50 protein-coding genes, 2 tRNA genes and 1 pseudogene (1 of these 53 only partly in view) are annotated in these 57,671 nt (G+C 44.5%); 15 read left to right on the top strand and 38 right to left on the bottom strand.

Annotated elements, in window-relative coordinates:
- Positions 1 to 226: 226 nt before the first annotated feature.
- From Xkoz_RS02470 to Xkoz_RS02455, 4 genes are all read right to left on the bottom strand, one after another.
- Complete coding sequence (locus Xkoz_RS02470; RefSeq protein ID WP_208615194.1) at positions 227 to 3,400, bottom strand: type III restriction-modification system endonuclease; 3,174 nt, start codon at positions 3,398 to 3,400, stop codon at positions 227 to 229.
- Between the two features lie 10 nt (positions 3,401 to 3,410).
- Complete coding sequence (locus Xkoz_RS02465; protein ID WP_422646063.1) at positions 3,411 to 5,447, bottom strand: site-specific DNA-methyltransferase; 2,037 nt, start codon at positions 5,445 to 5,447, stop codon at positions 3,411 to 3,413.
- Positions 5,448 to 5,716: 269 nt separating this feature from the next.
- Positions 5,717 to 6,931 (bottom strand): DUF819 family protein, encoded by a 1,215-nt coding sequence (locus Xkoz_RS02460; protein WP_099140586.1) that lies wholly within the window; start codon positions 6,929 to 6,931, stop codon positions 5,717 to 5,719.
- 103 nt (positions 6,932 to 7,034) lie between these two features.
- Entirely contained in the window at positions 7,035 to 7,790 is a 756-nt protein-coding gene (locus Xkoz_RS02455; RefSeq protein ID WP_167386541.1) for a M15 family metallopeptidase, read from the bottom strand.
- A 336-nt stretch (positions 7,791 to 8,126) separates the two neighbouring features.
- Between Xkoz_RS02455 and pyrI the strand changes: the two genes are divergently transcribed.
- From pyrI to nrdG, 4 genes and pseudogenes are all read left to right on the top strand, one after another.
- A complete protein-coding gene (gene pyrI / locus Xkoz_RS02450; RefSeq protein WP_099140584.1) occupies positions 8,127 to 8,591 on the top strand; it encodes an aspartate carbamoyltransferase regulatory subunit in 465 nt (154 codons plus the stop codon).
- Positions 8,592 to 8,705: 114 nt separating this feature from the next.
- Positions 8,706 to 9,092: a 2-iminobutanoate/2-iminopropanoate deaminase gene (gene ridA, locus Xkoz_RS02445; RefSeq protein WP_099140583.1), complete on the top strand. Its 387-nt coding sequence runs from the start codon at positions 8,706 to 8,708 to the stop codon at positions 9,090 to 9,092.
- Positions 9,093 to 9,371: 279 nt separating this feature from the next.
- Positions 9,372 to 11,291: pseudogene (gene nrdD / locus Xkoz_RS02435) on the top strand (anaerobic ribonucleoside-triphosphate reductase); the annotation flags it as partial.
- 4 nt (positions 11,292 to 11,295) lie between these two features.
- Positions 11,296 to 11,760, top strand: coding sequence for an anaerobic ribonucleoside-triphosphate reductase-activating protein (gene nrdG, locus Xkoz_RS02430; protein ID WP_099140582.1), 465 nt, complete (start codon positions 11,296 to 11,298; stop codon positions 11,758 to 11,760).
- A gap of 23 nt (positions 11,761 to 11,783) precedes the next feature.
- Here nrdG and Xkoz_RS02425 read toward each other — a convergent pair whose 3' ends face one another.
- Together Xkoz_RS02425 and bhsA are read right to left on the bottom strand one after the other, a co-directional pair.
- Positions 11,784 to 12,215: a YhbP family protein gene (locus tag Xkoz_RS02425; protein WP_099140581.1), complete on the bottom strand. Its 432-nt coding sequence runs from the start codon at positions 12,213 to 12,215 to the stop codon at positions 11,784 to 11,786.
- A gap of 117 nt (positions 12,216 to 12,332) precedes the next feature.
- A complete protein-coding gene (gene bhsA, locus Xkoz_RS02420) occupies positions 12,333 to 12,584 on the bottom strand; it encodes a multiple stress resistance protein BhsA (RefSeq protein WP_099140580.1) in 252 nt (83 codons plus the stop codon).
- 278 nt (positions 12,585 to 12,862) lie between these two features.
- Between bhsA and Xkoz_RS02415 the strand changes: the two genes are divergently transcribed.
- Positions 12,863 to 13,192 carry a GIY-YIG nuclease family protein gene (locus Xkoz_RS02415; protein ID WP_141554394.1) on the top strand — a complete coding sequence of 110 codons (330 nt, stop codon included), beginning with the start codon at positions 12,863 to 12,865 and terminating at the stop codon, positions 13,190 to 13,192.
- On the opposite strand, the gene Xkoz_RS02410 is transcribed toward Xkoz_RS02415, so the two are convergent.
- The 3 genes from Xkoz_RS02410 to Xkoz_RS02400 form a co-directional block, all read right to left on the bottom strand.
- On the bottom strand, positions 13,172 to 13,690 hold the full coding sequence (locus tag Xkoz_RS02410; RefSeq protein ID WP_099140579.1) for a GNAT family N-acetyltransferase: 519 nt from the start codon (positions 13,688 to 13,690) through the stop codon (positions 13,172 to 13,174). The genes Xkoz_RS02415 and Xkoz_RS02410 overlap by 21 nt on opposite strands.
- Positions 13,684 to 13,824 carry a hypothetical protein gene (locus Xkoz_RS22515; protein ID WP_244183374.1) on the bottom strand — a complete coding sequence of 47 codons (141 nt, stop codon included), beginning with the start codon at positions 13,822 to 13,824 and terminating at the stop codon, positions 13,684 to 13,686. The genes Xkoz_RS02410 and Xkoz_RS22515 overlap by 7 nt, the downstream gene beginning before the upstream one ends.
- A gap of 464 nt (positions 13,825 to 14,288) precedes the next feature.
- Positions 14,289 to 15,485 carry an MFS transporter gene (locus Xkoz_RS02400; RefSeq protein ID WP_099140578.1) on the bottom strand — a complete coding sequence of 399 codons (1,197 nt, stop codon included), beginning with the start codon at positions 15,483 to 15,485 and terminating at the stop codon, positions 14,289 to 14,291.
- Positions 15,486 to 15,609: 124 nt separating this feature from the next.
- On the opposite strand from Xkoz_RS02400, the gene Xkoz_RS02395 reads away from it, so the two are divergent.
- Positions 15,610 to 16,518: a LysR family transcriptional regulator gene (locus Xkoz_RS02395; protein WP_099140577.1), complete on the top strand. Its 909-nt coding sequence runs from the start codon at positions 15,610 to 15,612 to the stop codon at positions 16,516 to 16,518.
- 48 nt (positions 16,519 to 16,566) lie between these two features.
- On the opposite strand, the gene Xkoz_RS02390 is transcribed toward Xkoz_RS02395, so the two are convergent.
- The 5 genes from Xkoz_RS02390 to Xkoz_RS02365 form a co-directional block, all read right to left on the bottom strand.
- Positions 16,567 to 17,352: an SDR family NAD(P)-dependent oxidoreductase gene (locus tag Xkoz_RS02390; RefSeq protein ID WP_099140576.1), complete on the bottom strand. Its 786-nt coding sequence runs from the start codon at positions 17,350 to 17,352 to the stop codon at positions 16,567 to 16,569.
- 53 nt (positions 17,353 to 17,405) lie between these two features.
- The gene (locus Xkoz_RS02385; protein WP_167386539.1) at positions 17,406 to 18,194 is read right to left on the bottom strand and encodes an SDR family NAD(P)-dependent oxidoreductase; all 789 of its coding nucleotides are present in this window, start codon (positions 18,192 to 18,194) and stop codon (positions 17,406 to 17,408) included.
- 655 nt (positions 18,195 to 18,849) lie between these two features.
- Positions 18,850 to 19,980 (bottom strand): ABC transporter permease, encoded by a 1,131-nt coding sequence (locus Xkoz_RS02375; protein ID WP_099140574.1) that lies wholly within the window; start codon positions 19,978 to 19,980, stop codon positions 18,850 to 18,852.
- Positions 19,970 to 21,124 carry an ABC transporter permease gene (locus Xkoz_RS02370; protein WP_099140605.1) on the bottom strand — a complete coding sequence of 385 codons (1,155 nt, stop codon included), beginning with the start codon at positions 21,122 to 21,124 and terminating at the stop codon, positions 19,970 to 19,972. Before Xkoz_RS02370 ends, Xkoz_RS02375 begins: the two co-directional genes overlap by 11 nt.
- 13 nt (positions 21,125 to 21,137) lie before the next feature.
- Positions 21,138 to 22,109, bottom strand: a complete 972-nt coding sequence (locus Xkoz_RS02365) for an HlyD family secretion protein (protein WP_099140573.1) — start codon at positions 22,107 to 22,109, stop codon at positions 21,138 to 21,140.
- Between the two features lie 1,063 nt (positions 22,110 to 23,172).
- Between Xkoz_RS02365 and Xkoz_RS02355 the strand changes: the two genes are divergently transcribed.
- The 4 genes from Xkoz_RS02355 (at position 23,173) to Xkoz_RS02340 (ending at position 29,299) form a co-directional block, all read left to right on the top strand.
- Entirely contained in the window at positions 23,173 to 26,223 is a 3,051-nt protein-coding gene (locus tag Xkoz_RS02355; RefSeq protein WP_099140571.1) for an inverse autotransporter beta domain-containing protein, read from the top strand.
- Positions 26,224 to 26,407: 184 nt separating this feature from the next.
- Positions 26,408 to 28,111, top strand: coding sequence for a sensor histidine kinase (locus Xkoz_RS02350; protein ID WP_099140570.1), 1,704 nt, complete (start codon positions 26,408 to 26,410; stop codon positions 28,109 to 28,111).
- 2 nt (positions 28,112 to 28,113) lie between these two features.
- Positions 28,114 to 28,833: a two-component system response regulator BtsR gene (gene btsR, locus Xkoz_RS02345; RefSeq protein ID WP_099140569.1), complete on the top strand. Its 720-nt coding sequence runs from the start codon at positions 28,114 to 28,116 to the stop codon at positions 28,831 to 28,833.
- Positions 28,834 to 28,891: 58 nt separating this feature from the next.
- Entirely contained in the window at positions 28,892 to 29,299 is a 408-nt protein-coding gene (locus Xkoz_RS02340; RefSeq protein WP_141554393.1) for a hypothetical protein, read from the top strand.
- A gap of 84 nt (positions 29,300 to 29,383) precedes the next feature.
- Here Xkoz_RS02340 and Xkoz_RS02335 read toward each other — a convergent pair whose 3' ends face one another.
- The 16 genes from Xkoz_RS02335 to rlmE form a co-directional block, all read right to left on the bottom strand.
- Positions 29,384 to 31,342 carry a DEAD/DEAH family ATP-dependent RNA helicase gene (locus Xkoz_RS02335; RefSeq protein ID WP_099140567.1) on the bottom strand — a complete coding sequence of 653 codons (1,959 nt, stop codon included), beginning with the start codon at positions 31,340 to 31,342 and terminating at the stop codon, positions 29,384 to 29,386.
- Between the two features lie 170 nt (positions 31,343 to 31,512).
- Positions 31,513 to 32,397: a lipoprotein NlpI gene (nlpI, locus tag Xkoz_RS02330; protein ID WP_099140566.1), complete on the bottom strand. Its 885-nt coding sequence runs from the start codon at positions 32,395 to 32,397 to the stop codon at positions 31,513 to 31,515.
- A 180-nt stretch (positions 32,398 to 32,577) separates the two neighbouring features.
- A complete protein-coding gene (gene pnp, locus Xkoz_RS02325; RefSeq protein WP_099140565.1) occupies positions 32,578 to 34,716 on the bottom strand; it encodes a polyribonucleotide nucleotidyltransferase in 2,139 nt (712 codons plus the stop codon).
- 248 nt (positions 34,717 to 34,964) lie between these two features.
- On the bottom strand, positions 34,965 to 35,234 hold the full coding sequence (rpsO, locus tag Xkoz_RS02320) for a 30S ribosomal protein S15 (protein WP_099140564.1): 270 nt from the start codon (positions 35,232 to 35,234) through the stop codon (positions 34,965 to 34,967).
- 175 nt (positions 35,235 to 35,409) lie between these two features.
- Complete coding sequence (gene truB / locus Xkoz_RS02315) at positions 35,410 to 36,357, bottom strand: tRNA pseudouridine(55) synthase TruB (protein ID WP_099140563.1); 948 nt, start codon at positions 36,355 to 36,357, stop codon at positions 35,410 to 35,412.
- A complete protein-coding gene (gene rbfA / locus Xkoz_RS02310) occupies positions 36,357 to 36,767 on the bottom strand; it encodes a 30S ribosome-binding factor RbfA (RefSeq protein WP_099140562.1) in 411 nt (136 codons plus the stop codon). The genes truB and rbfA overlap by 1 nt, the downstream gene beginning before the upstream one ends.
- A gap of 74 nt (positions 36,768 to 36,841) precedes the next feature.
- Entirely contained in the window at positions 36,842 to 39,613 is a 2,772-nt protein-coding gene (infB, locus tag Xkoz_RS02305; RefSeq protein ID WP_099140561.1) for a translation initiation factor IF-2, read from the bottom strand.
- A gap of 25 nt (positions 39,614 to 39,638) precedes the next feature.
- Positions 39,639 to 41,147, bottom strand: a complete 1,509-nt coding sequence (gene nusA / locus Xkoz_RS02300; RefSeq protein WP_099140560.1) for a transcription termination factor NusA — start codon at positions 41,145 to 41,147, stop codon at positions 39,639 to 39,641.
- A gap of 21 nt (positions 41,148 to 41,168) precedes the next feature.
- Complete coding sequence (gene rimP, locus Xkoz_RS02295; protein ID WP_141554392.1) at positions 41,169 to 41,621, bottom strand: ribosome maturation factor RimP; 453 nt, start codon at positions 41,619 to 41,621, stop codon at positions 41,169 to 41,171.
- 225 nt (positions 41,622 to 41,846) lie between these two features.
- Positions 41,847 to 41,923 (bottom strand) — tRNA-Met (locus Xkoz_RS02290).
- A 58-nt stretch (positions 41,924 to 41,981) separates the two neighbouring features.
- A tRNA-Leu gene (locus tag Xkoz_RS02285) sits at positions 41,982 to 42,071 on the bottom strand.
- 75 nt (positions 42,072 to 42,146) lie between these two features.
- Complete coding sequence (gene secG, locus Xkoz_RS02280) at positions 42,147 to 42,485, bottom strand: preprotein translocase subunit SecG (RefSeq protein WP_099140558.1); 339 nt, start codon at positions 42,483 to 42,485, stop codon at positions 42,147 to 42,149.
- Between the two features lie 179 nt (positions 42,486 to 42,664).
- Complete coding sequence (glmM, locus tag Xkoz_RS02275; protein ID WP_099140557.1) at positions 42,665 to 44,002, bottom strand: phosphoglucosamine mutase; 1,338 nt, start codon at positions 44,000 to 44,002, stop codon at positions 42,665 to 42,667.
- 136 nt (positions 44,003 to 44,138) lie between these two features.
- Positions 44,139 to 44,993, bottom strand: a complete 855-nt coding sequence (gene folP / locus Xkoz_RS02270; RefSeq protein WP_099140556.1) for a dihydropteroate synthase — start codon at positions 44,991 to 44,993, stop codon at positions 44,139 to 44,141.
- Between the two features lie 66 nt (positions 44,994 to 45,059).
- Positions 45,060 to 46,979, bottom strand: coding sequence for an ATP-dependent zinc metalloprotease FtsH (gene ftsH / locus Xkoz_RS02265; RefSeq protein WP_099140555.1), 1,920 nt, complete (start codon positions 46,977 to 46,979; stop codon positions 45,060 to 45,062).
- 48 nt (positions 46,980 to 47,027) lie between these two features.
- Positions 47,028 to 47,657 (bottom strand): 23S rRNA (uridine(2552)-2'-O)-methyltransferase RlmE, encoded by a 630-nt coding sequence (rlmE, locus tag Xkoz_RS02260; protein ID WP_099140554.1) that lies wholly within the window; start codon positions 47,655 to 47,657, stop codon positions 47,028 to 47,030.
- A gap of 134 nt (positions 47,658 to 47,791) precedes the next feature.
- Between rlmE and yhbY the strand changes: the two genes are divergently transcribed.
- Entirely contained in the window at positions 47,792 to 48,085 is a 294-nt protein-coding gene (gene yhbY / locus Xkoz_RS02255) for a ribosome assembly RNA-binding protein YhbY (RefSeq protein ID WP_099140553.1), read from the top strand.
- Positions 48,086 to 48,246: 161 nt separating this feature from the next.
- On the opposite strand, the gene greA is transcribed toward yhbY, so the two are convergent.
- Positions 48,247 to 48,723: a transcription elongation factor GreA gene (greA, locus tag Xkoz_RS02250; RefSeq protein ID WP_099140552.1), complete on the bottom strand. Its 477-nt coding sequence runs from the start codon at positions 48,721 to 48,723 to the stop codon at positions 48,247 to 48,249.
- 289 nt (positions 48,724 to 49,012) lie between these two features.
- On the opposite strand from greA, the gene dacB reads away from it, so the two are divergent.
- The gene (gene dacB / locus Xkoz_RS02245; RefSeq protein WP_099140551.1) at positions 49,013 to 50,473 is read left to right on the top strand and encodes a serine-type D-Ala-D-Ala carboxypeptidase; all 1,461 of its coding nucleotides are present in this window, start codon (positions 49,013 to 49,015) and stop codon (positions 50,471 to 50,473) included.
- Between the two features lie 94 nt (positions 50,474 to 50,567).
- Here the strand turns inward: dacB and cgtA are convergent, their stop codons facing one another.
- The 3 genes from cgtA to rplU form a co-directional block, all read right to left on the bottom strand.
- Positions 50,568 to 51,737: an Obg family GTPase CgtA gene (gene cgtA / locus Xkoz_RS02240; RefSeq protein ID WP_099140550.1), complete on the bottom strand. Its 1,170-nt coding sequence runs from the start codon at positions 51,735 to 51,737 to the stop codon at positions 50,568 to 50,570.
- Between the two features lie 131 nt (positions 51,738 to 51,868).
- A complete protein-coding gene (gene rpmA, locus Xkoz_RS02235; RefSeq protein WP_015836118.1) occupies positions 51,869 to 52,126 on the bottom strand; it encodes a 50S ribosomal protein L27 in 258 nt (85 codons plus the stop codon).
- Positions 52,127 to 52,145: 19 nt separating this feature from the next.
- Positions 52,146 to 52,454, bottom strand: a complete 309-nt coding sequence (rplU, locus tag Xkoz_RS02230) for a 50S ribosomal protein L21 (RefSeq protein ID WP_012986964.1) — start codon at positions 52,452 to 52,454, stop codon at positions 52,146 to 52,148.
- Between the two features lie 250 nt (positions 52,455 to 52,704).
- Here rplU and ispB point away from each other — a divergent pair, with 250 nt between their 5' ends.
- A complete protein-coding gene (gene ispB / locus Xkoz_RS02225) occupies positions 52,705 to 53,676 on the top strand; it encodes an octaprenyl diphosphate synthase (protein ID WP_099140549.1) in 972 nt (323 codons plus the stop codon).
- Between the two features lie 27 nt (positions 53,677 to 53,703).
- On the opposite strand, the gene Xkoz_RS02220 is transcribed toward ispB, so the two are convergent.
- On the bottom strand, positions 53,704 to 54,084 hold the full coding sequence (locus Xkoz_RS02220) for a DNA-binding protein (protein ID WP_099140548.1): 381 nt from the start codon (positions 54,082 to 54,084) through the stop codon (positions 53,704 to 53,706).
- A 75-nt stretch (positions 54,085 to 54,159) separates the two neighbouring features.
- Positions 54,160 to 54,507, bottom strand: coding sequence for a DNA-binding protein (locus Xkoz_RS02215; RefSeq protein WP_099140547.1), 348 nt, complete (start codon positions 54,505 to 54,507; stop codon positions 54,160 to 54,162).
- 187 nt (positions 54,508 to 54,694) lie between these two features.
- On the opposite strand from Xkoz_RS02215, the gene Xkoz_RS02210 reads away from it, so the two are divergent.
- Positions 54,695 to 54,961, top strand: a complete 267-nt coding sequence (locus Xkoz_RS02210) for a helix-turn-helix domain-containing protein (protein ID WP_099140546.1) — start codon at positions 54,695 to 54,697, stop codon at positions 54,959 to 54,961.
- 110 nt (positions 54,962 to 55,071) lie between these two features.
- Here the strand turns inward: Xkoz_RS02210 and mdh are convergent, their stop codons facing one another.
- Positions 55,072 to 56,010 (bottom strand): malate dehydrogenase, encoded by a 939-nt coding sequence (gene mdh / locus Xkoz_RS02205; protein ID WP_099140545.1) that lies wholly within the window; start codon positions 56,008 to 56,010, stop codon positions 55,072 to 55,074.
- Between the two features lie 357 nt (positions 56,011 to 56,367).
- On the opposite strand from mdh, the gene argR reads away from it, so the two are divergent.
- Positions 56,368 to 56,838: a transcriptional regulator ArgR gene (gene argR, locus Xkoz_RS02200; RefSeq protein ID WP_099140544.1), complete on the top strand. Its 471-nt coding sequence runs from the start codon at positions 56,368 to 56,370 to the stop codon at positions 56,836 to 56,838.
- Between the two features lie 203 nt (positions 56,839 to 57,041).
- Here argR and mpl read toward each other — a convergent pair whose 3' ends face one another.
- Positions 57,042 to 57,671, bottom strand: the 3' end of a protein-coding gene (mpl, locus tag Xkoz_RS02190; protein WP_099140543.1) for a UDP-N-acetylmuramate:L-alanyl-gamma-D-glutamyl-meso-diaminopimelate ligase. The gene runs 741 nt beyond the window's last position; the window shows 630 of its 1,371 coding nt (coding positions 742-1,371); its start codon lies off the right edge, out of view; it ends in the stop codon at positions 57,042 to 57,044.

Here is a 57,671-nt window from a genome sequence, read left to right as displayed (position 1 = left end):
ATAACGCCGATATGATCATACTCCTATCCACTGATGATGATAATTATTCCGTGGTGATATCACGAAAAAACCGAGTTGTTGGATTTGGGTATTTTTGTCTAACTCCCTTTATTGACAGGCCTTATTGCCGTCATTTTGCGCCTAATAAAGCAAAGCGCCGGATACAAACCAGCGCTTTGCCAATAAGCCAAAGGCACGATTGCCCATGCCCTTAATGCGATTAAGATCAAAAATTAGCACTAAACGTATCAAAGTTATCGGCTTTAACAAACTTGGCAGCGTTGGGTACTTCGTTGCCCTCTTCGTCTTTACTTAGTGCGTTAAAATGTTCAATGCCACACTTGATTTTGGCTTTTTCAGCTTCACGCAGGTCATCTGAGAATATGCTTGATTTCGTTTCAACCACAAAGTAAAGCGCCTCCCCTGTTCCATCACTTTTGTCAATCAATACCGCCCAGTCAGGATTGTAACTGCCCAGCGGAGTATCAATCTTGAACCAGGATGGCAACTTGGAGTAAATCTTCACTTCTTCAGCGCGCTCTAGCTTTTCAGCAAAGTTAAATTCGAACTCTGAATCGCAAATGATGTAGTCATATACCGATTTTTCAGCTTTCACCATATCCTTGAGGTAGCCAGTCAGCTCTTCTTCCTGAAAAAGCGCTTGGGCATAGTATGCGTTGTCCCCAATACGGTGATATTTAATGCCATCGACAATGACAATACGCATCTGTCTACGGATAACTTCTCCCGCCAATTCGATAAAGCGCTGTGGATTGTTTTTGAAAGCGTCCAGTTTGTCGCCTAAACCTAGCAGAATATCGATAATTGTCTGGCGAGTCAGATGAGTCTGATCGGTCAGATACGTGACGATATCTGGCAACTGGAAGTTGCGATTGAGGTAATCCTGAAGTTTGGTTTTCTCATCAAAGGTTGCCAGTTCAGCCTCAGTAACAGCCACCTTAACCTTGGTGTACTGGAATTTGGCTCCGGCTACCACCACATTGGCCCTAATTTCCTTGATACAGTTTTCAACCAGCTCTTTGATATTAAAGTTAACGCGGTAAGTCGTCTTGTATTTAATCCGCTCCCAAAGGGCCTTGAAGTCTTCCCCCAGTACAACCTGCTTACCATTTGTATCTTCACACAAGGCGACCGAGCGCTTTTCTTCATGTTTTTTCACATTCAGGCCTTTTACCAATTTCTTCAAGGTGGCAACGATGGCCTCAGTATACCCAGCGACATGGGAAGGTAAGTTAACCGCGTTGTGATTAATCGCCATTTTCAGTGCATCCTGAATCTTGCCTTTGCCATCAATATAACCTTGGGACAAAAGATGCTGGAAGATCGTTTCTGACGTCTTTGCCCCCAAGAAAGTCTTCTGATCCCGTTCGTCAGAAATCACAATGTTGGCAAATTGATGAGACTCAACCGCCCCGAATTTAATACCTTCTTCTGCTTCAATCTCTTTTTGCAGTTCAGAAACAAAACCTTCATAAGATTCATTTGCCATAACAGTCAGGGTATTGATCTCAAAACCATAAGGCACGCGTTCACCCGATTGATCAACGGCTAAACGTAAGCCACGACCGATTTCCTGGCGTTTTTTAGTCATGGAGCTGGTTTCATTCAACGTACAGATCTGGAAAACATTCGGGTTGTCCCAGCCTTCTCTCAGTGCGGAGTGTGAAAAGATAAAGCGCAGCTTCTCATCCATAGATAGAAGTTTTTCTTTGTCTTTCATGATCAAATTATAGGCCGATTCATCAGCCGCCGTTTTCCCCCCTTCCCCTTTCGCTGAAAGTTTCGAGTCAGCAAACTGAGGGTTGCCAGAAACATCCTTTTTCTTGTCCTGGGCAAAGTAACCCCCATGCACTATTTGGGTGAGTTCTTGCAGCGCGATTTCGTTAATCGTGTATTTATCGCCATCATTGTCCCAGATACCGGAGTACAACACGCGATATTTGGGCTTTCTAACCTGCTTTGCAAACTCTTCTTCAAACCACTTGGCAAATTTACCCTGAACCGGAACGCCATCTTTGGCGTAGCCACGGTAGTTGGCAACCTTATCAATAAAGAACAGACTCAGCACCTTAATCCCTTTCTGGCCCAGGATTTTCGCGTGGTTGAGCTTGTCATAGCCCTTTGTTACCTTGTGGTAGAACTTCAACTCTTTTTCCAGATGCTCTTCGATAGTTTTGGCTATTTGAATGCGCTTAAAGGCCTCCGGATCCACCTCTCCAATGGCTTGCCCAAGGCGGACAATTTCATCGCGACAGGTAAAATCGATATACTCATTCCCTTCTTCGCAATAAATATCGTTAACGATATAGCCTTCATAGACACTACGCCCACCCGAAAGGGTGAATAAGTCATTGACCTGACCCTCTTTGATGGTGATTAGCTTACGCGGTTGCAGTTTGCCTGTGCGTGTTTGAGCGTCAATTTCAATTTTGGCAGAAATGGGGGATTTCTTATTATCCACACTCACTAGCTTGACATAGGCTTGGTTATGCCCGTCTTTAACATCCAGTGAAGCAACTTCAATTTGCTTAACCAGTTTGCGCTCATAGGCATCAATCGCATCGAGCTTATACAGCAGGTTCGGTGCTTCCGCCAACGTAGCCGAATAACGGAATGTGCACAGCGGTTTTAAGCTGCCAATCGCTTCTTTTCGGTTTGCCGTTGATACCACTGACTGTGGCTCATCAATAATAACGACTGGACGAGTGGCCTGAATAAATTCAATGGGCTTCATCCCGTTCAATCTGTCATCAGTACGGTGGATCAGATTTGCCGTGGTTTCTTTTGTCGGATCGGTGAATGACTTACTGAACGCATCAACATTGATCACCATGATTTGAATATAATCATTGGTCGCAAAGTTACGCACCTGTTCGCGCTTTGATGAGTCATAGACAAAATAGTCATACTGGACGTTTTTGTACTGCTCACGGAAGTGCTGTTCCGTGATTTGCAGTGATTTATAGACACCTTCTTTAATCGCAATGGACGGCACCACGATGATAAACTTTGTCAGTCCATAACGCTGATTTAGCTCAAAGATAGAACGCAGGTACACATAGGTTTTACCTGTCCCGGTTTCCATCTCAATACTGAAATCCAGACTGGAGAGTTCTTGCTTTGCGTTTTCAACCTGTGGCAAGCCATTCTTTAACTGGACATTACGCGTGTTGGCATAAATTTCATCAGGCAATAGGGTAAGTGCATTACCGATACCAAGGTCATTGTTTTGACCAAAAATATCTAATTGCTGATTCGCCAACATCTTATTAGCCACAGTAAAATTGCATTGAAATGTTTCCTGCCCTGCAAACACACCTAAAACCGCATCAACGGCATCTATTTGGTGTGATAAATCCGATCTAAATTGAATCTTCATTACCCTCACCTTAAATGCTCTTCACATCGTCGATACCCTGCTGCTTCAGGATCTGAATCACGTTGGTTTTGACAACACTGTCTGCAAAGCCTTGGTCTTTAAAAACGAGTTGGGTACTTTCTGGATTGAGTTTTTCTTTTAGTTTGGCGATACCCTCAACCACCTGTTCGGTGATGTCATCGTCCAGGCATACCATTAAGGCACCTGTGCCAACGACAAACACTCTTTTGCCTTCTACGGTTACTTCTTCAACACGGGTGGTTAATTCAATACCGTATTTAAGTAGGATTTCATAAAGAACGTCTTCTGCATTACGACCATTTTTCACGGAATCAGAAGCTTTTTGAAGAACCTGTTCTAAATTAGAAAAGTTAGCATCCCAAGAACGGATATTAGTTTCAGATAGTTTAAATACTTTAAATCCATCTATTTGAGATTCAGTTTTGTATTTCTCAATACTCATTCTAATTCTTTGTTTTCCTAGTTCTGTTAAGCTAAGAGGCTTACCCAGTTCATTTAAGTAATCCATAGACTCTTTTATTTGCTTTTTCACATCAGCACTAGCTAATTTGTAAGTGTCCTCTAAATTTTCTGGTAATTGAACTAATATATAATTTAATTTAACATTGTTATTTTTACTTGCTATCATTGTCGCTTCACCAGTCGTTGCTGAACCAGCGAAGAAGTCCAAAACGATATCTCCATCATTAAGACATTTTAAAGAGCTAATCAGTTCAGTCACTAGTTTTAATGGTTTTTTCCCATTTTTGTAAGGAACTCCTCCTTCATTATCAAGCCCTGTGGTTTTAATATGAGTCCAAAAATCACCAGGATGAACAAATAGATTATCAGAAGCAAATATTAATTGTAGCCTAGGGTCTCGACTAGTTTCTGGATATGTTCCACGTACAAGATATACTAATCCCTGAGCTGACTTAACAGAAAAAACATCACTTATTTTTTTGTTTTTCTTTTTTTCTTCGCTTAGTTTGTAAACACTACTGGATTTCACACATTGACATATTCTCCAGCTATTATTGAAAAGCCATTCATCCTTTTTGGAAACGGGTCCTTTATATACCTCGGATAAAGACTTTAAAGTTATACCTGATAAAATTTCATCTAGCTCTTTTAATTGATCATCACTAAGATATTCCGAATCTTTTATAGAGTTATAAAAGTCTCTATTCTCCCTACTAAAATTATCCAAGTATATATTATATTCCGAGTCCCATGTAGGTTTCTTTATTAAAGTAAATTCAATATTATTAATACCACTCGGCTTTATAGCAATAATATATTCTTTTAATTTTGGAATAGTTCCTAGTTTTTTGACACTAGCCATTTTTAAGCCGCTAGCTTCACTCATTTTAACCGCAATGATTTTAACCGCATCGCATCCAAATATTTCCTCACAAACCTTCACTAAATTAAAGACTTCATTATCATCTATAGATATATATATCATTCCTTCTGGATGAAGTAAGTTTTTGGCAACGAGCAGCCGTGAAAATATCATATTCAGCCAGTTTGAATGATACCTTCCAGTGGTTTCTCTATTAGTTGAATTCAATTGACCATTGATATTAATTTGCCCAGTTACCTCTAAATAGTTCCTCATATTATCATGATAATTATCTTTATAAACAAAATCGATACCCGTATTATAAGGCGGATCGATATAGATCATCTTCACTTTCTTGTGATAAGCCTTTTGCAACAACTTAAGCACTTCAAGATTATCGCCTTCAATAAACAGATTTTCGGTGCTATCCCAATTAACACTCTCTTCTTTACAAGGGCGCAGTGTGCCTGTTGAAGGCGTTTGGGCAATTTGGCGTGCGCGGGTTTTACCGTGCCAAGTAAAGTTATAGCGCTCATCGGAATCATCAACGGCTTCACCCAACACCGCTTTTAAGGCGTCAAAGTTGATTTTTCCTTCAGAAAACACCTCAGGGAAAATCTGCTTAAGTTGATCGATATTTTTGTGGGTGATATCCGCACTCTTAGACTCTGGGGTGTTCAGGGTGATTTTTTCAATTATCATTAGAGGAATTCCATTTTTTGCCCATTGAGCAAAACGCATGCTCGTGGTTCATATTCTTCGTTACGCTGTTAAATCATTGCCTTAATCACAGCAATTGACGGTTTAAGTGTAGTAAAGAATTCAGAAAACCTGACAAAACTGACAACCTCATTACCATGCGGCTCATACTTTGGATAATTTTAAGACAATATAGCTGGCGGACATAAACGATCCTGCCCAGACAAATCCCTTTTTGCCCTGTTTCTCAACTCGTTTCAGTTCGTTTACCGTTAATGACCCACCATGAAATAAACAAATGTCCCCACATAATTACCAATGACATAGCCGACAGTACCAATGACCATAATTGGACCAACCAGATTGATCCAACCACGGCTAATTGCCATTGCTGCTGCGGTAGTTGGCCCACCGATATTGGCATTACAGGCCAAAATATTTTCCTCAAGGCTGAACTTAAACACTTTTCCCACGGCAAAAGTCAGTATCAAGTTGAGCATCGCAATCACAAAGACGAAAGCAAATAGCAAAGGTGCATGGTTGATGATGATTTGAATGGATGCAGGTATGCCAATCACAACAAAAAACATATAAATGGCGTAAGTACCCAATTCCTGAGTGCCATTCAGTTTACTGAATGTCTGTTTAAAGATTGAAACGATAATAAAAGTAACCGTGGTCAGGAGCAGATATTTGTCGGAAAGCAGGCTAAAAATTAGTTCCTGATACAGGTTATTTGGCTGTCCAAGCCCGTTTTTTAACCATGACGAAAGATGAAATGATAGGGCGACGATAAATATTGCCCATGCCAGCGATAAGGCGATATCTTTCAGGGCGATATTTTTCGGTTTCCAATACGCGGCGGCCAAGGGTTGGGATTTATCCAAATCAGACATATTGTCAACCCGATCGGTATAGGGACTGCCCCAAAATTTTCTCGCCACTGTCCAACCGGATAAGAGCATCAGAATAATAAAATAGGCGGCCATCATAAAATGATCAGCAACAATCGTTGAGGCGACCATGCCTTGGGACGTTTCCAGCTTGGCAGCCATAGCCGCAAAGTTAACCCCGCCTCCCGTGTAGGAAGCGGATATCATGCCACTGATTTTATCTAACTCTGGAATGTAAGCGCGGAAAATCCAGAAGGCGACGACCGTTCCCAGCATGATCGCGATGGAAGATACCAGAAAAAGTATCAGTAATCGGCCACTTTCTTTAACAATGCTGTGCAGGTTAGTTTTAAATAATAATAAAGGAATTGCCAAGGGCAGGATATATTCCCAGACAACATCGTAAGCCGATGCTTCGGTGGGAATAATATTTAGGTTGGAAGCAAAAACAGCCATGATTAATGCCATCACTGCTCCGGGTATTTTAGAGGCCCATTTGAAACGCTGTTCTGCCAATATGGCAACAGCAACAGCTATCATAATAAAAGCCCACAGCATTAATGAATTGTCAGCAGCAATAAGGGTATTTTTCATTATTTTTCCTAATAGGCTTCAAATAAAAAAGAAAACAATGATGCACTTATTATGTGAATATAAGATCCCTTATTCCTCGTAGTACGAGGAATAAGAAGGTGTCCTACCATTTTGAATGGTTATTTATTTCATCTATTGCCCCATAAATAGCCGTCTGGTTGTTATAAAAAGCCCACATGGAATTACCGTAATCATAATGCCACCATTCCGTCGGTAAATTGGTAAACCCGACTTGCGTCATGGCTTGGTAGAGTAATCGTCGATATAACGTGGAGGGCATATTTTTCTCTGGCGTTTTTTCTAATGCTGCGGTATGGGATAATTCACTCACTTCGTCAAATTCGGTTCCCAGAAACAGTGGCTGACCCGACCTCATATCGAAGAGGGTAACATCCACCGATCCCCCCGTCAGATGTGGGCTAACTTGATTTTTTTCTATCGGCGCTGGGGCGACAAATTGCTGCAATAATTTTTGCTGTTCTTCACCCGATAATTCCGTATATCGCTCGGCTATCTTGGCTTGTATTATCTCTTGCAGTGCTTGTTGCGTTTCCCGTGAGCGCCAGCCATCCAAGACCAAAATCCCTAAATGAGCAGGAAGTAATTGTGATGCTATCCTTAATTTTTCAGCCACGCTTTTTCTTACCAGACAATATTCAATGGCACCTTTTATTCCCGCAAGATAATAAACGGATTTTTGTCTTAATTGCTTTGAATCAGTGATCAGTTCTAAAGGTTGGTGGCATTCATAAATAGGTATTTCATGAATGATTTCCCAATCAAAATCTTTTTCTCGTGGGATCTTTTCCACAGCATTTTTTTCCAGATCCCTATTTCCAACAGAAGTAGATAGCAACATGTTCGACCTTACGCTGTGATGTTGAAAAACCATTTAATTAACAATGCATTTACAGATTAGCAACGGAAGTGTAAGTCATCAAATTTTATTTATTTTCTGTTATGGCATTAAATCACCGTTTATACCAATCCAATTTCAAGTTGCCGCTTGCAAACCCATTTGAGTGTTGATACCTCCCCGCTGCGCGGGAGGTATCAGACGCATCTTGAAAGGCGACGGGTATAAATTCAAAAAGTCATCAGGTGAAATGCCAAATCGTCTGTGACAAAATAGTCCCATTTCCTTGCATCCCTAATATCTGGAGGAGGAATACCGAAACGGTATTCATGACACAACATGACTCAAGACCATCAATTACAAGTAGAAGCGATTAAATGTGGCACGGTTATCGATCACATTCCCGCCCACGTCGGCTTTAAATTATTGTCACTCTTTAAACTGACTGAAACGGACCAGCGCATTACCATTGGCCTGAACCTGCCTTCCAACCATTTGGGTAAAAAGGATCTGATCAAGATTGAAAACACCTTCCTGACAGAGCAACAGGCAAACCAACTCGCCGTGTATGCGCCAAATGCCACAATCAATAATATTGAGCATTATGTTGTCGTCAAAAAGATGCCAATCAGCCTGCCAGAGCAGATCGACAATGTCCTTGTCTGCCCAAACAGCAATTGCATCAGCCATAATGAACCGGTCAATAGCAGTTTCTATGTTATGCCAGCAAAAGATGATGTGGTGTTGCGTTGTAAGTACTGTGAAAAAGAATTTGGTCGCCAGGCGGTTATCGATAACGATTAACCACCCGCTCAAGCAATCTATCAGCGTGTCTTGTATCAATTGATGTAAGACCGAGGATCACTATAATGGCGATCCAAGAAATTTTTCCATTTAGACGCCAAACAGGAGTTTCTAATGTCACGTTCTATCCATACTGAGAATGCACCAGCCGCCATCGGCCCTTATGTTCAGGGGGTTGATCTGGGCAGCATGGTTATCACTTCCGGCCAGATCCCTGTTGATCCCAAAACCGGAGACATCCCTGAGGAAGTGACTGCTCAGGCTCGTCAATCTTTGGAAAATGTTAAAGCGATTATCGAACAAGCAGGCTTGAAAGTCGCTGATATTGTCAAAACGACGGTGTTTGTCAAAGATCTGAATGATTTTGCTGCCGTGAACGCCACTTACGAAGCGTTCTTCGCTGAACATAATGCACCGTTCCCTGCCCGTTCATGCGTTGAAGTTGCCCGCCTGCCAAAAGACGTGAAAATCGAAATCGAAGCTATCGCCGTTCGTCGCTAATTTATCGTTTTCCCAGCCCTGATCACTTCGGTGTCAGGGTTGATATTCCCGCTTTGTTCGCCTTCCCTGATAACTGCCTCTTTCCTTGTCTTAGATCAACTTATTCGGTTGTATATTCGCTCACGAAATCTATATATTGTGCTTTAATGTAATTAAACCACTACATATAGTATCTATACACAAGATTATCCACACCAAAACAGAAAGTACGCCTTTATCTCGTTTTTGCCTGTGGATAACATATTGAGGAACCACATTGTGAAAAAGGCTGTGACGCAACAGGATGACCGCCAAGTTGATGTTAGTCAGGGCAATACCTGTGAACAGGCTTCCCATGCATGGCATGATCGCTTAGATCAAGAAATTCGGGGGCTGATCGATCAAAGCAATTTCGCTCTTCTTAATGAAAATGCCAATAAAGATAGTAAGGTCATTCCAACCCAGCGTGATTTATTGGCGGGGATTGTCGCCCGGCAATATGCCAAACAGCATATGTTGCCGCATGATGTGGTACAGGCGCACGATAAAGGCGAAATTCACTATCATGATCTGGATTACGCTCCGTTTTTTCCTATGTTCAACTGTATGCTGATCGATTTGCAGGGCATGCTGAGCAACGGCTTTAAAATGGGCAATGCGGAAATTGAACCGCCGAAATCAATTTCTACCGCCACGGCGGTCACCGCTCAGATCATCGCACAAGTTGCCAGCCACATTTACGGCGGCACAACGATTAATCGCATTGATGAAGTTCTCGCCCCCTTTGTGCAGGCCAGTTATAACAAGCACCTGGCTATTGCCAAAGAGTGGAATATTGCAGATCAGGTGGCCTATGCAGAAGCCCGCACAGAAAAAGAGTGTTATGACGCTTTCCAATCCCTGGAATATGAAGTCAATACGTTGCATACCGCCAATGGACAAACGCCGTTTGTCACTTTCGGTTTCGGATTGGGAACGACAAAAGCAGCCCGTTTGATCCAAATCTCAATTCTGCGCAACCGCATTGCTGGCTTGGGGAAAAACCGCAAGACGGCCGTCTTCCCCAAGCTGGTTTTTACTATTCGCGATGGATTGAACCATCGGTTTGGTGATCCCCACTATGACATTAAATTATTGGCTCTGGAATGTGCCAGCAAACGCATGTATCCCGATATTCTCAATTATGATCAGGTCGTTAAGGTCACGGGATCATTTAAAACGCCAATGGGTTGCCGCAGTTTTCTCAGCGCTTATGAAGAAAATGGCCAGCAAATTCACGAAGGACGCAATAACTTGGGGGTTATCAGCCTCAACCTGCCCCGCATAGCGCTCGAAGCCAAAGGCAATGAAGCTGACTTTTGGCAAATTTTAGATCAACGCCTGTCGCTCGCCAGAAAAGCGCTGATGACCCGCATTTCTCGCCTCGAAAATACGAAAGCCCGTGTTGCTCCAATCCTTTATATGGAAGGTGCCTGTGGTGTACGACTGAAAGCCAATGACAATATTGCCGATATTTTCAAACAGGGGCGGGCTTCTATTTCGTTGGGTTATATCGGCATTCATGAAACAATAAATGCGTTATATGGTCATCACGTTCATCTGTTTGACGATGCACAACGCCAGCAGAAAGCCATCGCGATTATTCAATATTTACGTCAGGCCGTCGATCAGTGGAAGCGGGAAACAGGCTATGGATTCAGTCTGTACAGTACGCCAAGCGAGAATTTATGTGATCGCTTTTGCCGTTTAGATACTGCCGAGTTTGGTGTGATCCAAGGTGTTACTGATAAGGGCTATTACACCAACAGCTTCCATCTGGACGTGGAGAAGCAGGTCAATCCCTACGATAAACTGGATTTTGAAGCCCCTTACCCGCCATTAGCCAACGGTGGCTTTATTTGCTACGGCGAATACCCCAATCTGCAACATAATTTGAAGGCATTGGAAGATGTCTGGGATTACAGCTATTCACGCGTGCCTTACTATGGTACCAATACCCCCATTGATGAGTGTTACCAATGCGGTTTTACTGGCGAGTTTGCCTGTACCAGTAAAGGATTCACCTGTCCCCGATGCGGTAATCATGATCCATCTCAGGTTTCCGTTATTCGCCGTGTTTGTGGCTACCTCGGCAGCCCGGATGCCCGTCCATTCAATGCCGGTAAGCAAGAAGAAGTAAAACGCCGCGTGAAACATCTCAACAATGGACAAATAGGTTAATAGCATGAATTATCATCAATACTATCCGGTTGATGTGGTGAATGGCCCTGGAACCCGCTGTACGCTGTTTGTATCAGGTTGCCTGCACCAATGCCGTGGTTGCTACAACCAAAGCACATGGCGCGTCGATTCAGGCCAGCCCTTTACGCAAGCAGTTGAAGATCAGATCATCACTGACCTGAAAGATCGCCGCATTCAACGGCAAGGTCTGTCACTGTCTGGGGGCGATCCTCTGCATCCCCATAATGTCCCCAGCATATTGCAACTGGTTAAACGTGTACGAGGAGTGTGCCCGGATAAGGATATCTGGCTATGGACTGGTTATGTCCTCAATGAATTAAGTGACATTCAACAGGAAGTGATCCGTTATATCCATGTGTTGGTGGATGGGAAGTTTGAATTAGCGCAGTATGATCCCACGTTAACGTGGCGAGGCAGCCATAATCAGGTTATCCATTACTTGAGGTAAAAAATTAACGACAGGTGATGGCATTAACGCTGCCAATGCAATTTTTTGCCAAAACCAAGGGTGTTATTCACCATTTTAATTTCATTAATATTGAGTTGCCAGATTGGGGTGTTAGCTGTCAGGGCGATAGGAAAACGGCGACAATAACGCGCTCTGGCGGTAGTTTCGATTTCACCTGTCAGTGGCATGACTTCACCACGAAATTGGATGCCCTTGATTTGCGCAACATTGCGGGTCTGGCCGGCAACCGTGCCTGCAACGATGGGATTATTTTGCATCATCTGACCGTGGCGGGTATCAACTCCCGTCATAAACCAGAATGCCATGCTATCAGCATCAAAGACATAAAAGCAGTTCGCACACCATAAATCGTGGGCAGAAGACGTGCAAAGCGTGAAGACATGTTGCCTGGCGAGATATTGGGTAATTATTAAAATTTCTTTATTTAAATCCATATATTTCCATACCGTTATTTTATTCAAATCATAACAGAACACGGCAGGTTTTCTATCCAGCTACGTGTTCTGTATTCGACTCAATAATCCCTGAGGGTTGTATAGAAACACTATAAATTATTTATAAATTTCGGCAACGCCAACGAGCTTATTCTGACCATTGGCCGAAATTACACGAAAATAAGTCGCACCCACTTCATCAGCTTTTTTGGATAACTCTACGGTCAAACTGTCTAATGTCTCTGCCCCGCTCACGGAAACAACGCCTAATTTTTCGCCCTTAGCAACCTGAACTTCAGTTGCAGCAAAAGAACCGAAAGAAACCGCACATAGTGCTAAAACAGCAGCGATATTTTTTATATTTCTCATATTTTGTTCCTCTACACATTTTTAAATTGGAATTAATCTCTTGTAATTGCGGCCATGTTATACGCCTGTTTAAAATATTGTAATTAGCAATTCTTGCTATAATAATTCAATTTTTTTGAATAAAAACACTGACACTAGTTAATAAATGATATATAATTTTAATAAATTCAATTCATTACAATAAAAAACACAAAAAAATTAGCTTATAATTACGTTTATTACTAAACAGGTAGAAATTAATTCCCACATAAATTAACGTGATAAAACAATTAAAAATAATGAATATTAATGTCGCTAACTGGTATATCTATCTGATTCGGACACGGGATGGGAGCCTGTATACCGGAATAACAACCAATATATCCCGTCGATTAATGCAGCATTCAGCCGGAAAAGGGGCAAAATACCTAAAGGGAAGAGGGCCTTTAACGTTGGTCTATCAGAGTCCGGTCAGTGATAGGGGAATAGCATTGAAAGTGGAACATCGGGTGAAAAAACTCAGTAAGCAGCAAAAAGAAAGGCTGATTATTGACCAGCCTTTCTGCATAACGAGTTATTTAACAAAAATCGGTTCATCTGAGATGTTTTCACCCAGTCTGCGACCATAGGAAATTAAAATGAGCAGGATAAGTCACCAGGCCGTGGCAGTCTCCCTGCGCAATATCAGCCAAGGGATAGATCAAGAAATAATCCTCGCAATCAGGCCATTGGCAATATAATTGATATTCATTGGCAAGTTTAAAACCAAAACGGTGGTAAAATTCAGGCTCTCCCAGCACGACAACCGCTCCATATCCAAACTCGTTCAAGCTATCTAGCCCTTCATAAACCAATTTTTCACTAAGCCCCTGACAACGATACTGTTCCTCTACAGCCAATGGTGTCAGGCCAACCCATTGATGATCTTCACCATTGATATCAACAGGCGCAAAACCGGCATAGCCAATCACATGGCCTTCATCGTCGGTCGCAACAATACCCAGTGTCAACAAACCCTCTTCTCTTAGTTGATGAATTAACTCAGCTTCTGCCGATGTTTCAAAAGATTGGCGCAGCAAGCGATCAATCCCCATAGCATCGACAGGAATTTCGACCCTGATTAACATGACGATACCGCGCGATCGTTCTGATCAGCGCCCTCTTTCTGTCCCGCTTTGATAAATTCAGCCAGATGCAATAAACCAAAGCGAAGGATGGATGGCACAGATCCCCGTTCAATGGGATCCATCAGATTTTTCACATGTAGTCCCAATTTTGTATTCTCTTCCCCCTGTAAACGACGCTGAAAAAGCTATGTTTCAGGATATTCCTTGCGGGTAGCTATAAGATGAAATCATTGAAGTTAACACCTTCATTTTTCAATCAATAGAATTACAAGAATGTCAGCTCATCTTCTGCTAATGCTTCACGAAATTGTCAGCCAAGCAATTGTGCCACCACAAACAATAGCTATGTGACATTCGCACGGAAACAGCCCCAAATCAATACATTTAATAATCTGCGTACAATTCACAGCGACCATTCACCTTTCAGGTGTTATGTCATGGCGCTTCTTTGCCCCACAGGTAATTTGCCTGCCCTGAAATCGGCTGTCAATAATGGTACTGGTGCAATTCATATAGGTCTAATATTGCAGTACAACTACGCAATCTGTTGCTTTGGAAGCCACGATAACTTCCGAAGTGTTAGCTTTGTAACAGGGTATTATGGTGATGAGTGAGAAATTGAACGTTTCTCACGCATGGATGGAATAACCATTTGCCACACAAGGGATACGATAGCCAGTATACTCACGCCTGCCCCTACCCATGCTAGTGTCTCTAATCCCCACCCTCGTACTGTAGTTCCACCAATGACAGAGCCCAAGACAACCCCGGCGTTAAAAGCCGCGATATTCATGCCAGAAGCGATATCCATAGCATATGGTGTGTGCCGCTTTGCTAACATCAGTATCCTTGACTGCAACGGTGGAATGGCTCCATACGTTGCCAAACCAAGTAAGGCCGTCAAACCAATCATCAATACAGAGTTAGTAAGACTGAAAGTCATCGCTGCAAGCACAACCGCAATACCGACAAGAAGAACAAGTGAGGCAATATCCATTCCTTTTCGATCAGTCAATCGTCCTCCCCACACCGTACCAATAGCAGCTCCAATACCGTAAGCAAGCAACACGCCACTGGCTGTTTCAACACTGACTCCTGTAATCGTCAATAGTATAGGGGTAATAAATGTGTACAGGGCAAATGAGGCAGTATAAGCAAACATTGGAACGCTTGCCCCTGCCAGTAAACGTCGATCAAAAAGGATAATAAGATGGCGCCAGCTCGCAGCGACTTTCATAGCCCGCTCTCCAGAATCTTTTGGCATTTTAAGCCCAATACCAATCGTTCCAACCAACCCACAAACAGCAATAATTAAAAATATGACATGCCAATTCAAGATACTACCCAGCCAAGTTCCCACGGGCACACCTAAGGACATGGCAATAGTCACACCACCGAATACCCAAGCGAGGGCAGTTCCAGCACGTTCAGACGAAACCAAACGAGTCGCAACACCAGAAGCTACAGCAAAAAAAACACCATGTGCCAGACCAGATAATAACCGTGCCGCTAAAAGAAGAACCAAGTTTGCTGATGCGGCTGCTATTAGATTTCCAAGAGTAAAAACCAGCATTGCGGTAATAAGTAAGTATTTTCTTGACCAATTAGATGCGAGTGCAGTCAGAACGGGCGCCCCAATCACAACACCTAGCGCATAGGCTGTCACTGTTAACCCAATACTGGTCACATCTACGCCAAGATCTACCGACATCACAGATATCAGCCCAATAGTGATGAATTCTGTAAACCCTATCGCAAATGCACAAAGCGAAAATATATATATCACGAATGGCATTGAAGATTCTCCTTATACGCCCAAAATGCATTAATCTGAATTCAGAATATCTAATCAGTATCATATTTTCATTTAGTGCAATAAATATCCATAATGGATAAAAACTTATGATAAGGTGTCACTAATGGTACTACGTAACCTTGAAGATTTAAGTGTATTTATCAGAATCATCGACACAGGAAGTTTTACTGCGGCAGCTCGAACTTTGGGGTTATCTCCCACAACTGTTAGTAAACAAATTGCACGCCTAGAGAAAAACCTTGGAATCGTTCTCTTTATACGAAGTACCCGATCATTACGCATTACACCTGAAGGCAAATCAATCGCTGAAAAAGTGAGGGTTGCATTAACACTGGTAGAAGAAGCGGCTGAAATAGCCAAGGATGGAAATGAATCTCTTACAGGTTTGATTAGACTTACCGCACCGGTTCCCCTTGGTCGAACCTATGTCACCGATGCAATTGCAGAGTTTAGAAAAAAATATCCATCTGTCGGATTCATACTACATTTGACAGACAAAATTGTTGACCTTTATAAGGCCGAAATGGACTTAGCGATCAGAGTGGCAAATTTAACTGATTCACGTTTAATTGCCAGACGATTAGCAGAAAACAAACGAATTTTAGTCGCATCACCTAATTACCTCAAACTACATGGTGAACCTCAGTATCCAGAAGAATTGGCTAACCATAATTGTCTGCTTTTTTCCGCTTCTGGAAATAAAAGTACAATATGGTCACTTCACAACAAAAAAAACACTAAAGCCATTTCACTCTCAAGTGATTTAATTGCCAATAATGGTGATGTCTTACGAACATGGTGTGCAGCGGGACTAGGTATAGCACTTCGAGAAACGTGGGATGTATCAAGTTTAATTCGCTCAAACAAACTCATCCAGATCTTGCCAGAATGGCAAGAAGAAACTTCTCCAATTAATATCGTGAGGGCTGGAAAACGACCTATTCCACAACGTATAAAAAGTTTTATTGAATTCCTAACCGAAGAATGGAAAATTCCCCCTTGGGATAAATGACAGAACAAGCCAGTAAAATTCTCATTATCCTGACTTGTTCCTGTCATCTTACAAAATACTTTGAATGACACCACCATCAACACGTAAGGCAGTGCCAGTTATTGCCGAAGCTTGTGGTGAAGTTAAAAAGACAACAGCATTAGCGACTTCCTCGGCTGTTGCCAACCGCCCCAACAACGATGCGGGACGCGCTGTTTCGATAAAGCGTTTTCCCGCTTCCTCAATTGAAAGTGTAGGATCCGTGATAAGCTCTCTAACAAATCGCTCAACCCCTTCACTCTCAGTTGGCCCAGGCAGCACACTATTGACAGTAACTCCTGTTCCTGTAGCGGCTTGCGCGAAACCTCTTGCTGCTGCAACTTGGGCCGTCTTCGTCAAACCATAATGTGGCATTTCTACCGGGATCTGTAGGGCCGATTCACTAGAAATGAATACCACACGCCCCCACCTTTTCCTTATCATTAGTGGAATATATGAACTCGCCAGACGAATCCCACTTAATACATTGATATTAAAATAGTTAACCCATTCATTATCGCTAATTTCAAAAATTGGCTTAGGAGAAAAAATTCCAGCATTATTAATAAGGATATCAATCTCTGGAAATTTCTCATTAATAAATTCGCATCCTTCTCTAGTTCCAACATCAGCAACAACAGTAAGAACGCGATCGAGATCATTAAACTTATTAATGGCTTTCTTTAGCCGTTCTTCACTTCTTCCATTCAAAATGACAGAAGCACCAGCCTTATGTAAACAGTGCGCAATAGCCAACCCAATTCCTGCTGTCGATCCCGTGACGAGTGCAACTTTTCCTTCCAAATTTATATTCATACAAACCCCTATTCATTTCACTGAACAAGCTAAGTCTTAAGTGATTTCTTTAATTAGATAAAAGGAGTCACCCCACCATCGACTAAATAATTTGCACCCGTAATAAATGCCGCGGATTCTGAGACCAAAAATAAGAGTAAAGCAGTCACTTCTTCAGGTCGCCCTAGTCTACCAACAGCAATATCAACTTCTTCGACGTAACGTTGTAATGCTTCTTCACATCCAACTTTATATTTTTGTTTAAGCTGGGTTATCAACCCTTCAGGTTTATCGTAGATAGGGGTATGAATAAAAGCAGGAGAGACAACATTGGAGCGAATTCCATATTTGCCAAACTCCCGTGATATCACTTTAGATAGCGTGAGAATTGAAGATTTCAAGATACTGTAATCAGGGAGATTCAAATTTGGCATTAATGCTGCTTCAGAAGCTATGTGGAGTAAAATACCCTTTTTCTGATTACTCATATAAGGTAACACACTCCGAGCCATGCGAATGTAGCCAAGCAGATTGATTTCAATTGTTGAATACCAGTCATCATCTGTTACATCAAGAAAACCCTTCCTAGGTTTTACTAATGCAGCATTATTAATTAGGATATCTATCCTTCCAAATTTACTGATGACTGTATTGATAAGACCATCAATATCTGAAAGATTTCTAACATCAAACTGATAAGGAAGTAAATATCCCTCTCCCTGTAAGGTATAAAGTTGCTCCAGATTAATATCTCCGCCTATAACATATGCCCCCTCTTTTAAAAATTCAGTGGTAGCAGCAAGTCCAATACCTGAACCAGCCCCAGTGATTATGACTATCTTACCAACCAATCTACGCTTCATCAGCATCTCCAGAAATAACATCCTGCTTTGTGTTACTCAGATATTAAAAATTTAACTTTATCGATAATATCTCATGCTTATTTAACTGAGTTGTGATATTAACTTAATATACGGACTTTGAGGATTGCGAAATAAGAATTTCTATTATGAAGTTTTGTCGTAAATACCAATAGCAAAACAAAAATAAAAAATGCAAATTTATTATAATTTTTATTATCTAACCGCGAAATAATTACAATAAAATCCGATCGCTATTATCACATGCTGATGATTAAAAGATAGTAGCCCGTTTACACCGTGACATTATCGGTGTCGTAAAAAGCATGACTCTGAGCCGTTCCACCACAAGGAAATACTACGCCATCAAATCTGACGGAGATAAGGTTGCAAATCCCCGTCATCTCATCAACGCCAGCCGGCTGAAAAGGATTTATCGCGAAACTGGAACAAGGCCGCCGATAAAGGTGTACATCCGGCAAAAGGGCATACTGGAATTACAGGCTGCGGGGAGCAGTCACAAAGGTTTTTATCATAATATCTGATCATTTAAATCATAGCCGATGAATATAAATAGATTTTCACAATAGTGAGACACACCGATTCAGTATAACTCTGACTTCTCGCGGCGCGAGAAGTCAGAAAATAGCCTACAATTTCAATTCACCTTGCGCAGCATACCAATCAAAATGCCCAAAACCATATATATCACGCCAAGCAGCAGCATCATGCCGATATCTTTATACACATTAGACAGTGACAATCCCATCTGGTTAACCCCTGCTATCGCTTTTGTCGCCCATGTCGATGGCAGGGCCGATGAAAACATCCTGACCCACTTTGGCATGACTTGAAGCGGCCAAATTGTGCCTGAAATATAGAAGATCGGCGTAGTAATAAAAGCCAACGTTAGATAAATCATTTCCACGCTACGCAGGCATTCTGTCACCAATTTTCCCAATCCCAATACCGCCAACAAGAATGGAAATGTCAGTAAAAGCACGAGGTGAATCGGTGCATCTTGCCGATATCCCAATATCCACGGCCACAGAATAAAAAAGATCACTGACAGGAATAGCCAGATAGGGATCAAAGCAGACAATGTTCCCAAATAAACTGGCAGTGGCGGATTACCTTTGGGTGTTTCACGTAGGGTAATACTGACGCGAACACAAGCGACTAACAAGGAGTGTTGCAATAGCATAACCAATAAACCAGGAAATACTATCGCAGCATAACTGACACCCGGATTAAATAACCCAATAGTTTCACTTCGAATTGGCTGTAGCAAGGTTTTCACCTGCTCAATGCTGAATCCCGATTGCAAAAGCAATTTGCCATTGTATTCTGACAACAGTTGTTGATAAGCCAGTGCCAAATCCTGCTGAATCTGTCCATTAGCGAGACGATTTGTTGCATCACCATAAACCGGTACAGTGACATCCTGCCCGCTCAGCAGGCGTTTTTCAAAATCTACCGGCACGATGATAATGGCAAAAATGGTTCTCTGTAACATGTCACGACGAGCATTATCGAGATTGTTGTAGCTTTGGGGTGCCACTTTTGCCATAGCATCGATATGACGGATCAGTGTGCGGCTCACATGGCTGTTATCCCTATCGATCACGGCAACCGGCAAGTCCCACAAAGAAGGACGAGCGTAAACCAGGCTCATCACACATAACGAAACAATCAATAGCAGCCACATGGGCTTTTCCAGCATGCTCAAAAATACATCGCGCAATGTTTGCCAGTACAACGCCCAATTTGTTTGCCCATTATTTGACATTAACGGCGTCCTCTGATTGATTAAGTCGCTTCCATAAGCGAGTGCGAACCAAAAGACCGCTAACCGCAGGATAGATCATCAATATCAGGCAAACATGCAAAATAATTTGTAGTGATACTTCCCGCAGGAAGATGTCAAACATGGCATTCAAGGCATAGGTTAATGGCTCAAGAGTAGAGATAACCCTTGCCGGCCATATCATAGAGAGTTCTGGCACGATCATGCCAGAAAACGTCATCGCAATACTGACCAACATCCCAATTAAGGTGTAGGCAGTTATGGCGCTGTTAGTGAAGGTAAACAACAATAAGCCTATGCTTTGTGCAGCAATCACATAGAAAAATCCCACAATTGGCATGTACAACGGATTACCGGCTACTTTTGCACCCGAAAAAATAACCAGTGCCGTAATTTCCACCATCAATAGTAGCGTGAAAGTTAAGGTGTAAGGTGCCAATTTCCCCAACAATGCCCCGATGAAAGATCCCGCATCCAAGAGCGGCTTTCCCCTGGCCATTGTGTAGATCGTGCATGTGACGACAAAAAGCTGTAATAAATGAATGGTTGCTGCAAATTGCTGGTAATAAATATAACTGCCACTGGCGTTAAACAAGCTGTCATAGGACATGTTCGCTTTAGCTAATGGAGGTAACGGCCGGCCTATTTCAGCAGCAATGATTGCGCGATATTTTTCATTGGTTTCTGCCACTAATCCGCTGAAATCCTGAGTCGAGTAGCGACCTGCTCCATAAAACAGGGCATTGAAATACATACTCACTGTCGGCTGTTTTCCACTTAACGCATTTTTTTCAAAATCTTCCGGGATATAAAGCAAGGAGTAATCCTGCGCACTCCCCAAACGTTTTATGGATTCTGGCAAGCTATTGTCATAAGACGTAATATCCGCATGGGGCGCAGCATTTAAGTTACGGATAAAGGTGCGCGACAACGTGCTATGATCGTTATCTACGACTGAAACCGGCAAGTTAAATAGCGTTCCTTCTGAAAAATTGGCACTAATTAAGGTGAATAACAGCAAAGGGAATAGCCAACTCAACCAGTGAAAAACCGGGCTGTGCAGCGCGGTATTAAGTTCTTGCGTAAACCCTTGCTCAAAACTGCCCCACACTGCTTTTCTATTCATCAGGCCAACCACCCTACTTATTCCAGAGCCATAGTGCGCTCATGCCCGGACGTAAGCCATCAATGGGTTGCAACGGATATAACCGAATCTCAAACGTTCTCAGGTCAAAATCCCCCGTCGCACGGGTTGCACGTTTCGTTGCATAATCCCCCATTGGCGCGATATAACGAATTTCAGCCTCAATTTCTTTATTACCCAGCGCAGGTACACGCAATGTAATTTTGTCGCCTTTGCGAACGTTCGCCAGGATATCTTCGCGCAAGTTATAAACGAAATAAGCCTGTGAAATGCGTACTAATGTTGCCAGCGGGCTATTCGCATTAAAAAGTTGCCCCACTTCTGCTGGCAATGGCCCAATTTCACCATCAACAGGCGCTTTGACTTGCAGATCATCACGTTGTATTTTCAATTCACGCAAGTTTTCTTCCGCTTCATTTAATCCTGCCTGGAGCTGCTGTCGTAACTCTATACGGTCTCCATTTTTTCCTTTATCCAGATCAGCCTTGGCACCCAACATCTTTTGATAGGCAATATTTCGGGCGTTACGCGCATTATCCCGATCCGTCGCAGAGACATAGCCCTTAGTTGACATATTCTTAAGACGATCAAATTCACGTTGTGCATTTGTGTACTCTGATTGGGCCTGTACAAAGGCCGCTTCTAGAATTTTAATCTCCTCCTCACGAGTCCCATGCAGGGATAATGCAAGTTTTGCCTTTGCTTGATCGCGTACAGCTTGCGCTGCGGCAACCTTAGCCGCCAGTTCAGGGCTGTCAAGGCTCACTATAAGCTGTCCGGCTTTGACACTATCTCCTCGTTCAACATGCACCTTCACGACTCGCCCCGTAGCTTTGGAAGCAACGATAACTTCTGGTGTATCAACTTCCCCTTGCAACAAAAGCTCTTGGCTGTGGGAACGGAAAAGCACAGCCATTGCGATCAAGAAGATGATCAATAGGATTGTGAAAAGTGTTCTTTTCTTCATTATGTTCTGTAAGCCCCAAACGTACTATAAAGGTCAAAATTTTCGATAAAATTAACAGCCCAGTCCGATGTTAGTTACAGTGTCAGCAAAGATTGAGTGACGATGATGATCTAGCCTACTCCTTCTCCATTGCTTAAATCTTAGCACCTCTGGGGAAAACCCCTATCACCAGTAATAAATATTGCCATAAATCCTATTATGATTACAAAAAAGGACATATCAATATGAAATACCATAATAATAGTATTATATGTTTTAACAAACACAAGACATTTAGCACGTCATCATGTAAAACAGGAGAGTAATCATAAAAAATAATTAGTTAAGTGAAATTTACATTAATCATACTCATAAAGAAAATAGCTTAATCTCTATCATCCTTTTTCATTCAGGATAAATATCAGGCAATAAAACAGAGGTAATAAAAAATCACAATAAATAGCAGCTAATCATACAATAGAATTGCATATTATAATTACAGCCATAAATTCAAACATATGAATATAACAAAAACAACAAATGCCATTTCTTCATCTCAAGCGCCCTCTAAAGATATTTATTTTAATAATAACCTGTTGATTTTTCTTTATAGAAAAACCGACAAACAAACAGTTAAAACATTATATTTACTTATATTTTAAACTGAATTTATTTTAATCTTAAAAAAGACATTAAGATAATAAAATACAAAATGGCAACCATTTACTTTTATTTAATAATTTAATTAAAACATGGCATTAATAGCAAAATAATGAAGAATAACTGATGGAAAAAGTTATATTGATCAAAAAATGTTTTTGTGTTGGAATAAAAAACCATAAAAATACCAAATACAAGATCAATAATCTGATTGTTAACCATGAAGTAGGGTTTGTTAGCTATTTTGTGATATCTAAAATTTCGGCAGTTCGGTGTTGCCTTTCCTTTATTGTGCAGCACGCTATGGCATGTTTTCCTGATTATACGATTCATGGCGGGCAGTAAATAGAAAATAATATCCTGAAATGGATAGGTTTACTGTTAGCTATCGCATGGTGTTTTTTATTGTTACAGGTCTATATCTATGAACAAAAAATTCGATAAGCCGTGGTTACAAAATCAACAAAGTTTGGTGAAACGTGTAGCCTGGATAAACATTGTTACTCAACTTGCGTTTCCCGTTGTTGGTGCATTGACTCCCGCCATCGCCTCTGCTAAAACACACTCAACCTTCCAAAATGAAAAACAAACTTTATTAACAGAGCCTTATATCCTGAAATCAGGGGAAACAGTCACTGTTGTCGCTAAACGTTATGGCTTAACTGTCTCTGATTTAAATAGAATCAATCAGTTACGTACTTTTGATAAGCCTTTTACCACACTCGGCGTTGGTAGTGAAATTGATGTTCCAAAACCCCGAAACAATAAATTTCTTCCTTTTAACTATTCCTCATTAGAACTGCCTTTATTAAAACGCCCTTCACTAGACAAGACCCCGATTACAGAAGACAAGACGTCTATTACAGATACAGACAATCATTCTCTGGCTGAGATTTCCTCTCGAATTGGCCTGTTGCTGACCAGTGACAACATTAAAAATAGTGCGACCAGTCAATTAAACAGTCTGGTCATGGGAGAAGCCAATCAGAAGATTCAAAATTTGTTGGGACGCTACGGCACAACACGTGTGCAGCTCAATATAGATAATCATGGCCGCTTGAGTGACAGCCAATTTGATATGTTATTGCCGCTATATGATACCCATCATCAGGTGATTTTTACCCAGTTCGGCCTACGCCATATCGATAAACGCGATACCGCCAATATTGGACTAGGGCAACGGTATTTTTTTGATGATTGGATGCTCGGCTACAATGCTTTCTTTGACCATGATATCACTGGCGATAATAGTCGACTCGGCCTGGGTGCTGAATATGCCCGCAATTACCTGAAATTAGCGGCGAACAGTTATATTCGTCTAAGTAACTGGAAAGAATCCCGCCTTTTGACTGATTATGATGAGCGTCCTGCCAATGGCTTCGACCTTAGGGTACAAGGCTATTTGCCTTCTTTACCCCAGCTTGGAGGCAAGTTGATGTATGAGCAATATTTCGGGGATGAAGTTGGACTGATAGATAAAGACCATCGCCAGAAAGATCCGGCCGCCTTTACTATCGGAGTGGATTATACGCCCATCCCATTACTGACTTTCGGCATTGACCGCAAACAAGATATGTCCGGCAGTGGGGAAACCCTGTTCAATATCGCATTGAGTTATGACATTGGTACGCCGTGGGCTGATCAGATTGATCCCGATGCTGTAATGCTTAAACGTTCTCTGCAAGGCAGCCGCTATGACTTGGTTGAGCGCAACAACCAGATCGTTTTGGAGTACCGTAAACGTGAAGTGATCTCTCTGGCAATAGATAGCCTGATTACTGGCTATGCGGGGGATACCAAAACTCTCCATGTCAGTGTCAATAGCAAATATGGGCTTAAAAATATCGAGTGGGATGCAGCGAGCTTTTTTGCCAATGGCGGTAAGATCCAACACACTAACGGTACACCCTACCAGCTAACCTTACCAAAATATCAAACCAAGAGTAACAATACCTACACAGTGGGGGCAATTGCTTACGATGAGCACGGCAATGCATCTCAACGAGCCGAAATGAAGGTACAAGTGCTTCCCGCTGCCGTTAATGCCAATAAATCCACTTTCTCGGTAAAAGACAAAGAGCTGTTGGCTGATGGTCATGCCACTACTCTCCTGACATTAACCCTCAAAAACCAGAACGACAAACCCATCAGCGGCATCGCCTCAGACATTAAATTGGTTTCAAGTGGGTTAAGTGGGAATGGCAGTGATCCGAAGATCAGTGCAATGAAAGAAGTCCAGCCAGGTGTTTATGAATCCCAGCTCACGGCTGGTGAAAAGATCGGGATACTGAAAATCACGCCGGAAGTGGAGGGAATTAATATCAAACCCGTCGAGGTCATGTTTGTACATCCTGAAGCTCCCATCATCAAAAATTTGACTCTCATTGGCAAGTTAGAGATGGGGCAGAAATTAAGTGCAACTTATACCTTTAATCCTAATCATGGCGACCCAACCGATAAATCACGCTATGCATGGGGCAATAAGGGCTATGTAGACATTACAAAAGGCCAAACGATAACAGAATCAGGCAAGATCCCTGACTATACCTTGACACAATCAGATGCCGGTACAGTGAAAGAGGTGGTTGTACAGGCACAAAATGCGATGGGTAAGATCGGCAATATGCAGAACGTTGATACTGGCATGAGTGCCGAACAAGGAAACCACACCCATGATGGTGGAAAAGGGGGGACTGTCAGAGGGCTTGCCGATAATATGGCAATCACTGTGAATGTTGAAAAGGTTGCAAAAAACCAGCCGATCATGCTGAAAGTCAAAACACTCAATCACGGACAGATTGTCCGAAATGTTGCTGTTAGAGTTAAAGCAATTAAGGCACTGAATCGTCAGAATGTTACTGAGACAATCACGGTATTACTTAATAGAAAATCAAGTCTGTACCAAGGTTTCACGGATGAAAACGGTGTTTTATCTATTCCGGTGACCGATCCAAATGGGCTTGGCGTGAAGACGATTTTGTCTATCTCTGCGGATGGTACTGCTGCCCCACAAACGCAACATGTCACTTTTACTGTGGCTACCAGCCCAGACGTTGATGTGGCTAATTTTTGGGGGCATATGCCTGACACCGTTGTAGGTGGAAATGGCGCTATCTTTAGCCGCCCTAAGTTGCAGGCAGAACTAGCGAAAGATGAGTTAGGGGCCGATAACACCTATTTCGAAAGTGGAGAAACATGGTTACGCCGTGTCCACGGTGGAGCGGTATGGTATTGCCAAAAAATAGGTGAACATCTACCCACAAAAGACGATTTAGTGGCGCTGTACCAGGCCCACCCAAACAATGCAATGCATGATCAACTCGGTTGGCCCCAACATCGCGCCTATCGCTCTCGAACAGAAGATGAAGACCCAGAAATGAAAGACGCACACCATCATTACAGCGTGAATATAGATACAGGAGTAGCAAAAGTTATTAATGATAAAGTCTATGACTACGTTTCCTGTAAAATATAACACCTTCTGTTTTGACTTCTCAGCTAAAAATCCGTCCTAAAGGGGCGGATTTTTCTGTCCTGCGCCTGTAAATACGTTATCCTGCCTACACACTATTGACGGTGTTAAATTCCACCTTTGATAATAGCGTTCTAAATTTTTTATCGTTATTTATCACACCCTATTAATCACAAAATGAAAAGATATGTACGAATTTAACCTGGTGTTGTTATTACTTCAGCAGATGTGTGTCTATCTGGTGATCGCTTGGCTTCTGAGTAAAACCCCCTTGTTTATTCCCCTGTTGCAAGTGACGGTTCGTTTACCACATAAGCTAATGTGTTACGTGATTTTTTCCATCTTTTGCATTATGGGGACGTATTTCGGGCTGCATGTTAACGATTCAATTGCCAATACTCGCGCGATAGGCGCTGTGCTAGGGGGCTTTCTCGGTGGGCCTACCGTTGGGGCAATGGTCGGCTTCACCGGAGGACTACACCGTTATTCTCTCGGTGGAATGACCGCATTTAGTTGTATGGTATCCACCATTGTAGAAGGCGTACTGGGTGGCCTGGTGCATATTTATCTGATGAGAAAAGGGCAACTCAATAAGTTATTGAATCCGTGGACGGCTGCCATTGTCACTTTCTTTGCCGAATGCACTCAAATGGGCATTATCCTGCTACTTGCTAACCCTTTCAGTGAAGCCCTGAATTTGGTAAAAGATATCGCGGCGCCCATGATCATCGCCAATAGTATCGGGGCAGCCATGTTTATCCGTATCTTATTGGACAGACGCGCCATTTTCGAAAAATATACCAGCGCTTTTTCTGCCCAAGCGCTAAAAATTGCTGTCTGCACAGAGGGAATTTTGCGTAAAGGGTTCAATGAAGATAACAGTATGCGAGTGGCGAAAGTTATCTACCAAGAGTTGGAGATTGGGGCTGTTGCAATTACGGATAGAGAGAAGCTACTGGCATTTATTGGTATCGGTTCTGATCACCATTTACCGGGTACTCCGATTGCTGCCAAACAGTCTCATCGTGCCATTGAGAATAATGAAGTCGTGTATGCTGATGGCAATGAAACACCTTATTGCTGTTCCCTTAGCCCAACCTGCAAACTTGGCTCCGCACTGGTGATCCCTTTGCGGGGCGAGAACCAGCAGGTCATTGGGACTATCAAACTCTACGAAGCGAAGAATCGTCTATTCAGTTCCATCAATCGCACATTGGGAGAGGGAATTGCCAGCCTGCTTTCCGCCCAAATTCTTGCCGGACAATATGAACGCAATAAGCAATCTTTGCTGCAATCAGAAATAAAGCTCCTTCACGCGCAAGTGAATCCTCACTTTTTATTTAATGCGTTAAACACATTGCAAGCGGTTATCCGTCGGGATAGCCAGCAGGCAGGCCAGCTTGTGCAATATCTCTCAACATTTTTCCGAAAGAATTTAAAACGGCCTGAAGATATCGCCACACTGGACAATGAGATAGAGCATGTAAACGCTTACTTACAAATTGAGAAAGCCCGCTTCCGTGAGCACCTCCAAATTGCCATCGAGATCCCCGATGACTTACGCGATGCGCGGTTACCTGCCTTCTCCCTCCAACCCATGGTAGAAAATGCCATTAAACATGGCACATCACAGTTACTGGATACGGGAAGAATTACGATCAGAGCCAATCAAGAAGGGAAGTTGCTATTGGTAGAAATTGAAGATAATGCGGGGCTGTATTGTCCCAAAAAAGTGGGGGATGACGGTCTTGGGATGAACTTAGTAGATAAACGTCTGCGGCTTCGTTATGGTAATCAATATGGGGTAAGAGTGGATTGTCAGCCAGAAACATTTACCCGTGTCATTTTGTGTTTACCATTAGAAAAAAAAGAGTCTAAAAAAGCGGCGTAAATATGAATATATTGATTGTTGACGATGAGCCATTGGCTCGTGAAAATCTACGTTGTCTGCTGGAAGAGGAAACGGATATCCAGATCATGGGTGAATGTGCCAACGCAGTGGAAGCGATTGGCGCCATCCATCGCCTGAAACCTGATGTTGTTTTCCTCGATATTCAAATGCCCCGCATTACCGGATTGGAAATGGTAGGCATGCTCGATCCTGAGCATCGCCCTTACATTGTTTTTCTGACTGCATTTGATGAATATGCGGTGCAAGCCTTTGAAGAACATGCTTTCGATTATTTATTGAAACCGTTGGAAAAAGAACGCCTGAGTAAAACACTACAACGGCTGCGTTCTGGCTATCAAAAGCAGAATCTGACTGATCTTCAACGTGAAGGTGAACAACTGAAATATATTCCCTGTACCGGACATAGCCGCATCTGGCTGATGCCATTGGATGATGTTCTGTATGTCACTTCCCGGCTGAGTGGTGTATACGTCATGAGTGCCAACGGGCAGGAGGGCTTTACTGAGTTGACTCTGCGGACACTGGAAACCCGCACTTCGCTAACCCGTAGCCATCGCCAGTACTTAGTCAATATGACCCAATTGCGGGAGATTGTTTTTGGCGACAATGGGCAGGCAGAGCTGGTATTAAGTAATGACGAACGTATTCCAGTAAGCCGTCGTTATTTGAAACCCTTAAAGGAAGAACTGGGGTTAAATTGATTGTCGCTTAGGGCATAATTTCCTAACCCTACAGACAAAATAGACAAAGGAAATGCCCTTGGCCGATTTTTATCTCAAAATTAAAACCAACCGAATGATCCTGAAAAACCTCAAGAACCAGCAAGAGCGGGAGATTGGGGGAAATTTCAGTACCCCGCGTTTACTGATTGGTGATTTTTATAACGCGCTATTTCAATTAAATACGCTGCTCAATCAGCATGGTTTCCTGAAAGGGATTAAACAGTTTTTTGAATGTAAACACCGTGTTTTGGTTCACCCACTGGATCAAAGCGAAGGAGGATTGTGCCCTGTGGAAGAGCGGATTTTGCAGGAAGTGACACATGCTGGTTTCAACGGTAAGGTAAGAAAAGTGGTTATCCATCAAGGTGAGCACTTACTTTCAGATACTGAGGCCAACGTTGAATTAGCCAAACGTATCGTTAAGAAAAAGCCCCTTCTCCGTTAAGAAAAGGGGCTTTATTTGACTCATCGTTGCAATATTTTCAACGCAACGATGACTCCAGCAAATCAATAAGCACTTAGCGTGTGCTTATACGTTGCTATTGCTTGGACGGCGACGTGGTGCACCACCATTGGTATCATCGTTACCACGACCGCGGAAAGAACTACGCTCACCACCGCCACGACGTTCATTGTTGTTGAAACGACGACCGCCGTTATTGCCGAAACTATCACGGTCACGACGTGGGCCATTGCCGCCATTTCCAGCGTTACTGCCATTACCGCCGTTACCACCGCGGCCACCACCACGACGCTCACGGCGTTCAAATGGTTGTGCATCGCCCATCAATTGCATGTTCAGTGGCTTGTTCAGGATACGGGTACGGGTGAAATGAGACAGTAATTCACCTGGCATCCCTTTTGGCAGCTCAATCGTAGAGTGAGTCGCAAACAGTTTGATATTACCGATATAACGGCTGCTAATATCGCCTTCATTTGCAATTGCGCCCACGATATGGCGAACTTCAACGCCATCATCACGGCCAATTTCAATGCGATACAGTTCCATATCACCCACGTCACGACGTTCACGACGAGGACGATCACCTTTATCGCCTCGATCACTTCTGTCACCTCGGTCACTGCGATCACGCTCACCAAAAGCGTTACCATTACGACGACGGTCATCACGATCGTTGAATTCACGACGAGGACGGCGCACAGGATCGGGTGGCAGAATAAGTGAGCGCTCACCCTGAGCCATTTTCAGCAGGGCGGCTGCCAGGGTTTCCATATCCAGCTCATCGCTAGTACCCAGCTTAGACAGCAATGCACGGTATTGGTCCAGATCGCTGCTTTCCAGTTGTTGTTGAACACTGGCCGCAAATTTCTCCAGACGACGCTGGCTCAGAAGTTCCGCGTTTGGCAGTTCAACTTCTGGGATTGTCAGTTTCATGGTGCGTTCAATGTTACGCAGTAAACGACGCTCGCGGTTTTCAACAAACAACAGGGCACGACCTGCACGGCCTGCACGACCAGTACGACCAATACGGTGTACGTAAGATTCTGCATCCATTGGGATGTCGTAGTTAACAACCAAGCTAATGCGGTCAACATCCAGGCCACGGGCAGCAACATCGGTCGCAATCAGGATATCTAAACGGCCATTTTTCAGGCGCTCAAGTGTCTGCTCACGCAGGGCCTGGTTCATGTCACCATTCAGAGCCGCAGAATTGTAGCCGTTACGCTCCAGCGTTTCAGCAACTTCCAGCGTTGCATTCTTGGTGCGCACGAAAATAATCGCTGCATCAAAATCTTCGGCTTCAAGGAAACGCACCAGCGCTTCATTTTTGCGCATGCCGTAAACAGACCAGTAGCTTTGGCTGATGTCAGGACGGTTTGTGACGCTGCTCTGAATACGGACTTCCTGTGGGTCATTCATGAAACGGCGGGTAATACGGCGGATCGCTTCTGGCATCGTTGCTGAGAACAGTGCAGTTTGATGTTCAGCCGGGATCTGGCTCATGATGTTTTCAACATCTTCGATAAAGCCCATACGCAACATTTCGTCAGCTTCATCCAGTACCAATCCTTTCAGATTGGACAGATCCAATGTTCCACGTTTCAGATGGTCAAGCAAACGTCCTGGCGTTCCCACCACAACTTGTGGACCCTGACGCAAAGCACGTAACTGAACGTCATAACGCTGTCCACCGTAAAGCGCAACAACATTCACATTGCGCATATGCTTGGAAAAATCTGAACACGCTTCAGCAACCTGCACCGCCAGTTCACGGGTTGGCGCTAACACAAGGATCTGTGGCGCTTTAAGTTCAGTATCAATGTTATGCAATAAAGGCAAGCTGAAAGCTGCAGTTTTACCACTACCTGTCTGTGCCATACCCAGCACATCACGGCCGTTCAGCAGTTGGGGAATGCATTGTTGTTGAATAGGAGAAGGCTTTTCATAGCCCAGATCTTCCAGTGCAGAAAGAATAGGTGTCGATAAACCTAAATCAGCAAAAGAGATTTCAGTCTCAGTGGTCATGTAATGGTGCCTCATTAATCGTGGCGGCCAGTCTACATAACACAGTGAAAAGAATTTCTGTCATTTTCATTTAAAATGTGAACTGGCTCAAATTATGTTATTAAACGAACAAACAAGCCCTCACCCCTGGAGGTGCGGACTTTAAAATCTGTCGTGAAAATGTTCGTCAGCTATTGTTGGTTCGATTCCGATAAGTCATCTTGTTTTTGGCCTAATAGTGCCAATTCCAACAATGCGTAGCGGTGCTCAACAAAGTTATGCACATTGTTAGCTACCGTCAGCTTGAATAGCGCAGCCGCGCTATCCTCATCCCCCAGACTTAGGTAATGCTTACCTAAATAGAAGTCAGTTTCACTGAGATGCTCAGCGAGCGAAGTGTTATCCATTGAACCCTGTTGTAAACGCGCCATCAATGTTTTTTCACTGATTTTGCCCAAATAGAATTCAACAATATTCCAGCCCCATAGCCCCCGGCTCGCTTTGTCAAAATGGTGTGACAAATTCGTCATTGCAACCTTAGGATCAATTTTTTCTTCCACAAGGTACAACCACAACGAGCGGAAGGGATCATTTGGATCGTCTTGATAAAACGCCTGCAGATCATCCTGCGCCAATCGATAGCGGCCACCGTAATACAGTGAAATTCCGCGATTCATTCGCGCGTAGTTGTAAGTTGGATCAAGTTCTAAAACAGAATCAAACGCTTCATAGGCAGAATCAAAATTGCCTGCCTGCGTAAAATAAATTCCCAGATAATTAAAAATTTCAGGAATATCAGGACGGATAGACAAAGCCACTGAAAAATCATTCTGTGCCAATGCCCTCAGCCCCAGGCTATCATACAGCACACCTCGTTCATATAAAAGCTGTGCATACTCATCTTCCGTAAGTGACCGACTCGCAAGTATTTGTTCCATGCGAGCCAGAATAACCTCTTGTTGCAATGTCGGTTGTAATGGAATAGCAATAACTTCATTTTTACGCCACCCAGTGCTGCCGCATCCCACAAGGAGAAAAATAGCTGCAACATAACACCAGCGCAGAAAAGAATTCATTTCCCACTCCCGAAGTCAGACATCAATCAGAATGCCCAGTTACTCCACCCACATTGTATATTTCAGGCTTCCTGCCCAAAATTGACTTCTTCTCACCCTTCAAGCTACTGCGAACAATAACTCAAAATCTATTGAGGTAAACGGCGCCCTTTTTACAGGACGCCGCTCTTTACGTCAAATTTATTCTTCTGATGATTCGGGTAACGGCAGTGTTTCATCAGTCACAACGACGGCTTCTTTCATGCTCAGGCGGATACGACCCTGACGGTCAATTTCCAGCACTTTTACCGGAACTTCCTGCCCAAGTTGCAGGTAATCAGTGACTTTCTCTACACGTTTTTCCGCGATCTGAGAAATGTGTACCAGCCCTTCTTTACCGCCGCCGATAGCAACAAATGCGCCAAAATCAACAATACGGGTAACTTTACCAGCATAAATACGGCCAACTTCAACTTCCGCAGTGATCTCTTCAATACGGCGGATAGCATGATGTGCTTTATCACTGTCAGTCGCTGCAATCTTCACTGTACCATCATCTTCAATTTCAATGGTAGTCCCTGTTTCTTCCGTCAATGCACGGATCACGGAGCCACCCTTACCAATCACATCCTTGATTTTGTCTGGATTGATCTTGATGGTGTGAATACGTGGGGCAAATTCAGAGATATCATTGCGTGGGCCATTAATTGCCTGCTCCATCACATTCAGAATGTGCAGACGAGCACCTTTGGCCTGATTCAAGGCAATCTGCATGATTTCACGGGTAATGCCTTCGATTTTGATATCCATCTGCAATGCGCTGATACCGTCACGGCTACCTGCAACTTTAAAGTCCATATCGCCCAGATGGTCTTCATCACCTAAAATGTCAGACAGGACAACAAAGTTTTCCCCTTCTTTCACCAATCCCATTGCGATACCTGCAACGGCTGCCTTAATTGGCACACCCGCATCCATCAATGCCAGTGACGCACCACAGACAGAAGCCATTGAAGAAGAGCCGTTGGATTCAGTAATTTCAGATACCACACGAACGGTATATGGGAATTCGTTGATGCTTGGCATCACAGCCAATACACCACGTTTCGCCAAACGACCGTGGCCAATTTCGCGGCGTTTTGGTGAACCAACCATACCGGTTTCACCAACAGAGTATGGAGGGAAGTTATAATGGAACAGGAAGCGATCTGCACGCTCACCCATCAGTTCATCAATAATTTGAGCATCGCGCTCTGTACCCAGTGTTGCAGCGACCAGTGCCTGAGTTTCACCACGGGTAAACAAAGATGAACCATGTGTACGTGGCAATACGCCTGTGCGAACGTCCAGCGCGCGAACCATGTCTTTTTCACGGCCATCAATACGCGGTTCACCACGCAGGACACGGCTACGGACAACGTTTTTCTCTACAGTCGCGAGAACATCAAGAACGTCTGATCCTTCCAGCTCAATGCCCTTTTCCGCAAATTCTGTCAAGACAACCGCGGTGACGTCTTCTTTGATGCTATTAACTTGAGCATAACGCTCTTGCTTTTCAGTGATGCGATAAGCATCACCCAGACGGCTTTCAGCCAGCTCTGCAACGCGATCGTGCAAAGGCTGATTAATTGTCTCTGGTGACCAATCCCATTTTTCTTTACCTGCTTCAGCAACCAGTGCATTGATGTTATCGATCACAATCTGTTGTTGCTCGTGACCAAACACCACCGCACCCAACATTTGCTCTTCAGTCAGCAGTTCCGCTTCGGACTCTACCATCAAGACTGCACTTTGTGTCCCTGCAACCACCAGATCCAAGCGGCTATTTTTCAGTTCGTCAGCGGTTGGGTTCAGTATGTATTGATCATTAATGTAACCCACACGCGCAGCACCAATTGGGCCATTGAATGGGATGCCAGACAATGCCAGTACAGCAGAAGCGCCAATCATGGCAACGATATCAGGGTTTATTTGTGGGTTAACTGAAACGACTGTCGCGATGATTTGAACTTCATTCAGGAAACCTTCTGGAAACAGAGGGCGCAGCGGGCGGTCAATAAGACGGGCAACCAACGTTTCACCTTCGCCTGGACGACCTTCGCGGCGGAAAAAACTTCCCGGAATACGGCCAGCAGCGTAAGTACGCTCCTGATAGTTAACGGTCAGAGGGAAGAAATCCTGACCTGTTTTGACTTTCTTTTGACCAACAACGGTGACAAAAACCGCAGTGTCATCCATATTTACCATAACGGCAGCCGTCGCCTGACGCGCCATCATGCCAGTTTCGATGGTCACAGTATGTTGACCATACTGGAATTTACGAACAATCGGATTAAGCAAAATAATATTCCTTTGTTAGTGTTGCCGCTTTCAGAAACCGACAACAATGGATTTTCTCTTCTTGCTACACCCTCACGACTAATGACAGCACTCACTTCTGTAAGGACTCTCATTAGCCGCGCGAGTCACTGTAGCGGAAGAGGTTCACATTTTAGAAACGGTGTAAAAAAACAGTCGATTGATTTTCCCAATCCCGTTTCCTAGAAGAAAAGGGGCCGATTAGGCCCCTTTCCACTGAAACTCATCAATTAGCGACGCAGTCCCAGACGCTCAATCAGAGCAGTATAGCGTGCCAAATCTTTACCTTTCAGGTAGCTCAGCAGCTTACGACGCTGTGCAACCTTTCTCAACAGACCACGACGGCTGTGGTGATCTTTTTTGTGCTCGGAAAAGTGACCTTGCAGATAGTTGATGTCAGCAGTCAGCAGTGCGATCTGAACTTCGCTGGAACCACTGTCGTTAGCGCCGCGACCAAATTCAGCAATAATTTGCGCTTTTGCAGCAGTACTTAGAGACATAGTATAACTCCAAATATGTAATTTAAAATGACGAGTGCCGATCTCTAATTCAGCAACTCCTATATAGACGCGGTATTCTACGCTGCAAATAGGTGAAGCGCAAGACAGCATAATCGCCGCTATTTTGTGCCCCGATTCAATTTACCTGCTTCAAATTCCTTGTCTGTTGTTATCATTATTCGATTTCAGTTTCAACAACCAGACGGCGTGGAGCCACCAATCCATCATCATCAATCACGGCAATGCCGATGAATTTATTCTCATCGCCTTCAGTAACCCTCACCCATTCATCTGAGTCCAAATGATGTTGACTTCTCACGGGCTGACCTTGTTTGAAGTACGAAGCCACCACAGAGGTTAAGTGGATGGCAGGAAAATGGGCAACCGCGGTATCCATCGGTAGCAACAATGAGTCAAGCAATTCCCACGCCTCAATGTCTTGATCTTCGGCCTGTTGTTTTAACGCATGTAACTGTTCCAATGTGACCATTCTTTGATTAGGATAATTGGCAACCTGCAAACGACGCAGGTAAATGACATGAGCACCACAACCCAAAAGTTCGCCTAAATCATCAATGATAGTGCGGATGTAAGTTCCTTTGGAACAGTGTATTTCTAATTCCAGCTCATTCCCTTCCCAGCGAATGAATTGCAATTCATAAACAGTGATAGGACGTGCTTCCCGCTCAACTTCAATACCCTGGCGGGCATATTCGTATAACGGTTTTCCCTGGTGTTTCAATGCAGAGTACATGGAAGGAACCTGCATGGTATTACCGTGGAATGTTTCCAATGCAGCACTAAGCTGAGATTCGGTGATTTTTACTTCGCGTTCACTGATGATTGTCCCATGTGAATCCGAAGTATCTGTACGCTGGCCCAAGCGGGCAATCACACGATAGCGTTTGTCAGAATCCAGCAAGAATTGGGAAAATTTGGTCGCTTCACCAAGACAAATCGGCAACATACCTGTTGCCAAAGGATCCAGCGCCCCCGTATGACCCGCCTTGCTGGCATTGAAAATTCGCCTTACTTTCTGTAACGCATCATTGGAGGAAATATCCTGCGGCTTATCCAGCAGCAGTACACCGTGTACAGCACGGCCTCTACGACGGCGACCCATCACTTTTCCTCATTATGATCCACAGAGGTACGACGCTTCTCATCGTTTTTAACGACGTTGCTGACCAAGTTCGACATACGCATCCCTTCGACTAAAGAACTGTCATAAGAGAAGGTCAGCTCAGGAATAATACGCAGGCGCATCGCTTTACCCAGCAGGGAACGAATAAAACCTGAGGCTTCGTTCAATGCCTTGATACCTTCTTTAATCCTATCTGAATCATGATTTTCCACCAGTATATTCAGAAAGGTGACAAATACTTTGGCATAAGCCAAATCACGGGAAACCTCAACACCAGAGACTGTCGCCATTCCGATACGGGGATCTTTGACTTCGCGCTGTAAAATGATGGCAATTTCTTTTTGCATTTCCTGTGCAACGCGCTGAGTACGACTAAATTCTCTTGCCATTGTTATATCTCCTGACATTTTGGGGGGCATAAAGCCCCCCAAAAATGGAATGAATCTATTGATAAATCATGGTATTAATCGATGGAGCGTTTAATTTCAATCACTTCAAAGACTTCAATCATGTCGCCAACGCGAACATCATTGTAGTTCTTCACACCAATACCACATTCCATACCATTACGGACTTCGTTAACGTCATCCTTAAAGCGACGCAAGGATTCCAGTTCACCTTCGTAAATAACAATGTTATCACGCAGTACGCGGATCGGGTTATTACGCTTGATGGAACCTTCTACCACCATACAACCAGCAACGGCACCAAACTTCGGTGACTTAAATACGTCACGAACTTCGGCAAGACCCATAATTTGCTGTTTATATTCTGGTGCCAGCATACCGCTCATCGCCTGTTTGATCTCGTCAATCAGGTTATAGATAACGGAGTAGTAACGCAGATCCAAACTTTCGTTTTCGATGATGCGACGAGCAGAAGCATCAGCACGAACGTTGAAGCCTAGAATAATAGCGTTGGATGCCGCTGCCAGCGTCGCATCTGTTTCAGTGATACCACCGACACCCGAACCGATGATTTTCACTTTCACTTCATCAGTAGAGAGTTTCATCAGTGAGTCACAGATTGCTTCACATGTCCCCTGAACGTCAGTTTTCAGAACAATGTTCAGCTCAGAGACTTTGCCTTCTTCTAAGTTGGCGAAGATGTTTTCCAGCTTAGATTTATGCTGACGAGCCAATTTCACTTCACGGAATTTACCCTGACGATACAAAGCCACTTCACGCGCTTTTTTCTCATCACGAACAACGGTCGCTTCATCACCCGCAGACGGAACATTGGACAGACCCAAAATTTCCACAGGGATTGACGGGCCAGCCGAGGTCACTTCGCGGCCAAGTTCGTTACGCATCGCACGGATACGGCCGTACTCGAAACCACACAGAACGATATCGCCTTTGTTCAGCGTACCAGATTGCACCAAAATAGTGGCAATTGGGCCGCGGCCTTTATCCAGGAAGGATTCAATGACCACACCATTCGCCATACCCGTGCGTACCGCTTTCAGTTCAAGAACTTCAGACTGAAGCAGAATGGCTTCCAGCAATTCATCAATACCAATACCTGCTTTGGCAGACACATTGATGAACTGGTTTTCACCGCCCCACTCTTCTGGAATGATGCCGTATTGCGACAATTCATTCTTCACGCGATCTGGATCAGCGTCTGGCTTGTCGATCTTGTTCACAGCAACAACGACCGGTACGCTGGCCGCTTTAGCGTGCTGAATAGCTTCTACGGTCTGTGGCATCACGCCATCATCCGCTGCGACAACCAGAACAACGATATCTGTTGCTTTCGCACCACGTGCACGCATAGAGGTAAACGCAGCATGGCCTGGGGTATCCAGGAAGGTGATCATACCTTTTTCAGTTTTCACATGGTATGCACCGATGTGCTGGGTAATTCCACCCGCCTCTCCAGAAGCGACCTTCGTGGAACGAATATAGTCCAGCAGCGAGGTTTTACCGTGGTCAACGTGACCCATGATCGTAACGACTGGAGCACGAGATTCTGCTTGTGTTTCACCCGTATCGCGATCGCTCATCAGCGCTTCTTCCAGTTCGTTTTCACGACGCAGGATAACTTTATGCCCCATTTCTTCGGCAACAAGTTGTGCTGTTTCTTGGTCGATCACTTGGTTGATCGTTACCATTGCTCCCATGTTCATCATGGTCTTGATGACTTGGGCACCTTTAACGGCCATTTTGTTAGCCAATTCAGCAACAGTAATTGTCTCACCAATCACAACGTCACGGTTAACCGCAGCAACAGGTTTCGTGAAGCTCTGCTGTAAAGTGCTAGGCTTACGTTGTTTGCCTTTGGTACGACCCACTGCACGTGCTTCTTCGCGATCAGCTTTCGATTCAGAATGTTTGTTATTCTTCTTCTGGCGGGATTTGCCGCCACGGGAGCGGGTACGGCGTTCACCTTCTACTTTGGCGTCATTTTCATCTTCCGCATCACGAGCATAGCGGGAAGTGGTTATGTGGTAGTCGCTATTTTCAGTGCTACTCTCAGGAGTTTCAGACCATTTCTCTTGATTTTCTTCTGCCATTCGACGCGCTTCTTCTGCAACACGCTTAGCTTCTGCTTCCACCTTACGGCGCATTTCTTCTTCAGCTTTACGTTTTAAATTTGCAGCTTCCGCTTCACGACGCGCCTTTTCACTTTGCGCGGCAGAGTCAGTCTGAACTGATTTTGGTTTGTTTTCGGTATGTTGCTTGGTCACTTTTTCTTTTTCCGCCGCCTCACGCTGAGGCAGTTTAGCCTCTTCACGTTTGGCTTTTTCTTCTGCTTCACGTCGAGCGCTCTCTTTAGCTTCACGTTTCGCCTTTTCTTCAGCTACACGCTTAGCTTGCTCCTCGGCGAGTTTTTTCGCTTCAGCCTCAAGCCGCGCCTTCTCTTCTGCCTCGCGCCGAGCCAGTTCTTCCGCATCACGCTTCGTCTGCTCTTCTGCTTTAGCCTGTTCAATGGCATCGCGGTTTACATATGTGCGTTTTTTGCGGACTTCAATCGCTACCGATTTACTTTTGCCACCGGTGCCAGGAACGTTCAGTGTACTGCGCGTTTTACGCTGTAGTGTCAATTTACCTGGCTGACCGCCAGAACCGCCTTGTTCACGGTTAAGATGGGCCAGCAAAGCTTCTTTTTCTTTCTGGGAAACAGAGTCAGTTGCGGTTTTCTGAATGCCAGCATCAGCAAATTGCTGGATTAGACGTTCTACCGAAGTCTGGATCTCTTCTGCCAGTATTTTTACGGTTACCTCTGTCATTCTGTTCCTTCCTGCTACAGTTTATTTATGCATCATCGCCAAACCAACAGATATTACGGGCTGCCATAATGAGTTCACCTGCTTTCTCATCATTCAGTCCTTCGATATCAGATAAGTCGTCGATACCCTGTTCGGCAAGATCTTCCAGAGTACAGATGCCACGGGCAGCCAGGTTAAACGCCAAAGTACGCTCCATGCCAGGCAGATTCAATAAATCTTCTGCAGGTTGCTGATCACCAAGACTCTCTTTCTGAGCCAGTTCCAGCGTTGTCAAGGCCGCTTTAGCGCGTTCACGAAGAGTTTCAACTGTTTCTTCATCAAGACCCTCTACTGCCAGAAGTTCATTGATTGGCACATAAGCCAATTCTTCTAGTGTAGAGAAACCTTCCTCGACCAATACAGTGGCGAAATCTTCATCAATGCCGAGATGCTTAGTAAATGTATCAATAGAAGCGTGTGCTTCTGCCTGATGTTTTGCTTGTAGCTCTTCCGCAGTCATGACATTGAGTTCCCACTTGTCATCACCACGATGTTTTTTCAACAGTTGTGCTGCCAGACGAACATTTTGACCATTACGTCCAATCGCCTGAGCAAGATTACTGTTTTCTACGGCAACATCCATGGTGCAGTTGTCCTCATCAACCACGATAGATGCAACATCCGCCGGAGCCATTGCATTAATGACAAACTGCGCAGGGTTATCGTCCCACAGCACGATGTCAATTCTTTCACCGCCCAGCTCACTGGAAACAGCCTGTACCCTTGCACCACGCATACCGACACAAGCGCCAACAGGATCAATACGCTTGTCGTTGGTTTTCACTGCGATCTTTGCACGGGAACCTGGATCACGAGCAGCAGCTTTGATTTCAATAATCTCTTCACCAATTTCAGGCACTTCGATGCGGAATAATTCAACCAACATCTCTGGACGAGAACGAGTGATGAAAAGCTGTGCACCACGTGCTTCAGGACGAACATCATACAGAACACCGCGCACGCGGTCACCTGGACGGAAGTTTTCCCGTGGCAACATGTCTTCACGTAAGATAACCGCTTCAGCGTTATTACCCAAATCCAAGGTAATATTTTCACGGTTCACTTTTTTGACCTGACCGGTCACAATTTCGCCCTGCTGTTCACGAAATTGATCAACAACCATCGCACGCTCAGCTTCACGTACTTTCTGTACGATAACCTGTTTTGCCGTCTGGGTTGTAATGCGGTCAAACGTCACTGACTCAATTTGATCTTCAATATAACCACCCAGATCAACCTCTGGGCTGTCAAATTGTGCAGCTTCCAGTGTGATTTCGCGCGTTGGCTGAGTCACTTCATTCACAACTAACCAGCGGCGGAAGGTCTCAAAATCACCCGATTTACGATCGATGCAGACGCGGACATCGATCTCTTGTTCATACTTTTTCTTGGTGGCTGTCGCCAGTGCAATCTCTAATGCTTCGAAGATTTTTTCGCGAGGGAGTGATTTTTCATTAGAAACCGCTTCCACAACAGCCAGAATTTCTTTATTCATCCTAGTTGCCTCATCCGAACTTTAAAAGTGGGGTACCAGATTCGCTTTCTGGATGTTGCTCAGTGCGAACACTTCGTCTTTTCCGTCCACCGTAACCGTAATCATTTCACCATCAACGACCTTGATGATACCTTGCCATTTGCGACGGTTCTGCATTGCCATGCGTAAAACCAAACTGACTTCTTCACCGATAAAACGCTGGTAATGTTCAGCCTTAAACAGTGGACGTTCAAGCCCTGGTGAAGATATCTCCAGGTTATAAAGCCCTGGAACTGGATCTTCAACATCAAGCACTGCACTGACCTGGTGGCTAACATCAGCACAATTATCAACAGTGATACCCTCCTCACTATCGATATAGACTCGCAGCGTTGATACACGAGCGCGAATAAACTCCAGGCCAACTAATTCAAACCCCAAGGCTTCAACTGGTGCTGAAATTATCTCTGTTAACTTTTGTTCTAATGTGGACAAGCCCACCCCCAAGACATAAAAAAAGGGCTATATTAGCCCAGTAGTTCTGCTGTCAAATAACAAAAAACCCCGACACTCGGGGCTTCATGCAACTGGACCCTATTTACTGCCAGCGGTCTCAACCAACTTCTTTCTGTTACCTTTCAAAGCAACCTGTCAAGTGAGGTTCGATATCTCAATGGCTGCTGAATGATGACTGTTGAAAAGGTACAGGTTGTTAAGAAGTGGTTGCGGGAGCCGGATTTGAACCGACGACCTTCGGGTTATGAGCCCGACGAGCTACCATGCTGCTCCATCCCGCGTTCGAAAACGTGGCAAATCTTACGCTGATAATACTAAAAACGCAAGTTTCTAGATTAATGGTGCCGAGGACGGGACTTGAACCCGTACGCCCGTTGTTTAGGCACTACCACCTCAAGGTAGCGTGTATACCAATTTCACCACCTCGGCACTGATTTTATAGCGCTGTTATTTTAATGATTATCTAAACTCATCGTTAAAACTAACAACCCTATTTTAATTCTGTTACTGTGGGATATCACTGTTTGGTTTTACTGGTGTTGCCGGAACTTCTGTCTGTTTTTCAACTTTAACAGGATCGACAAGGTTATCCCATTTACTGCTGGAACCCGTCTTATTGCTGGTCATGTTACCAAGAATCAAACTGATAACGATGAACAGTGTGGCAAAAACAGCCGTCATGCGGGTCATAAAGTTACTGGAACCTGATGAACCAAACAGAGTGTTTGATGCGCCCGCACCGAAAGAAGCACCCATATCAGCACCTTTACCCTGCTGTAGCAGAACCAGAGCAATTAGCCCGATGCCAACCAGCAAGAATATACCTAAAAGAGCTTCATACATATGTTGTACCCGTTTCCTCGTGGGGTTTACCACAATTTCATAGCGACGTTATATTGCATCACCCGCCCACAAAATTAGAAAAATTAACTTATTGAGCGGGTGTGAATACTAACCAAAGCGTATCAGACACGCAAGACTAATTTTAAATCTTGGCGCTGAACGAGTAAAAAATCAACAAATCAACCGATTTTTTTCACTGCATCAGCGATACGATGCGCCAATGTCGTGACTTGTTCTTCATCCTCGCCTTCCACCATGACGCGAATCAATGGCTCTGTACCTGATTTACGCAGCAACACACGACCGCGACCATCCAATTCAGCCTCGACTGATTTTACCGTTTCAAGCACGGATTCTGATTGCAGGGGATCGATATTCCCCGCAAAGCGAACGTTAACCAAAATTTGGGGCAGAAGTTTCATGCCGCTGCACAAGTCATGCAAGCTCATATTATTGCGAACCATGGCACTCAAGACTTGCAATCCAGCCACAATGCCATCTCCTGTTGTGGTCTTGTCCAGCAAAATCACATGGCCTGAATTTTCTGCACCCAGACGCCAGCCTTTTTCTTGCAATTTCTCCAGCACATAACGGTCGCCGACTTTCGCACGTGCAAAGGGGATACCAAGCTGTTTCAGTGCCAACTCCAGCCCCATATTGCTCATCAGTGTACCTACGGCACCACCACGTAGCTGGCCTTGTCTCAACGCTTCACGGGCAATGATATACAGGATCTGGTCGCCATCCACTTTTTGCCCCAGATGATCGACCATAATGATACGGTCACCGTCACCATCAAATGCCAGGCCAACGTGGGCTTGTTCTTCCAACACGCGCTGTTGCAATAGACGAACGTCTGTTGCCCCACACTCTTCATTGATATTGATGCCATTAGGCTCACAACCAAGGGTAATCACTTCCGCGCCCAACTCCCTGAGAACATTTGGGGCGATATGGTAGGTCGCACCATTGGCGCAATCCAAAACAATTTTCAACCCATTTAAACTCTGCTCGCTGGGAAATGTGCCTTTACAAAATTCAATGTAACGTCCCGCGGCATCAACAATCCGATTCGCCCGCCCCAGCTCAGCCGATTCCACGCAGGTCAGCGTTTTTTCCATTTCGGCTTCAATCGCCTCTTCAACATCATCCGGTAATTTAGTCCCATCGATGGAGAAGAATTTAATGCCGTTATCATAATAAGGGTTGTGGGAAGCGGAAATGACAATGCCCGCTTCTGCACGAAAAGTACGTGTCAGATAGGCTACGGCAGGTGTTGGCATCGGGCCGGTAAAGGATGCCGATAACCCCGCGGCGGCCAATCCAGCTTCCAGAGCAGATTCCAACATATAGCCTGAGATCCGGGTATCTTTACCAATGATAATTTTGCGAGAACCATGACGCGCCAGCACTTTTCCCGCAGCCCAACCCAGTTTTAATACAAAGTCAGGGGTAATTGGGGTATTACCCACTTTGCCACGGATACCGTCAGTACCAAAATATTTACGGTTACTCATAAATTTCTTTTTCCTTTGCTGAACGAATTTTCTGCTCTCAGCGCTTTTTTGCTGACATCATGTTCTTTACAAAACAGACTGTGCATTTTACAAGCTACATATTTTACCAACATGTATTTTAAGAAAATATACTTTTTCAGATACCGTATTCCCTACAGGGATAGCTGGCTGACAGTGTTGCATGTACAATTTGCATTGCCTGAACAGTTTCTTTGACATCATGTACACGAATAATCCGGGCACCTTTCATGGCGGCAATCACAGCACAAGCAACACTTCCGGTCACACGCTCCTGTGGTGGTACATCAAGTAATTGACCAATCATGGACTTGCGTGACATTCCCGCCAAAATAGGCAACCCCAAATGATGGAATTCCTGCAAGTCAGCCAATAACTGATAATTATGCGATAAGTTCTTACCAAAACCGAAACCCGGATCAAAGATCAAGTTGTTTTTTGCGATGCCCGCCGCAACACAGCGTTCCATTTGCTGTATCAGAAAGGTTTTGACTTCCGATATGATATTTTCGTAGTGAGGTTCTGTTTGCATGGTGCGAGGCTGCCCCTGCATATGCATCAGGCAGATCGGCAACCCACTTTGGGCGGCCGCATCCAGTGCTCCAGGTTCCTGCAACGCACGGACGTCATTGATCATATGCGCTCCCGCCTTGGCGGCTTCCCGCATAACCGCAGCTTTTGAGGTATCTACGGAGATCCAGGTATCAAAGCGCTGTGCCAGCGCCTCAATCACCGGAATAACACGCTCCAGTTCTTCTTGTTCACTGACCGCATTCGCGCCAGGGCGAGTCGATTCTCCTCCCACATCAATAATGGCGGCTCCTTCTTTGATCATCTTAACCGCATGTTCCAATGCTGAATCAAAGGTATTATGGGTTCCACCATCAGAAAAGGAATCAGGGGTCACGTTCAGAATTCCCATCACTTGTGGGCAGGAAAGATCGAGGACTCTGCCTCTGGCTGTCAGTTTCATTGCTCGGTGCCTTAATGTCAAAACCCCAGGACAAGCCTGGGGTTTACTATAAGATTTTTAACCACGTTATGCGGTTGGATTACCATCCGCAGGATTGGAAGTTTGCTGTGGAGAAGGGGTGTTATGGCGGTGATTGCCATTACCACCATTCTTGTCACCTTCCCAACCTGCCGGTGAACGTACGGTTGTACGGTTCATCAGATCATCAATCTGAGGCGCATCAATCGTTTCATACTTCATCAATGCATCTTTCATAGAATGAAGAATATCCAGATTATCCATCAGAATCTGACGAGCACGTAAATAGTTACGATCGACAATAGCCTTCACTTCGTGATCGATCAAACGCGCGGTGTCTTCAGACATATGTTTTGCCTTGGCAACCGAACGACCGAGGAAAACTTCGCCTTCTTCTTCCGCATACAGCAATGGCCCCAGTTTTTCTGAGAAGCCCCACTGTGTCACCATGTTGCGCGCAATCGATGTCGCCACCTTAATATCATTGGACGCACCCGTAGAAACATTATCTACGCCATAGATAATCTCTTCCGCTAATCGGCCACCGTATAAGGTTGAAATCTGGCTTTCCAATTTCTGACGGCTTGCACTGATCTGATCGCCTTCTGGTAAGAAGAACGTCACACCCAACGCCCGACCACGTGGAATAATCGTCACTTTATGCACAGGATCGTGTTCTGGAACCAAGCGGCCAATAATGGCATGTCCGGCTTCATGGTATGCCGTGGCTTCTTTTTGTTCCTCCGTCATCACCATTGAACGGCGCTCGGCGCCCATCATGATCTTATCTTTGGCTTTTTCGAACTCAACCATAGAAACAACGCGCTTGTTACTGCGAGCGGCAAACAGAGCTGCTTCATTCACAAGGTTAGCCAAATCTGCGCCAGAGAAACCGGGTGTACCACGAGCAATGATCGATGCATCAATATCCGTATCCAGAGGGATGCGACGCATATGAACTTTCAGGATTTGCTCACGGCCACGAACATCCGGCAGGCCAACAACAACCTGGCGGTCAAAACGACCAGGACGTAACAGGGCTGGGTCCAGGACATCAGGACGGTTAGTCGCTGCGATAACAATGATGCCTTCGTTACCTTCAAAGCCATCCATCTCAACCAGCATCTGGTTTAGTGTCTGTTCACGTTCGTCATGTCCGCCACCCAGGCCTGCGCCACGCTGACGACCTACTGCATCAATTTCGTCGATAAAGATAATGCACGGCGCAGCTTTTTTCGCCTGTTCGAACATATCACGAACACGGGAGGCACCAACACCAACAAACATTTCAACAAAATCAGAACCTGAGATGGTAAAGAAAGGGACTTTTGCTTCACCCGCGATCGCTTTCGCCAGCAGCGTTTTCCCCGTACCTGGAGGGCCAACCATCAAGATGCCTTTCGGGATCTTGCCACCCAGTTTTTGGAAACGGCCAGGCTCACGCAGATACTCAACCAATTCGCCCACTTCTTCTTTTGCTTCGTCACAACCGGCAACATCGGCAAAGGTAGTTTTGATCTGATCTTCCGTCAACATACGGGCTTTGCTTTTACCAAAAGACATCGCCCCTTTACCGCCACCGCCTTGCATTTGGCGCATAAAGAAGATCCAGACGCCAATGAGCAGTAACATTGGGAACCATGAAATAAAGAGGGTCGCCAACAGGCCTTGTTGTTCCGGTGGTTCACCGATAACTCTTACCTGCTTGTTGAGTAGGGTATCCAGCAACTTTTCATCCTGAATTGGCATATAAGTGCTGTATTTTCCACCGTTGTCCTTCTTAGTAAAATCAATGTCACGACCCGAAATACGTACTTCGTTTACTTGATTCTGCGATATTTCATTGATGAAATTAGAGTAATCAACCCTACGGCCACTGGAGTCGCCGGGACCGAAACTCTGGAACAATAACATCAAGACAACTGCGATGACTAACCAGAGAATCAGGTTTTTCGCCATGTCACTCAAGGGATTAACCTCATATTACAACTGTGTTAACAAATAGTAGTCAGGGTACTATACTTTCCGCCCTGTCGCTACAATGTATACTTCACGTGATCGTGCCCGCGAAGCTTCTGGTTTACGAATTTTTACCTTCGCAAAAAGGGAGCGTATTTCCCTCAGGTATTCATCAAAGCCCTCTCCCTGAAACACTTTGACAATAAAACTCCCCCCAGGGGCCAGCACATCACGACACATATCCAACGCTAGCTCAATCAGATACATGGATCGGGGAATATCGACCGCGGGGGTTCCACTCATATTAGGAGCCATATCCGACATGACGACCTGGACTTTATTATCACCCACTCTCTCAAGTAATGTTTTCAACACAAGTTCGTCACGAAAATCTCCTTGCAGGAAATCGACGCCAACTATCGGATCCATTGGCAAAAGATCGCAGGCAATGACTCGCCCGTTATTACCAATCTGACTCACTACGTATTGAGACCACCCACCTGGAGCAGCGCCTAAATCAACAACGGTCATGCCCGGTTTAAAGATTTTGTCGCTTTGCTGTATCTCATCAAGTTTAAACCAAGCGCGAGAGCGAAGCCCTTTTTTCTGCGCCTGGAGAACATATTTATCACTAAAATGTTCTTGTAACCAGCGACTTGAGCTTGCTGAGCGTTTTTTATTGGCCATTGTTCTTTCCAACTTTACTAATAAGGCGCCTTAATTTTTGCACTCTCTTTTCCAACTACACCATACTTTTATGGTGATAGCTATGAGATGGCGGTAGAATATGTCGTTTTCAATCCCAACTAAGCAAAAAAACGATGACTCTTAACAAGAAACAAACCCAATACCTGAAAAGCCTTGCTCATTCATTAAAGCCTGTCGTTATGATCGGCAACAATGGGTTAACCGAAGGCGTGTTGGCTGAAATCGAACAAACTCTTTCACATCACGAGCTTATCAAAGTTAAAGTTGCAGGCGAAGACCGTGAAATAAAAACTTTGATCGCTGAAGCGATTGTTCGTGAAACAGGTGCACATAACGTGCAAATTATTGGCAAAATATTAGTGCTCTACCGTCCATCAAAAGAACGCAAGATCAGTCTACCTAAATAATCACGGCATATTTATACAAAAGTGCCATATCGTTTTATTTACCATGATAAAAAAGGCCAACAACTGGCCTTTTTTCTTGTATGCCAATGTCATATTTGCCAAAGCAATACATGCCAACACGATAACTGTCAGCAATTAGCTAGTGATCATGGTGTGTTAGATTAGAGATAATCCACGTTTAAAACTTCGTATTCCACTTGACCGCCAGGCGTGGTGATCACAACAACATCATCTGCTTCTTTACCAATCAGGCCACGGGCAATGGGTGAATTCACTGAAAGAAGATTTTCTTTAATATTGGCTTCATCATCACCGACGATACGATACGTCTGTTCTTCGTCAGAATCTAAGTTCAATACCGTTACCGTAGCCCCAAAAATCACTCGGCCATTATTGGTTATCTTCGTAACATCAATCACCTGTGCATTGGAAAGTTTAGCTTCAATTTCCTGAATGCGGCCTTCACAGAAACCTTGCTGCTCACGAGCGGCATGATATTCCGCGTTTTCTTTCAAATCACCGTGCTCACGCGCCTCAGCGATTGCGGTAATAATCTGAGGCCGACGTACATTTTTCAGATATTCTAATTCTTCGCGCAATTTATCCGCGCCACGTACCGTCATCGGAATTTGTTTCATTTATTAAACCTCTAAATCAATCCTAAGCCCAAACCACATCTTCCTGATTTTTGTAATAACAGCACATTTTTTTATAACAGCACAATGAACACACCCTATCAGGCGGGCTTACAGATAATTAATAAAAATAAAAGAAGTGTAACTCAGCACAATCTGGAGTCCACATGCATATTTACCTGCCAATCTATTATTCTAACGTAGAGTTGATGATGGATCATCGTTTACTTTTCCTTTGAATTGCACCTTAGTATTATTAATACAAATATCCTGACTTTCATACGCGAGATCTATGGCTCTTTTAAAAATTACCAGCAGAATAGCTTGTATGCTCAGTTTAAGCCTGAGTATTTGCAGTGCAAATGCCGCTTCTGATGTCTCTTCTATTGAGAAAAGTGCCCAATATTTACCTACGGGAACTGATTTTTCATTTATTGCCCAAGTCGTTGGCGCAAAAACGCCCGTAGTGGATTACCACGGGCAAAAAATGGCTTTACCGGCAAGTACACAGAAAATTGTCACGGCATTGGCAGCACTATTGCAGCTTGGTAAGGATTACCGGTTTGTCACAACATTGGAAAGTGATGCTAATGTTTCAGAGGGCGTATTAGACGGTAATTTAACGGCTCGCTTTGTCGGTGATCCCATGCTGACGCGCTCACAATTGCGAAATATGGTCGAGTCCCTAAGACAATCGGGTATCAAACAGATTGATGGCGATCTCATCATAGATACGTCGATTTTCTCCAGTCACGATAAAGCCCCAGGCTGGGTATGGAACGATATGACCCAGTGTTTCAGTGCCCCTCCGTCAGCAGCCATTGTGGATAAGAACTGCTTTTCTGTTTCACTTTACAGCTCAGAACAGCCTGACGAACTGGCATTTGTCCGCGTGCCCGCTTTTTATCCTGTCAATGTGCTCAGTGAAGTCAAAACCTTAGCGAAGGGTTCACCAGAAGCAAAATATTGTGAACTCGATGTAATATCGGGTGACTTGAATCGATATACGCTCACCGGTTGCCTGACCCAACGCGATGAACCGTTGCCATTGGCGTTTGCCATCCAGAATGGACCTGGCTATGCCGGCAAGATCCTGAAAAATGAACTGAATATTGCAGGTATTGAGTTAAAAGGCCGTATCCGGCTTCAGTCCGTTGCCAAATCCCCCGAAAAGATCCTCGCCGTCAATCAATCTGTACCCTTAAATAATATGCTCTCAATCATGTTGAAAAAATCGGATAACATGATTGCGGATACCCTTTTTCGTACCCTCGGCCACCGCTATTTCAATGTTCCGGGGACATGGCGGGCAGGTTCCGATGCCGTCCGCCAGATCCTGAAACAGAAAGCCGGTATTGATTTAAGCAATACTGTTATGGTGGATGGTTCTGGCCTTTCGCGCCACAATTTAATCGCGCCTACCACCATGATGGAAATATTGCAATTTATTGCCCAGCATAATGATGAACTGGATTTCATCTCCATGTTACCCAAGGCGGGCTATGATGGTACGCTAGCTTATCGTCCTGGCCTGCATGAAGCGGGACTTGATGGTAAAGTTTTTGCCAAGACGGGATCATTACAAGGGGTTTATAACCTCGCCGGATTTATGACCGCCGCCAGTGGACAACAAATTGCTTTTGTCCAGTTTGTCTCTGCTTACTCTGTTTTGCCAAAAGATCAGCGAAACCGCCGTGTTCCGTTATCGCGTTTTGAACATAATTTATATAAATCGCTATACCAAAATCACTAAGCCGTTGAATTCTGGATGCGAATAGTGATGTGACAGAAGAAAAAAGAGCGCCGTACTTGGCGCCCTTTTTTATCTTCGAATGGTCACGTGAAGATTAGCGTTTATAAATCACTTCAATGCCTTCGTCATCTTCTTCGTCCCAGTCATCATCCCAATCTTCATCATCAGGTACTTGCTGCAACTGCTCTTTATGGTAGTCATCCCACATGAATTCCACTTTTTCAGGTTGGGATTTTTCTGACGTTTCCACACTACGGGGCTGCGTCTTCATGAACGCCATAATGTCCCAGCAAAGCGCTTTCACACCCTGACGGTTCATGGCTGAGATCATGTAATAATCGCCTTCCCAACCCAGCTCATCAGCGATAGCTTTCGCCCGCTGCTCAGCTTCTTCTGGATCGATGAGATCGACTTTGTTAAAGACCAACCAGCGCGGTTTTTCCGCCAGTTTTTCACTGTATTTGTGCAGCTCTTTGATGATGATACGGGCATTTTCAACCGGATCGGATTCATCGATTGGGCAGAGGTCAATCAAATGCAGCAACACGCGGCAACGTTCCAAATGCTTCAAGAAACGGATACCTAAGCCAGCGCCGTCTGAAGCCCCTTCAATCAGGCCAGGAATATCGGCGACGACAAAACTTTGCTCGTTATCCATACGCACCACACCCAGGCTTGGCACCAGGGTGGTAAATGGATAGTCAGCGACTTTCGGTTTTGCTGCCGATACCGCACGAATAAAGGTGGATTTGCCCGCATTTGGCATCCCCAGCATCCCCACATCAGCCAGCAGCATCAGTTCTAGCATCAGCTCACGGCTTTCTCCTGGGGTGCCCATCGTTCTTTGACGAGGAGCGCGGTTTACCGAAGATTTAAACCGGGTATTGCCAAGGCCGTGGAAGCCCCCTTTTGCCACCATGAAACGCTGCTCATGGTGCAGCATATCCCCAAGCAGTTCGCCCGTGGCAATATCACGCACACGCGTTCCGACCGGAACCTTAATGGTAATGTCCTGACCACGCTTACCCGTACAATCGCGGCTCTGACCATTTTGGCCCCGTTCAGCGCGGAAAGATTTTTCAAAACGGTAATCAATCAGTGTATTGAGGTTTTCATCTGCCAGCAGATAGACATCGCCGCCATCGCCGCCATCGCCGCCGTCCGGCCCACCTTTGGGAATATATTTCTCACGACGGAAGCTGACGCAACCATTGCCACCATCTCCCGCGACAACCAGAATTCTGGCTTCATCTACAAATTTCATCTTTTTTCTCCGTAGGATAGCCACTGTAAAGCTGGATGGCAGCTAGTACCCAGAGATGGCGTAATCCAAAAATATAAAAAGCCCCGCAACACACATTGCAGGGCTTCTGATTCGATCAAGATGCAAAAAACTTATTCAGCTTCGATGCTGATAAACTTACGGTTTTTTGGACCTTTAACTTCGAACTTAACTTTTCCGTCAGCTAATGCGAACAGGGTGTGGTCACGGCCACAACCTACGTTGCTGCCTGCGTGGAATTTAGTACCACGTTGACGAACGATGATGCTGCCTGCCAAAACAGACTCACCACCAAAACGTTTTACACCCAGACGTTTGCTTTCAGAATCGCGACCGTTACGAGTCGAGCCGCCAGCCTTTTTGTGTGCCATTAATCTGCTCTCCTAAATCTTAAGCGATGCCAGTGATTTTAACATCAGTGAACCACTGACGGTGGCCCTGTTGCTTACGGCTGTGTTTACGACGACGAAACTTAACAATTTTAATTTTCTCGCCACGACCGTGTGCAACAACTTCAGCTTTAACTTTAACGCCTTCAACGACTGGAGCGCCGATTTTGATGTCTTCGCCGTTAGCGACCATCAGTACCTGGTCAAACTCAACAGTTTCACCTGTTGCGATGTCCAGCTTTTCCAAGCGAATTGTTTGGCCTTCGCTGACTCGGTGTTGTTTACCACCACTTTGGAAAACTGCGTACATATAAACTCCGCTTTCCGCGCACCCCCTAAAATGCTTTCCAGAGCGCGCTATAAAATATTCACAATAGGGCGCGAATTCTACGCAAAAACCGTTTGGAAGACAAGAGCAGAATTAGAACAGATGAGAAAAAAACAGAGTTTTTCAATTGTCATTTATTTGAACGGTTTTTCAAGTACAATCGAGATATCTTGATATCTATTGATATGCTAATTAATGAGCACAGCTCTGAATCAGAGTCCAAAGCCAAAACATGAATTTAGAATCGATAATTAAACTCACCGCTGATGATATGGCAGCGGTTAATGAAACCATTCTTAACCAATTAAATTCTGACGTTGCGCTGATTAACCAACTGGGTTACTACATCATCAGCGGGGGTGGCAAACGCATTCGGCCAATGATTGCGGTACTGACAGGCAAGGCACTTCATTGCCGGGATGCAAAGCACATCAAAGTGGCTGCCTTAATCGAATTTATCCATACGGCAACCCTGCTGCATGATGATGTCGTTGATGAATCGGATATGCGCCGTGGCAAGGCGACAGCCAACGCGATTTATGGCAACGCGGCCAGTGTCCTGGTGGGGGATTTTATCTATACACGCTCGTTTCAAATGATGACCGATCTTGATTCCATGCGGGTATTAAAATTGATGTCTGACGCCACCAATGTCATTGCTGAAGGCGAAGTCATGCAGTTGATGAATTGCAATGATCCGAATATTTCAGAAGATGACTATATGCGGGTCATTTACAGTAAAACTGCCCGCCTGTTTGAAGTGGCGGCACATTCAGCCGCCATTCTCGCCAACGCCACGCCTGAGCAGGAAATCGCCCTGCGTGATTATGGCCGTTATTTGGGAACCGCATTTCAGTTAATTGATGATCTGTTGGATTATGACTCAGATAACAGCACGCTGGGTAAGAATACGGGGGATGATCTCAACGAAGGCAAACCCACATTGCCCCTTTTGCATGCCATGGTTCACGGAACACCGGAACAATCCGCGTTGATACGAAGTGCGATTGAGCAAGGTAATGGCCGCCATTTGCTGGATACTGTGCTGGCAACGATGAAACAGTGTGGTTCACTTAAATACACCCGCCAACGGGCAGAAGAAGAAGCAGATAAGGCAATTTCAGCATTGCAATCACTGGAGGATTCTCCATACAAGGCGGCCCTTGAGGGATTGGCTCATGTCGCTGTACAGCGGCTTTCCTGAACGGGATCAATCAGTGCCCCAGATAACTCAATCCAGGGCACTGTCTTTATTATCTATCTCTTGAATACCAATATATTGAACCAGGCTGGCTAGCCCTTTTCTTAAAATAAACTTAACCATTCGTTCCCTTTCAGATTTGCTTAATTGGTAATAAGCCTCCACCCAAATCATAAAGGGGTCTTGTCGCTTATTGCGATAGTATTCGACTGAATTCTCACTGACTGTCAGTACATTCACGACTTCTTCGGGCAAACTGTTGACATTATATTCAAGCGCTTTTCCCTGCACGCCACGCTTACGGCGTTGTTCCCAGCCCTCGCGCCTGGCCATCAGATTGACTCCCTGGGGAGAGGATGGCAGCCCTGCGAGGCCGATGAGTTCTTTTGCAGAATACCACTCTTTTTTCATCTCTTTCTCCTCGCTTGATACTGGGGCAGTGAAGAGAAAGCCAAATTTTCAACATCTGGCTTTTCAAAAGCTGTCTCACGTAGCGATAATTTTTTCCAGAAAACTTCTTATGCCGTCTCGTAATATCACTTCGATAATGACCTCCTTCTCTTCCTCGGTGAGTAAATGAAATGCACTTACCCAAATGGATAAAGGATCTTGTTTTTGAACTTGATATTCTGCGGGTGTTTCATGCAGTTCCAAAGCCTCTAACGTTGTTTTAGGAAAGCAAGAGTAATGGTATTCAATCGCCCTTCCCTGAACACCTGACCGTTTTTGCTTCAACCATTCTTCCCGTTTCGCTCTAGCATTAACTCCTTGTGGTGATCTAGGTAACTCACCTACACCGGTCAACTCCATTGCCGTATACCACTCTTTTTTCATAATGTTTCTCTATTTTTGTAACCAAGTTCAAAAAAGACGTTATTAAGAAAAAATTAGAAACATTTTTAGAAAAAATAATGTTATTTTATTTTCTTAATAACAGGTTCGAGTTCGTTATTAATTTCACATTAACGCTTTAGTTATACCACTAATGTGGCTTCAAATTTAATAGAAAAGGATTAAAAAAATGATTTCTATGAAATCGGATTGGCATCCTGCTGATATTATTGCGGCTTTACGCAAACGTGGAACGACATTAGCTGCCGTTTCTCGTGCCGCAGGACTGAGTTCATCAACTTTGGCGAATACACTTTCTCGCCCATGGCCCAAGGGAGAATGGATAATAGCGAATTACTTAGAACTGCATCCGTCTGAAATATGGCCAAGCCGCTATTTCGATCCCCACACAGGAGAACTATTGGAAAGAAAAATTAGAGAGAAAAAGAATAATTAGCTATCAATATAATTGGTAAAAGAAAAACCGCTAGTTATTTCTAACTAGCGGTTTGAGTTATTTAATATATTTAACTTAATTCGTATATTAATAAATTATTAATACATAAATTAACCGTTAATAAATTTTTCGCCTAATTCAATATCTTTCTTCAAAACATCCAGCATGTTATCCAATGCTTGTTGTTCAAAGTCACTTAGCTTGCCAATATCTAAACGTTCTTCAATACCATTTTTGCCTAAGCGAACCGGTTGCGCGAAGAAACGGGCATATTTGCCATCGCCTTCAACATAGCTGCACTCAACAACCTGGCTTTCGCCTTGCAAGCCGCGGATCAAAGATAGCCCCAAACGTGCCGCCGCCTGACCCATTGAAAGTGTTGCAGAGCCTCCGCCCGCTTTCGCTTCAACAACCTCAGTACCCGCATTTTGGATACGCTTGGTCAGCGCTGCCACTTCTTCATCAGTGAAGCTAACACCTGGAATTTGCGACAACAGAGGCAAAATGGTCACACCGGAATGGCCGCCAATCACCGGCACGGCGACTTCTTCTGCTTTTTTGCCTTTCAGTTCAGCCACAAACGTGTTGGAACGGATAATATCCAGGGTTGTGACACCAAACAGGCGGTTCTTATCGTACACGCCTTCTTTTTTCAGTACCTCAGCAGCGATGGCGACTGTGGTATTGACGGGGTTGGTGATAATGCCGATCAGTGCTTTTGGGCAAGTTTTGGCAACCTGCAAAACCAGATTACGCACAATACCGGCATTGATGTTGAACAAATCGGAACGATCCATACCCGGTTTACGCGCCACACCGGCAGAAATTAATACGACATCAGCACCTGACAGTGCAGGGGTTGCATCTTCACCAGCAAAACCAGCGACTTTCACTTCCGTCGGGATATGGCTCAGATCGGTTGCCACGCCCGGCGTCACCGGAGCAATGTCATACAAGGAAAGTTCTGAACCTGAAGGAAGCTGGGTCTTGAGTAGAAGGGCAAGTGCCTGACCAATACCACCGGCTGCACCGAGAACTGCAACTTTCATCCTGATACTCCTTAAATTAAGTACTGTAAACACGGCATTAAAAACAATCTGTTAACAGCCAGATTATCCACTTAATGGCCTGATGATGGAACAGAAAAATTGGCCTATTCTAAACAAAATGCTTATCTGTGAATGAGATAATGGGCACTTTTTGGGGAATTATTTCAACCGTATTCCCGATAAATTAACGGATTACCTTACGCGTCCCTTTCATACCAAACAACACCATTTAATTAACAATACATTTACCATGTTGAATTTTATGCCCTGTAGGTGGGTTTATCCCGCTCTTTCTTGAATAAACATGCACTCTTTCGCATAATGTCCACCTGATAACGGTTCCAACGATGGTGAAATATGCGTGTTCCTTCGAAGCAGGAAGATTTGATAAAAGCGTTCAAGGCATTATTAAAAGAAGAAAAGTTCAGCTCCCAGGGTGAAATTGTCTCAGCACTTCAGGAACAAGGGTTCGAAAATATCAACCAATCTAAAGTGTCCCGAATGCTGACGAAATTTGGTGCTGTCCGAACCCGTAATGCCAAGATGGAAATGGTCTACTGTTTACCCGCAGAATTGGGCGTTCCCACGGCGACCAGCCCATTAAAAAACCTGGTATTGGATGTCGATTATAACCATAGCATTGTCGTCATTCGAACCAGCCCTGGTGCTGCGCAGCTCATTGCGCGCCTGCTGGATTCATTGGGGAAAGCCGAAGGTATCCTTGGCAGCATTGCAGGCGATGACACTGTCTTCTCCACCCCGGCGCAAAACTTTACCACCCAACAACTTTACGAAGCGATCCTCAATCTGTTTGAACAGGAACTTTAATCTGGTGGATCGTGATGAAGATTATGTCAGCATCCCTTACACCAAAGGCGCTAATGACGATGAAACCATTCCACATGAAGTTATTAGCATCATGGTTGATGAAGAAACCACACTTCAGGCCGCGTGGCGTATAGTTAGATTAAAATTCCCCCTTGAAACAGACCGCTTTAATGCGGCCTGTTTCGGGATAACAACCGCTCGGTTTAAACCAGACTGGCTTTTTTCGTCAATGCCGCCAACAATTTTTCGTGAATGCCGCCAAATTCACCATTACTCATCACCAGAATATGGTCACCCGACTGCGCCGTGTCTACGATCATCTTAACCAAAGTATCAATATCAGCGCTCCAACGGGCGGGCTGGACACACTGTTCGGCAATTTCCACCACCTGCCACGGGATATTGGTGGGCTGATAGAGGAAGACTTCGTCAGCGCGTCCCAGAGAAGGGGCAATCTCATTTTTGCTCATGCCCATTTTCATCGTATTTGAACGCGGTTCCAGTACGGCAAGAATACGAGCCATGCCGCCCACCTTACTTCTCAGCGCTTCCATCGTCGCCAGAATTGCCGTTGGATGATGGGCAAAATCATCATAGACGGAGATGCCATTGACTTCACCGCGCAATTCAAGGCGACGGCGGGCATTAATAAACTTGCAGAGTGCCTGACAAGCATCCGCCGGCTGAACGCCCACATGATGGGCGGCCGCAATCGCGCTCAGGCCATTGTGCATATTGTGTTCACCCACTAATGACCATTCCACTTCCCCAACCTGTTCCCCCTGCCGGAATACCTGATAGTGACGACTATCCTGGCTGACTTTCTTCGCCTG

Source organism: Xenorhabdus kozodoii (genome assembly GCF_002632875.1).
Classification (GTDB): Bacteria; Pseudomonadota; Gammaproteobacteria; order Enterobacterales; family Enterobacteriaceae; genus Xenorhabdus; species Xenorhabdus kozodoii.
The sequence above is the reverse complement of the archived record's forward strand: the minus strand, read 5'-3'. Positions and strand labels throughout refer to the sequence as shown.

Coding starts and splice junctions, on each gene's coding strand:
- Xkoz_RS02470 (WP_208615194.1), bottom strand. CDS start 3,400: ATGAAGATTCAATTTAGATCGGATTTATCACACCAAATAGATGCCGTT.
- Xkoz_RS02465 (WP_422646063.1), bottom strand. CDS start 5,447: ATGATAATTGAAAAAATCACCCTGAACACCCCAGAGTCTAAGAGTGCG.
- Xkoz_RS02460 (WP_099140586.1), bottom strand. CDS start 6,931: ATGAAAAATACCCTTATTGCTGCTGACAATTCATTAATGCTGTGGGCT.
- Xkoz_RS02455 (WP_167386541.1), bottom strand. CDS start 7,790: ATGTTGCTATCTACTTCTGTTGGAAATAGGGATCTGGAAAAAAATGCT.
- pyrI (WP_099140584.1), top strand. CDS start 8,127: ATGACTCAAGACCATCAATTACAAGTAGAAGCGATTAAATGTGGCACG.
- ridA (WP_099140583.1), top strand. CDS start 8,706: ATGTCACGTTCTATCCATACTGAGAATGCACCAGCCGCCATCGGCCCT.
- nrdG (WP_099140582.1), top strand. CDS start 11,296: ATGAATTATCATCAATACTATCCGGTTGATGTGGTGAATGGCCCTGGA.
- Xkoz_RS02425 (WP_099140581.1), bottom strand. CDS start 12,215: ATGGATTTAAATAAAGAAATTTTAATAATTACCCAATATCTCGCCAGG.
- bhsA (WP_099140580.1), bottom strand. CDS start 12,584: ATGAGAAATATAAAAAATATCGCTGCTGTTTTAGCACTATGTGCGGTT.
- Xkoz_RS02415 (WP_141554394.1), top strand. CDS start 12,863: ATGAATATTAATGTCGCTAACTGGTATATCTATCTGATTCGGACACGG.
- Xkoz_RS02410 (WP_099140579.1), bottom strand. CDS start 13,690: ATGTTAATCAGGGTCGAAATTCCTGTCGATGCTATGGGGATTGATCGC.
- Xkoz_RS02400 (WP_099140578.1), bottom strand. CDS start 15,485: ATGCCATTCGTGATATATATATTTTCGCTTTGTGCATTTGCGATAGGG.
- Xkoz_RS02395 (WP_099140577.1), top strand. CDS start 15,610: ATGGTACTACGTAACCTTGAAGATTTAAGTGTATTTATCAGAATCATC.
- Xkoz_RS02390 (WP_099140576.1), bottom strand. CDS start 17,352: ATGAATATAAATTTGGAAGGAAAAGTTGCACTCGTCACGGGATCGACA.
- Xkoz_RS02385 (WP_167386539.1), bottom strand. CDS start 18,194: ATGAAGCGTAGATTGGTTGGTAAGATAGTCATAATCACTGGGGCTGGT.
- Xkoz_RS02375 (WP_099140574.1), bottom strand. CDS start 19,980: ATGTCAAATAATGGGCAAACAAATTGGGCGTTGTACTGGCAAACATTG.
- Xkoz_RS02370 (WP_099140605.1), bottom strand. CDS start 21,124: ATGAATAGAAAAGCAGTGTGGGGCAGTTTTGAGCAAGGGTTTACGCAA.
- Xkoz_RS02365 (WP_099140573.1), bottom strand. CDS start 22,109: ATGAAGAAAAGAACACTTTTCACAATCCTATTGATCATCTTCTTGATC.
- Xkoz_RS02355 (WP_099140571.1), top strand. CDS start 23,173: ATGAACAAAAAATTCGATAAGCCGTGGTTACAAAATCAACAAAGTTTG.
- Xkoz_RS02350 (WP_099140570.1), top strand. CDS start 26,408: ATGTACGAATTTAACCTGGTGTTGTTATTACTTCAGCAGATGTGTGTC.
- btsR (WP_099140569.1), top strand. CDS start 28,114: ATGAATATATTGATTGTTGACGATGAGCCATTGGCTCGTGAAAATCTA.
- Xkoz_RS02335 (WP_099140567.1), bottom strand. CDS start 31,342: ATGACCACTGAGACTGAAATCTCTTTTGCTGATTTAGGTTTATCGACA.
- nlpI (WP_099140566.1), bottom strand. CDS start 32,397: ATGAATTCTTTTCTGCGCTGGTGTTATGTTGCAGCTATTTTTCTCCTT.
- rpsO (WP_099140564.1), bottom strand. CDS start 35,234: ATGTCTCTAAGTACTGCTGCAAAAGCGCAAATTATTGCTGAATTTGGT.
- truB (WP_099140563.1), bottom strand. CDS start 36,357: ATGGGTCGCCGTCGTAGAGGCCGTGCTGTACACGGTGTACTGCTGCTG.
- rbfA (WP_099140562.1), bottom strand. CDS start 36,767: ATGGCAAGAGAATTTAGTCGTACTCAGCGCGTTGCACAGGAAATGCAA.
- infB (WP_099140561.1), bottom strand. CDS start 39,613: ATGACAGAGGTAACCGTAAAAATACTGGCAGAAGAGATCCAGACTTCG.
- nusA (WP_099140560.1), bottom strand. CDS start 41,147: ATGAATAAAGAAATTCTGGCTGTTGTGGAAGCGGTTTCTAATGAAAAA.
- secG (WP_099140558.1), bottom strand. CDS start 42,485: ATGTATGAAGCTCTTTTAGGTATATTCTTGCTGGTTGGCATCGGGCTA.
- glmM (WP_099140557.1), bottom strand. CDS start 44,002: ATGAGTAACCGTAAATATTTTGGTACTGACGGTATCCGTGGCAAAGTG.
- folP (WP_099140556.1), bottom strand. CDS start 44,993: ATGAAACTGACAGCCAGAGGCAGAGTCCTCGATCTTTCCTGCCCACAA.
- rlmE (WP_099140554.1), bottom strand. CDS start 47,657: ATGGCCAATAAAAAACGCTCAGCAAGCTCAAGTCGCTGGTTACAAGAA.
- yhbY (WP_099140553.1), top strand. CDS start 47,792: ATGACTCTTAACAAGAAACAAACCCAATACCTGAAAAGCCTTGCTCAT.
- greA (WP_099140552.1), bottom strand. CDS start 48,723: ATGAAACAAATTCCGATGACGGTACGTGGCGCGGATAAATTGCGCGAA.
- dacB (WP_099140551.1), top strand. CDS start 49,013: ATGGCTCTTTTAAAAATTACCAGCAGAATAGCTTGTATGCTCAGTTTA.
- cgtA (WP_099140550.1), bottom strand. CDS start 51,737: ATGAAATTTGTAGATGAAGCCAGAATTCTGGTTGTCGCGGGAGATGGT.
- rpmA (WP_015836118.1), bottom strand. CDS start 52,126: ATGGCACACAAAAAGGCTGGCGGCTCGACTCGTAACGGTCGCGATTCT.
- rplU (WP_012986964.1), bottom strand. CDS start 52,454: ATGTACGCAGTTTTCCAAAGTGGTGGTAAACAACACCGAGTCAGCGAA.
- ispB (WP_099140549.1), top strand. CDS start 52,705: ATGAATTTAGAATCGATAATTAAACTCACCGCTGATGATATGGCAGCG.
- Xkoz_RS02220 (WP_099140548.1), bottom strand. CDS start 54,084: ATGAAAAAAGAGTGGTATTCTGCAAAAGAACTCATCGGCCTCGCAGGG.
- Xkoz_RS02215 (WP_099140547.1), bottom strand. CDS start 54,507: ATGAAAAAAGAGTGGTATACGGCAATGGAGTTGACCGGTGTAGGTGAG.
- Xkoz_RS02210 (WP_099140546.1), top strand. CDS start 54,695: ATGATTTCTATGAAATCGGATTGGCATCCTGCTGATATTATTGCGGCT.
- mdh (WP_099140545.1), bottom strand. CDS start 56,010: ATGAAAGTTGCAGTTCTCGGTGCAGCCGGTGGTATTGGTCAGGCACTT.
- argR (WP_099140544.1), top strand. CDS start 56,368: ATGCGTGTTCCTTCGAAGCAGGAAGATTTGATAAAAGCGTTCAAGGCA.